The organism is Paraburkholderia graminis C4D1M (assembly GCF_000172415.1).
In the GTDB taxonomy this organism is placed as follows: domain Bacteria; phylum Pseudomonadota; class Gammaproteobacteria; order Burkholderiales; family Burkholderiaceae; genus Paraburkholderia; species Paraburkholderia graminis.
Genome location: NZ_ABLD01000013.1, coordinates 57672 through 114151, shown reverse-complemented (window position 1 = coordinate 114151; position 56480 = coordinate 57672). Strand labels below are relative to the sequence as shown.

Genomic DNA, 56480 nt, shown 5'->3' with positions numbered 1-56480 from the left:
GTGGCAATCGGACAGCGTTCGTCGGCAGTGCAGCGAGTGATCGAAGCGGTACACCGCTATGGCGCGCCCGAGCGCTGCGTGTTCGTCGTTGCCGCCGCGGCGTCGGCGGCCGGGTTGCAGTGGATTGCGCCGTTTGCGGGCTTCACGATTGCCGAATATTTCAGGGACCGTGGACAGCATGCGCTGATCGTCATCGACGACCTGACGAAGCACGCCGCGACGCATCGGGAGTTGGCGTTGCTGACACGCGAGCCGCCGGGCCGTGAAGCCTACCCGGGCGATGTTTTTTACCTTCATGCGCGACTGCTCGAGCGCGCGGCAAAACTGTCCGCGAGCCTCGGCGGCGGTTCCCTGACTGCGTTGCCAATCGCGGAAACCGACATGGGCAACCTGTCTGCATATATCCCGACCAATCTGATCTCGATTACCGATGGCCAGATCGTCCTGAATGCAGCGCTCTTCGCCGCCAATCAACGCCCGGCAGTGGACGTCGGCCTGAGCGTGAGCCGCGTCGGCGGCAAGGCGCAGCATCGCGCGTTGCGTGGCGTGTCGGGGCGATTGCGGCTCGATTATGCGCAGTTTCTCGAGCTGGAGATGTTCAGCCGGTTTGGAGGGCTGACGGACGCGCACGTCGCCGACAAGATTGCTCGGGGCGAACGCATTCGGGCATTGATTGCGCAACCCCGATTCGAGCCGCTTTCCACTCTCGACGAAATCGCGCTGCTCGCAGCCCTTGCGGAGGGCGTGTTCGATGCAGCGCCGCCGGCGGTTGCAGCGCAAGTGCGCGCGCAGTTCGCAGCCCGGCTGCCGGGCGCGGGACTCGAAGCGGCATTTCACGGCGCGTCGTTCGACACGGCAGCTCAGGCGAGGCTCGTCACGGCGGTGCGCGACATGGTGCGGCGTCTCGCGGGCGACAGTACCGCCGCTTCAACCGGAGCGCGGAGCGAGCGATGAGCGGCAAGCTGGCGGGAATCGAAGCGCGCAGCGCGACGGCGCGTCAACTGGATGCGGTGATCGGCGCCATGCGAGGCATCGCGGCAGCCCGCTCGCGCGAGGCGCAACGGCGGCTGCCCGGCATACGTTCCTCGGCTGCAACCGTGGGTGCCGCGATCGGCGCGGTTCTCGGACATGGGATGCCTCATCCACCGCTCGAATCGCCGGCGGAGCCGCGCGCGCGGATCGTAATCGCGCTGTGCTCGGAGCAGGGATTTGTCGGCGCCTTTAATGAGCGGATTCTCGACTATTCGCAGAACTGTATCGACCATGCACAATCGGAGCTGATGCTGGTGGGTACGCGCGGTGAGTTGCTGGCCAAAGAACGTCGCTGTCCAGTCCTGTGGAATTCACCTGCGGCTTCCCACGCGGACGACGTCCTGTCGCTGGCGGGCCGCGTCACGGATGCGCTCTATCAGCGCCTTGCGACCCGTGCGATAGATGGTGTTTCGCTCGTGCACGCGCTGCCGGGCGCTACACCCTCCGGCGAGATCGTCGAGCACCGCTTGATCCCTTTGGATTTTTCGAGGTTTCGGGTAGTCGAGCGCAGTGTGCCGCCGCTGTTGAACCTTCCCGTCGAAGGTCTGCTTGCCGCGCTTGTCGAATCGTATGTGTTCGTCGAAATCTGTGAAGCGTTGATGCTCTCGTTTGCCGCCGAAAACGAAGCGAGGATGCGCGCAATGCTGGCCGCCCGCGCTAATGTGCAAGACACGCTCGACGAACTGACGCAAAGCTACCGACGCGTTCGCCAGGACGAGATCACCGACGACATCGTAGAACTGGCGGCAGGCGCAGGACAGGCGCAGTAGTGCCGACGACGGCCGGTGTAGCAATCGCGGATCGGAACGCGCCACCCCTTTCAGTTCGGATCGCGCCAATTGCACGGTCATGGCCGCCAGCAGAACCTGTGTCAGCCCATCCATATCAGGCCATCTTGCCGATGGTTCTGCGAAAACGCCGCAATGCCATGGCAAACAGGACCGACCCGATCGCCATCAGAATCAGGAACGGACGCCAGGCGACATCGAGGCCGGCGCCGCGGTACAGAATGGCCTGGCCAAGTTCGACGAAATGAGTGGTGGGCGCGAGCAGCATGACCTCCTGAACGATCTTCGGCATGCTTTCACGCGGGGTGATGCTGCCGGAGAGCATCTGCAACGGCAGGAGCACGAGGACCACCAGCAAGCGAACCGCGGCATGCTGCGCGCGGGAGTCGCCATGTAAATACCCATCGATGTCGTTGCGAACAGATGTGGCGCCGTGCCGAGCATGAACAGCGCGACGGAGCCTTCAATCGGCACATGCAGCGCGCCGCGCACAGCGCTTGTAGATAAATGGCCCGCGCCGACGTGGTCGGTTCCGGCCCGCATCACCGAAGTAGGGCGTTCAGGTTGCACCGGCGTGCGCTACGTCCGCCTGGAGGGGCGGGTATCGAAGAGACCATTGAGTAATGTGTTCTTTCGGCATAACGTCGGCGCATGGGACGTCTTTCCACCGGCACCGGCGTCGGCTGCGATGGGTACGCAACTCTTTGCTAGCTGATGTTCAGCAGTGTTCGCATCGCCGGGAACCATTCGGCTTAACCAGACGATGCCCGAACGACTGCAACGGCACGCTTCGCCCGTATGGACTGTCGATGCAGGTCAAGCCATGAGACGGCGCGAGCATCGAAGATAACAAGGATCCGGCGGCCATGCGATTGCACAGGGTCGCCCACTTGATTTGCACGCTCCATATGCCGTCAGGGGTGACCCATAGCCGAACAGCCTTCAGGTCCGTGGCGCGCCATGAGTGTCCGCGTCGTCCCAGTAGAAACGCAGTTCATCTGAGGCTCAATCGACACATGGGCGTTGACTTGTGTCAAGCGGCTCACTTTCCATTGGCATAGATTCAAATCAGCTGGCCGTCGCCGCGCAGCGCAGGCAAAGACTCGGCGATGGAGAAGGAGGAGACGCATAATGAAACAACGGGTTCGGGGACGATCGAGCATCGCAGGGGCGCTGTTGATCTTTTTGCCGCCTGCTGCACTGGCAGATGAACTTGTGTCGATGGAGACCCGCAGCCAGCGTTATGGAAACCACATCACCATTTCCGCCTACAGCGATCCTCTTGTCAAAGGCGTGACCTGCAATGTCACGGAATCGCATTCGCATGACGCTTTGGGAGGCCGGCGGATATCGCGCGCCCACGATCTGGCAGCGTCGTGTCACCAGACAGGCGAGCTTGAACCTGGGTTATTTCACGCTGCTTTGACCGCGCGACGGCGCCAGAAGCAATGGCGTGCGAGCGAGGCGAGCGGTACGGGCTGCGACGCTGCCCAGGAACCACCGCGCGACACCGCGCCGTCCATGTGTGCCGACGACCAGCAGATCCGCATGCCAGCGTTCGGCGTCGCGCACGATTGTGTGCGGCACGTCGTCGCTGACCGGTTCGGTTTTGACGAGCGCGGTCTCCGTATGGTTGAACAGTTCCGCGAACGCGCTCGCGGCTGTGGCGAGCGCCGCGTGCCCCTCTTCGATAAACGCCTCCTGCAGAACGTGGATCGGCACGAAGTCGGTCAGCCGCACGGCGCGGTCGACCACGTAGATGGCGCGAAGGCGGGAGTCAGGTCGGGCGAGCCGCAGCCCGAAATGCAACGCGTCCTGCGATGCTGTGCTGCCGTCGAGCGCGAACAGAATCCGTTGCGGCGACGGTCCAATATCCGCTTCGTAGCCGGCGGGCACGACGAGGATCGAACAAGGCGCTACCGTAGTGACGAACTCGGATACGGTTCCTTCGATCCAGCGCAGCATGCCATGGTGCTGGCGGGCACCCATGACGAGCAGGTCCGCTTTCCACTCGGTGGCGGCATCTATCAGCGTGTTCGCCGTATAACCGCCTTGCCTGGATGTCTCGACGACGTCCGATTCGATGTCGATGCCGGCATCCGCAAATACACTTCTTGCTCGTGCCACGGCATTTGCAGCATCGCGTGCCAGTTCGGTACGCGCGAGTTGCAGTTGGGCATCCGTCATGGCGCCCAGCGGCAAGAGGGTGCGGGGATTCTCTGCGACGCTGACCACGCGAATCCGCGCGCCGGCCAGTGCCATATGACACACGTATTCGGCCGCGCGCGCAGACTCCGGCGACGCGTCTACGGCGACGAGTATCCGTCTGATTTCGCAGGGTGCGTTGCCGCGCGTCTGAGTCGGCCTCATGATCGTATCTCCGTTCGTGCGTGACGTGCGCCTGTCGGCGGCGATGGACTCATTGTGAGCGCGCCGCGCCTGGGTCGGTTGACATGCGTCAAACACCGGCCTGCATGCGTCCCTCAACGCAAAGCGGGCGACAGAGAAGGTTGAAGAAGGGCCGTGGGCGCCCCGCAGGAAGCCTATGCCGAGGAAAGAGCGGAGAACGAGGCGCCGCCTGGCTAACGCGACGCCTCACGCCCACTATGGCAGGTTATGGCGCGAAGTAGGTGGGAGCCGGATTTCGACGCCTAACCCCCGGCCGTCAATTCCCGTCGTATAAGTCAGCTTCCCGCCGAGACGGTCCACGATTCGCGCGACGATCGACAGTCCCAATCCGGTTCCGCTCTGACGTGCATCTGCAGCGCGAAAGAATCGGTCGCTCAGACGCATCCGGTCTTGCTCCGTCACGCCCCGGCCGTTATCTCGCACGAGCAGCAGCGTGGCCTCCGGCGTCTGACGGGTGACGATTTCGACGCGACCGCCTGCCTCTGCATATTTGATGGCGTTGTCCACCAGATTGTCGAGCATGATGCGCACGAATGCAGGCGGCGCTTCGATCGTCACATACGCGTCGCCAACCACGCTTAACTCAAGGCCCTTGGACAAAGCATCGGCCTCGCGCGCAGCGATGCATTCGCGTGCCACGGTGTCTAGTTGCACGTCTACGGCTGCTGCGGGAATGCGTTCATCAAGTCGCGCAAGCAACAGCAGCTGTTCCGCCAGGTGCGTGCTTCTGTCCACGGCCTCGACCACCCGCTGCATCGCGAGGCGCTGTTTTGCAGGGTCGCGTGTGGTAAGCGCGACCTGCGCCTGAACCTTGATTGCGGCGAGCGGGGACTTCAGTTCGTGGGCGGCGTCTGCGGTAAAGGCCCGCTCGCGATCGAGCGACGCGCGAAGCCGCGACAGCAGGACATTCAGTGCGTCGACGAGCGGAGAGACTTCGGCCGGCGTGCCTTGCAGGTCTATCGTTTCCAGATTGTCGACGTTCCTCGCAGCGATTGCTCGGGAGAGAATTTTCAGCGGCGCAAGGCTACTGCCTATCGCCGCCCAGATGACGAGGGCGAGAACCGGTAGCGCGAATGCGAGCGGTCTGGCGATGCGCCTGGCGACGCCAGCGCCCAGATCCGCCCGGCTATCGTTGCGTTCGAACACGCGCACGCTGCGATCATGGAGCGCATCGCGAAACTGGTGGATGTTCCATTCCGGCACGCCCGCCGTTGCGCTATTTGCGGCGTCCTTGCCTGGCGCCGACGGCGCAGCCGTAGGTGGAAACCTGGGCAACCCGGGCAACCCAGGGCTCGCAGCGAGCAGCTGGCCGTTAAGGTCGCGCACTTCGTACAGCAGGCGGCGCGACACGTCATCGTCGCCGTCGTCGTCGGAAACGTGCGAGCTTTCGTTCACGAGCGCCACCAGATCGTGCACGTCTATGAGCGCCAGCGTGCGAGCCGCTTGCTCGATTCGCGCGTCGTCCCATTCACCGGCCTCATGAATAGCCTGGCGGTAACTCGAGATGAGCGCTAAGGCCCACACAAGCGCGACGCTGACGAGCACCAGCAGCGTCAGGCGCTGACGAATCGAGGTTGTCACGATGCCTTCTCCACCACATAGCCGACACCTCTGATCGTCTTGATGATTCCGGGTCCGAGCTTTTTGCGCAGGTTGGAAATATGTACTTCGACCGTATTGCTCTCGACTTCTTCCTGCCAGCCATAAAGGTTTTCCTCGATGCGGGCGCGCGAGAGCGGGGTGCCCTGATGGGTCAGCAACTCGATCAATACGGCGCATTCGCGCGAGGTCAACGGCTGACGCAAACCACCTTGCGTGACGGTGAACGTCGACGGCTCCACGATCAGATCCCGATACTGGATCGTCTCGGTGCTGCGCCCATGCGCGCGACGCAGAAGCGCCCGGCAACGCGCAATCAGTTCGCTCAGGTCGAACGGCTTGCCCAGGTAGTCGTCCGCCCCGGCGGTGAGACCGCCTACCCGGTCCGCAACAGTGTCCCTTGCCGTCATGACGAGAACCGGCGTATCGTCGCGACGACCTCGCAGCCAATCGAGCAGCTCCGTTCCGGACAGTTTGGGCAGACCGAGATCGAGCACGACCAGTTCGTACTCCGTTGTAGTCAATGCGAGCATCGCCTCGCGACCATCGTGCGCCCAGTCGACCGTCAACCCTGCGTCACGTAGTCCTTCTTCGACACCGCTTCCAATTAATTCGTCGTCTTCTACCAGCAACACGCGCATCTCACAAAACTCCCAAAGGCATGGGGCAACCAATCACGTCTCCCGCATGCGGGTCCATTCGATCATCGGTTTGGACTACTAGTCTAGTCGGGCGCAACTCACACACGCAAAGCTTATTTCCTTAAGATTCCCTTCAGGGTGGCGTCGCAGCATGCGGCCTGTAAGTCGGGACAACCGACCGATTTACAAGCCAACCGACTAATGGAGTCTCAAATGCAAAAGATCAATGTTCGCCTCTGCGCGGCAGTCGCCGTTGCCGCAATCGCACTGCCGTTGTCCGCCCAGGCCACCGGGTCATGTACCACTGAGCCGAAAGCGAAATGGATGCAGGACAACGAAGTTTCGAAGCAATTGGAGAAGCAGGGATATCAGGTCAAGCGGGTCAAGCCTGAAGGCAACTGCTATGAGGTCTATGCGCTCGACAAGTCAGGCAAGCGCCACGAGATGGTCGTCAATCCGATGGACGGCAAGCCTGTGAGCGAGGAGGGCAACGAATGAGCCGCGTGAACGAAGCAACACGCGACGCCTCCCGTTCGACGCCTGTTTGGGATCTATTCGTCCGTGTTTTCCATTGGAGCGTTGCCGTCACATTCGGCGCAGCTTATGCGTCGAGCGACGACGGGGGCACTGTCCATCACATCCTCGGGTATGCGGTCCTTGCGCTGGTGGCATTGCGCATCGCGTGGGGTTTCGTGGGGAGTTACCATGCCCGCTTTGCCAACTTCGTGCCGGGTCCGCGCAGATTCGCCCAATATACGAAGGCGATGTTGGCCGGCCGCGAGCGGCGCTACCTCGGACACAACCCCGCAGGCGGAGCGATGATCATTGCTCTTCTCGTTCTGCTCACCGCGACGGGCGCGACCGGATGGCTGCTTACGACGAACGCATTCTGGGGTTCGGAGGCGGTCGAAGCACTCCATGAAGCGTGCGCCAACGCAGTACTCGTATGCGTTGCACTTCACGTCGGCGGCGTTTTGCTCGCGAGCTGGCGCCATCGGGAAGATCTGGTCGGTGCGATGCTGACCGGCCGCAAGCGCAATGATTGATGAGCTCGCCGGCCGATACCGTCGTGTCAGCCGGCGCATCGCAGCGTGGAATGTCTTCGGATAGAACATGCCTGTCGCGCGGAATCCGGTTGCGTCAGTCAGGTACGAGCGTTTTGAGCCGGTGTGTCGCGCTTGAAACGGAGCTTGCGCTCATTGACTGCAAAGCTCCAGTCGATTCGCATCAGCGCGAAAACGAGACATAGCAAAGCCAGTTGGGTGGCAATGAAATAGGCGCCCAGATACCCTCCCTCGAGATCGAACTCGGGGTCGAGGTACGAGTGTGCGACCTGCGCAAAATGTGTCCAGACTGCATAGCTCGCGAGGCGTCCGCAGAAGAACGGCACGCCGATGAGCCACAGTCTCAGACCGGTCAGCCCATAGGCGATGAACAGATAGTTCGACGGGAACGGACTGAAAGCGTAGAGCAGCAGCGCCCCGGCAGTCACCGCCTTCTTTCTTTCCAGCCATACCTTTATCACGTCGATGTTTTGCCGGTCAGCTTCGCGCATCAGATGGCCGCGAACGAGCCATGTCGAGCATCGCGCAAGAATCAGACGTCCTATTGTGGCAGCGGACGCAGCCACTATGGCAAGCACGAACGGGTCCGCGTCCGGCTGATTGAATCCTATCCACGACATCGCCATCCACGTGGGTGGGGCGAAGGCCGGAATGACGTTGAGCAGCAGAATGGCCACGAACAGTGCCGCGATTGTAATCACGAGAACGTCTCCCATTTTTGCATCTGCACCGTCAATTGTTTAGCAACGCGACCAGTCCAAACAGCTGCGCCAAGGGGGGCACTGTCATCAGAAGCAGAAGTGCAGCCCCCGTTGCGCACAGAACGATCAGGAGGTAGCGATTCCGCTCAGGCGATTTGGCGCGGCCTTCCGCGCCCGGCAAAGCACGGATTACGAAGATCAAAGCGACATTGCCTGCTACGAGCGAAACGAACGCAACTGTGCGGGCAAAGGGCAACGGGTAGCCATGAGTGAGCAGCCAACCGTACAAGCCCAGCAGCATCATGGCGCCCACCGCACCTGCGGTCGCTCCTTTGACAAGTGTCCAGTTCGACAGCAGCCTTGCGCCGATGGGGCGTGGCGGCAAGCGCATCAGGTCCGCGCGTTCGGGCTCGTTCTCAAACACGACCGAGCAGACCGGGTTGATGATCAGTTCGAGAAAGATGATATGAACGGGTGCAAGCAGCGGCGGCCAGCCGACGAAAACCGGAATCATGACCGCGGCGATCATCGGAATGTGAACGGCGACTGTGTAGCTGATTGCCTGCACGAGATTGGCGTAGATACGTCTTCCGAGCCGGATCGCCGACACGATCGGCGCGAAGTCGTCGCGCAGCAGGATCAGCGATGCGACCTCGCGCGCAACTTCGGCGCCGCGCAGCCCCATCGCAATGCCGATATGCGCCGCCTTCAGCGCGGGCGCGTCGTTCACACCGTCGCCCGTCATTGCGACCACCTGGCCGCTTTCGCGGAAAGCGTTGACCAGCTGCAGTTTCTGCTCCGGTTTGACGCGCGCGAATGTGTTGTCGCGCTGAATGGCATCGCGAAGCTGTGCATCGTCCATCGAGGCCACCTCTTGGCCCGTCACGATCCGTGCGCTGTCGATGCCGACTTCGGTCGCAATAGCCCGCGCCGTCGACGGATAGTCTCCGGTGATCATCACCACGCGGATGCCGGCTGCCTGGCATTGCGCAATAGCGCCTGCGACTTCCGGGCGGACCGGATCGAGCAGACCCACCAGCCCCACGAAAGAGAACGCGAAGTCATGCTGCGTTTGCGGCCAGTCGGGACGTGAGTGCCGTGCTTTGGCCACCCCCAGCACCCGTAGCCCGCCCGACGCCATCTGCGCGGCTTGATCGAGGACAGTCCGCGTTTCATGCTCGCTCAGGTGACATAAATCACAGACTGCCTCGGGGGCTCCTTTGCAGGCCACGGCGTGATGGTCGAGCTCCGGCGAATGCCACGCGTGGGACATAGCCGGCAACTCGGGGGTCAGCGCGTACTCGTGCACGAGCGACCATTCCGGGTGGATGCGCCCCGTGCCGGCGAGCCCAACCCGGCCTGTTTCGTGAAACGCGCGCTCCATTGGGTCGACCGGCTCGATTTCGCTTGCAAGCACCAGACATTCGATGAGTTCGTGATACGCCTCATCAATGCGCTGCATGTCCGGCTCGATGACCTGCCGCTTTCCCTGTGCAAAGAGCATGCGCACGGACATACGGTTTTGCGTCAGTGTGCCGGTCTTGTCGACGCACAGCACGGACGTCTGCCCGAGGGTTTCTATCGCACTCATGCGGCGCGTCAGCACGCCTTCGTCAGCAATGCGGCGGGCTCCCAGTGCCATGAACACGGTGAGGATCACGGGAATTTCTTCGGGAAGAATGCCCATGGCCAGAGTGATCCCGGCGAGCACCCCCGGAAGCCATTCGCCCGAGCGCCAACGATAAGCCACGACGAGCAGCAGGCACAATGCGACCGCAGCCACCGCAACGCGGTTGACGAACGTTCTCGTCTCCAGTTGCAACGGTGAGCGCGCTTCCGTTATGCCGCTCAATGACGCGCCAATGCGACCGAGCATCGTATTCTGCCCGGTCGCAGTCACTATCATCTGTCCCTGACCCTGCACCACCATTGATCCGAAATAGAGCTCCCCGGAAGACTGCTGTTCGGCGGATGCATCGAAGCTTGCGACGGACTTGTTCACCGAAACCGACTCGCCCGTCATGAGCGACTCGTCCACGCTCAGTTCATGAGCTTCGGTCACCGTCCCGTCGGCCGGGACGCGAGCACCTTCGTCGACGAAAACTACGTCGCCTGGCACGAGTTCGGCGGCGGAAACGAACTGCCGCTGACCGTCCCGGATTACCTGCGCCCGAGGCGCGGACAGTTCGTGAAGAGCGTCCAGCACTCGAGCGGTCCGATGGCTCTGAAAAACGGTCAGCAACACAATTGCGCCGACAAACGCGAGAAGCGCCAGTGCCTCCGATACATCGCCCAGCACAAAGTAGATGCCGGTCGCGCCGAGGAGCAGAAGAAACATCGGCTCGCTTAGTACTTCCTTGAGCGTCTGCCACCACGTGCGGCGCGCTTTTGAGTCCACGAGGTTACGGCCGAAACGGGCGCGCTGCTCTTCCGCTTGCGCGTTCGACAATCCACGCTGGGTATCGATGCGCCCGACGGGCGATGCGTGTTCGATATCGGCAGAGATAACATCTGGGGCGGACTCAACGCGAATAGTCTGCATGCTGGTGTCAATTCCATTAAGCATGTCGTGCAAGGCGACGACCTGTGGCCGTACAGGCCACCGCAGCTCCGATTTTCTGTAGCCGGGACAAGAATGCTCAATCCGCTGCGAAACGGTGCGGCGTAACCCGCGACCTATTTTCAGAATGACTCCGGCCGGACACTCGGGGGTTGACCTGCGTCAACCAATTGGCTGCGGGGCGACGCAGCTTGCAGGCCGTGACCGGGTGTTGCGACGTTGCGCCATTCCACGCAACGGACGCTGCCAGCGAGGATGAGTGCATACAGCATGGCGTGTCCGGTGTGAAGCGAAACACGAGGGCCTATCAAGAATGCCTCAATGCGATCGGCAGCCAGCGAGCTGGTCCTACCCGTACCCGGCGACGAGAGGGAGATTGCGGTGCTGGCCGTATCCGCTCACGGGGCAACGCGCCATCCGGCCTGCAAGTATGTCAGCTAAACGGGTACCCGACTTTGCTGGCCCGGGTTCAGTGAGCTTTGACAAAAACTGGCGGTCAGCGGGCCCGTAAACTACTCCGGGCGGATTGCGACGTGCGCCGGCTGAGGCTGTTATCCCGGCAACCAGACACTGTACCCGTGACAACTCTCGATGCCCTGGTTTCGCAGCGCATGGGACGGCATCGACCCATTTCAGGCCGGTTGTGGATACAGCGCCAACCAGCCGAGGAACACGATGCCCGCGATCACGCAGTAGACGCCGAACGAAGCAAGGCGTCCGCGGCCTTCGAAATAGCGCATCAGGAAACGCACGCTGAGATATGCGGCGATCGCGGTCAGCACCCCGCCCAGCAGCGCGTCCGCGAGTTGGCCGGGCGCGTGGAAGAGCTTCGGCAATTCAAGCAAACCGGCTGCGAAAATGATCGGCGTGCCCAGCAGGAACGAAAACTCGGCGGCCTTCTCCGTCGTCAGGCCCGCCGCACTGCCGGCGATCATGGTCAGGCCGCTGCGCGAGAAACCGGGAATCAGCGCACCGATCTGCGCCAGGCCGACGAGAAAGGCCTGGCGAAACGTCAGCTTCTCCGGCGGCTGATGTGCACGCGTACGCTGCAGGCGATCGCCGAGCCACAGCAGCACGCCGTTCACGATCAGCGCGAGAGCAACGATGCGCAGGTCGTGGAAAAGCCGCTCGAGGCGCTTTTCGAGTAGCAGCCCGACCAGCCCCGCCGGAATCGTGCCAATAATAAGCGCCCACACCATGTGCGCGTCGTCGTTGCGCCGGCCGCCGAACGATGTAAAAAAGCCGCGCACCAGCGCGCGCCACCGCGCGCGGAAATACCAGAGGAGCGCGAACGCGGTGCCTAGATGGAGCGCGACGAGAAACGGCAGCAATTGCGGCGCATGTTTGTCGATGTGCATGCCAAACAGCGCGGGCACGAGCAATGTATGGCCGAGACTGCTCACCGGAAAAAGTTCGGTGACGCCCTGCAAAACGCTTAGAAAGATGAGGAACGACAGGTTCAAGGGCGGTCCTTGTAGAAAATGTGTAATCGTCGAACGGTCCGACATGTGTGGCGCAGTGACAGCGGTCCAGCCAATATCCCAACTTGCCGGGGTCCTCGTGCGCGACTAGCGTTACAGTTGGCCGGGCCGTAGAGCACGCGAGCCGGCGTCGCCACCATCACCAGGGGTCATTTAACTCTTCACGTGTCGTCTCTGCGCTTCTGACCCGGTAGCATGCGGAGGAGCACGTCATCGCGCAGAAAGAAGTGGTGAAACAACGCCGCTGCTGCGTGGGAGCCCGCCAACACGATGATCGTCCATCCGATGAGATCGTGCGCTTCTCCGACGCTGTGGTGGGCTGGTTTGCTAAAGGGCGGGAACGGCGGTGGGAGCTCCAGTCCAAAAAAGCTCATGGATTCGTTGCCCGACCAACGCAGAACGAACCCCAGCAGAGCCTCAGAAACCAGCAATACATAGAGCACGTAGTGGACAGTCCTGGCGGCATGCTCCACCCACCCGACGTTTGGGGGCGGCGCCTGATGTCCACGTAACAGACGCCATCCGATTCGCGCGATCAGCACCGCCGTAAGCAGGATGCCGAACGACATGTGCGCCACAATCATGAGGTGCCGCGTCGGACGCGGCGTTAAACCCCACGTTTGCGCAAGTAGGAATTGGCCTAGAACAAGGACTGCGGTAACCCAGTGCAGGGCAATGGAAAAACTGTCGTAGGTCCTTTTGTCATCACCGGCCGCAATTCGCGTGGCCGCTGACGAGGCGTTAGAGATCTTGTCGCGTAGCATCGGTCTGTGCCTATCAAAAGGTCATCGCGGCGATTCCTTGTCGTCGTCTTTCGTGACGGAAACGCAATGGTCAATCCCGGACAGAAACTGCAAGACAGCGGCCACGCTATGGTGGGCGACTGTGCGATCGTATGCGTCTACGCCGGCACAATTCACCGCTGCTATGTAATCGTTCGCCATGCGACTAGCGAAACTCACTAATCCAGGAAACGCCAGGATTACTCCCGTGGCCCAGCAGCGAAAATGTAGTGTCTCGAAACGGCTTCGTCGACGCCGAGCAACGCAATGCCGACAAGCGCCGCACTCTGTGGAAGCATCGCACCAGAGGCAGCACTCTTCAGATATGCGCGGGCAACGCGGACAGTGTCGTGTTCCAAGCTTTCCTCCTGGCAGTCGCGCCGGACAGACGCAGCTACCGCGGTTCCGGCTAATATGACCGCACAAGCTGAAGGTTTCCTGAAGTCCGCGAGCGTTTTATCGCCTCCGCATGCGCCGGCGAACAGGAAAGGGCACGAAAAGACATCGTGAATCAAAACGCGAACGATTTCCACTCGCGGTCATCGCATCGCATACGCTTACCAATGCGAAGTGGCGTGCCCAGCTGCTTTAGCGTCTACCGGAGCCCTCGGATATGGCAACAAGGCAAGAACTGAAGCGCTATCGGGCCAACCTTGCCGACGAACTGCATGGCGCGGCCATTTACGAGACGCTCGCGCGAGTCGAAGCAGACCCCGAAAGAAGACGGACCTTTGGCGAGTTAGCCGCCTCCGAACGGGAGCACGCGAAGATCTGGGCAGACAAGCTCAAAGCAAATAAACAGCATGTTCCTACCAGACCGGGCGTAAAGCCCGTGCTGATGAAAGGGCTGGTTCATGTATTGGGGCCGCGATTTGTCCTCCCCTCAATTGCTGCCACCGAGTTCGCCGACCGGAACAAGTATGCCCACAGCCCCGACACAGCGAAGATGTCAGAGGACGAACGCCACCACGCGAGCAAACCGGCCGCGAAAATGACGGGAATGTATTACATCGGGGACCCCGTGTAGACGGTGAAGCGAACGCCTTCGACGATGGAGGAAACCTTGTACTTCTGCGCGATCACGGCGCTGACCATCGGGTACGGCGACGTCGTTCCCACCTCAACGTTCGACCGGATCGATGCGATATTGCTGGGGCTGGTCGGCATGGTGTTCACGCGGCTGATCGTTGCTCTAGCCCTGCGGGGCGTGCAGGAAGCTGCGCGACGGGCGGCGGGCGTTGTCGCAGATCCCGGCAAGCAATAACCACTGTGTTGTCGGAGACTGATCCGCCAACGCTGACCACGCGACTGTCATTGGACCAAAGTCCGATACAACATTCTTCTCGATGCGTATAGGCTGAAAGTTCATCTGCTTTCGCGCTCCGGCCGAGCGGGTATCGCTTAACGAACACGAAAGAGACCGGCGACCTGTGACAGTCACGCATGCGCCGCCAATAATTCGCGCGCGCGTCTATCGCACAGCGCCGTTGCTTACGTTGTCCATCGCGGTTTGAGGCTGCCAGACAAGCCAGTCGGCATTCGTACTGCGATGATGCAGGTCCTCGCGGGATTGTGCAGTTTTAAGAAGGATTTGGCCGCCTGCAAGCAGGATTGGGCGTTGCGATAGATTCGGTTACCGTGGAATTCGACTTGACCGTGGACGGCACCGCGAACGCATCGGTGGTGGTCGCTCCTGATATCCGGTTCATCCCGGCCGTCAGCTACGGCCAGATCATTGCCTCGACGAGGGAAAGCAGGCTGATGCTTACGCTGAAGAACGCGGTAAGCGACAGCGCGCCAGGCGGCACAGAGTGCGATGCGTCGGAGCCGAAGAATCAGCTGTCGCAGCTCGCTTTGACTATCCGCTAGAAAGCCGATTCTTCAGGACAGTCAGCGATTCGGACACGCCATGACGCGCAGCGACACCGACTCTGCCACGCAGATATCGCGCAGTGGCTTCGTACAGGGGCCAACGTGAGACTGCACCGTGCGGACACCTGTTGCCCGTTCCGGTAACGCTTGTAGCTACACATGGAACGCGAATATGCGCCATCTGCCCCTGTCGCAACATGGTCCCGGCTTTCATCTTCCGGTTCTCGAGTGGGTTCGCGGTTACGATAAGTCGTGGGTCAAACCGGATTGTGTTGCTGGTGTCACGGCGGCGGCGGTCGTGTTACCAAAAGCAATGGCATACGCGACGGTCTCTGGGCTGCCCGTGCAGATAGGGCTCTATACGGCGTTGGTGCCGATGGTGGTCTACGCACTCCTCGGTACATCGAGGCCGCTTAGTGTGAGTACCACTGCGACGCTGGCTATTCTCACGGCGACTGCGCTGGGACAGGCAGTACCGGATGGCGGAGTAGGCAACCTCGCGATAGCCACTGCCACGCTGACTCTACTGGTCGGTGTCATTCTCGTACTCGCCGGGCTTCTGAGACTCGGGTTCGTCGCCAACTTCATTTCCGAGCCTGTGCTGACCGGCTTTAAGGGCGGCATTGCCGTCGTCATAGTACTCGATCAGTTGCCCAAACTGTTTGGCATCCACGTGGTCAAGGGCTCGTTTGTTCATAACTTATACGCGTTCGTCACCGGGCTTCCTCACGCGTCAGCGGCCACGATTGCCGTCGGTGCCGCGACAGTAGCGATACTCGTTCTGCTCGAACGTCTCTATCCGAAATCGCCGGCTCCACTGATTGCCGTCGCGTGCGGAATTGCGGGCGTGTACTTCCTTGGACTTCCCCGTTATGGAATAGAGGTTGTCGGCCATATCCCGACCGGGCTGCCGTCGCTCGTCATGCCGGACGTCTCGTTGCTTGCAGCCCTCTGGCCGGCGGCCGTGGGCATCGCCCTGATGAGCTTCACAGAAAGTATTGCTGCGGGCCGGGCGTTCGTCCAGAGCGGCGAACCTGTCCCGCTGCCAAATCGTGAACTTGTGGCGACGGGTCTCGCCAACGCAGCAGGCGCGCTGTTGGGTTCCATGCCCGCAGGCGGCGGGACTAGCCAGACGGCAGTCAATCGCCTCGTGGGTGCGCGCTCCCAATTGGCTGAGCTTGTGACAGCTGCCGTAACTTTGGGCACGATGCTCCTGCTCGCGCCCCTTATCGGACTGATGCCGTATGCGACGCTCGCTGGCGTCGTGATCGTCTATTCGGTCGGGTTGTTCAAACCCGCGGACTTTCGCGCGATTCTCGCCGTCAGACGCACGGAGTTCGTCTGGGCACTCGTGGCGCTCGCGGGCGTTGTGCTGCTCGGTACGTTGCGCGGCATTCTGATCGCGATTCTGGTGTCGCTTGTCGCGTTGGCATACCAGGTGTCGAATCCTCCCGTGCATGTGCTGCGCCGCAAGCGAGGCACTAACGTGTTCCGGCCGGTCAGCGCGGAGCATCCGGACGATGAGGAGTTTCCAGGAATGCTGCTTGTGCGTCCCGAGGGCCGAATCTTTTTCCTCAACGCGTCGAATGTCGGTCACAAGATTACCCCTCTCGTGGATGAGGCGCGCCCCCGCGTTGTAGCCCTCGACATGCGGGCCGTTTTCGACCTTGAATACACGGCCTTGAAAATGTTGACGGAGGCGGAAAAGAAATATCGCGAGGCTGGAATTGCCTTGTGGCTGGTAGGCCTTAGTCCTGGGGTATTCGCTGTGGTGCAGAACGCGCCGCTTGGCAAGGCGCTGGGACGCGAACGCATGTTTCTTAATCTCGAACAGGCGGTGACTGCGTGGCACGAATCGCAACGAGAGCAGCCCGCCCGGGACGCATCGTTGGAAATGCCGCCGTGAGCGGCCAGATGCCGTCCAAAAAGTTTAGTGGTAACAGTAACGGGTAAAAGGCGAACTAGCCAGGGGCTATCATGGACAAAGCCGTTTCGAAGAAAGCCGCACGCAATACGCAGGCGAAACCGGTTCTGTATCGCACGCCGGATGAAAGGGCGGCAGAAGGAAGAGTCATACGTGATTCGGTATCCCGATCATCTCAAGCCGGATGGGCGTTGCCCGCCCGACGCCGGGACCCGATCGAACTGCTCAATGAGTCCAATGAAGGCCGTCTCCCGAGCCTGATTCCCATTCGTTTCGGTCGGATGTCGCAATCCCCGTTCGCCTTCTATCGCGGCGCCGCGGCGGTGATGGCGGCAGATCTGGCTTCCACGCCTACAAGCGGTGTACAGGTGCAGGCGTGTGGCGACGCGCACCTGATGAACTTCGGCGGATTTGCGACGCCGGAGCGAAATGTGATTTTTGACATCAATGATCTGGACGAGACGTTGCCTGCCCCGTTCGAATGGGATTTAAAGCGGCTCGCAGCGAGCGTGGTGATTGCGGCCCAGCACCTGGAATTGCCCTACAGCGAGACGGTGCGCATAGCGGCGGACCTGGTGCGGGAGTATCGCGAACGCATGCACGACTATGCTTCGATGCGCGTGCTCGACGTCTGGTATGACCGTATCGACCTGCAAAAGTACCAGGACAGGTCAGGCGATTCCGCGATCGTAGAAGCCACGCGTAAGCGGATTGCGCAACGGATCGAAACTGAGCGCCGCAAGACCGTGCCGGACCATCTGTATCCGAAGCTTGTTACGGAGCAGGGCGGACGCCCCCGAATCAAGGACGATCCGCCTCTCATGTTTCATCCTACTGAAGAGATGGCGCCGGGTCTTCAGTCGGGGTATGCCGAGGCGATCGCCTCGTATCGCGATAGCCTCGCAGATCATGTCCGCGTCCTGTTCGACAGATTTCGCATCGTGGACCTCGCGCTCAAGGTGGTGGGGGTGGGTAGTGTCGGCACCATGTGCGGCGTAGGTCTGTTCATTGCGTCTGACAACGACCCGTTGTTTTTGCAAGTCAAGGAGGCGAGGGCGTCGGTACTCGAGCCCTATGCGGGCAAGAGTGGGTATGCGAATCACGGTCAGCGGGTAATCGCGGGCCAACGCATCATGCAATCCGCCAGCGATGTATTTCTCGGCTGGAGTCGCGGTCAGAACGGTCGGCACTTCTATGTTCGCCAGCTTCGCGATATGAAGATATCGGTTGTGATCGAAGCGCTCGATGCAGGGATGCTTCGCCAGTATGCCCGCATGTGCGCACACGCTCTTGCGCGCGCTCACGCGCGTTCGGGGGATCCTGCGATGATCGCCGGCTACATGGGTTCGGGCCAGACGTTCGACGACGCAATGACCGAATTCGCAACAGAATACAGCTCACAAAACCGGCGCGATTATCGCGACTTCGTCCAGGCGATCCGCGAAGGCAGGATCGAAGCAGTAATGGAAGGATAGGCCCGGGGGCATTGAGTGTGCGCCAAACTCCACCAGCGCACTTCCGCCGAAAAGGCAGTTCGCGACTATCCGTTCCTACTGCGGGAAAAGTAGCTGGAGGCGACCGATGAGATTACTCCGCAGGCTGTTTGCGCAGCACCATGGGTGGACAGAATCAAGTGCGAGGTCACGGGAAACCGTTGCTCGCGTCCTCGCGATGAACCCGCGATTAAAGTACGCCCGTCACTACGAAGAAAAGCTCACGCGCGCGGTAACCTCCGCGCACGAATACGTGGACAAACTGGTCGCGTCGCTGCCCTCGCCGCACGAGGCCAACGCTGACGCATGGTCGTCCGATCCGTTGATTCGGGCCATGTTTGCCACGCGAGAAGATCTGGCCGACGCCTTTAGCCGCTCGGAAACACTGCAAACCTATTTCGACAGAGAAGCGGATCAAGCGGCGGCCTATGCCGTCCTCGGCATGTCGATGATCGAGCGGCACGTATTGGGCGTCGCGATGGAAGGAAACTCGATTCGTCACGACGTGCCGCAAACTACGCTCTGCTTCAGTGATCACCGCGTTTCTATCTGCAGCAATTCCGAAGCATCGCTACGCGTGGAAATCGGGCGTCGAATGATTGACCAATTGGCGCTTGAGGGGCTTGCGAGCCTTTCTACGATGCAACGCAACCTGGCGCGTCAATCGCGGGAATTAATCGAGGAGCGCGTCGCGCTGTTGGAGCAGCAAGGCACTGGTATGCGGGCCGTAATAGGCGCCTCGCTGTTACCTGCCGGATCGGCTGAAGTGGAGCGCCTGCAGGCGCAGATCGATTCGAATTCCGCAACGCTCGCCGCGCTTAGAGTGCCTGGGCGGTTAGCTGATCTCGAAGTGAAATGCGTGTGCGACGTGATGTCGTCACCGTCTGATCATCTCTTCGTTGCGAGCAGGCGTGTGCGCCTCGATATGATGAACGTGATTCAGCCAGCCGGAGTGGCGGCGGCCCACGAAATCGAGTGCTACTTCGCGCGCGTTCCCGGTAATCCCCCTATTACGAGAACGTTCGCGCTTGTCCGGTTTCCCCGTAAGGAATTGCTGCCGGCTGGATTGCGCATCGATCTGGCGACGCGCGCCATTTAGACACCTATGGTAGACGACCCGACCGAACTAGTGCATCACGGTGTGATCCACGTTGGACTAGTTGATCTGCAGAGCTATCGTTGAGTTGTTGGCGAGCCAATTTTCCATGTGCGCTGCTTCTTCTTTTGCGCCTGCTTTCGGCATTTTGGGAGCGTCGGTACGCATACGTTGGGACTTTGCATCCAGAGAAAGCAGGATCCGCTCCCCGTGATAGCAGAGCGATGCCTGCTGCAAAACGGCATCGAGGATTTGTCGCTTGCCGAGCTGGAAAGCGAGAAGGATTTGTTGCTCCGACATATCGCGTGCGCCAAGCGATTCGCACACTGTGTGACGGGAGAGCTCGAAGGCGCGATATCCCCAACCGAAACCATAGACGGAGAACCACACAGTTGATTCCAGGGACAGTATCGGCACCGTAATACAGATCGTTGGCTGGTTCATATCGGACACTCCACTGAAGAGCTGGTCTCATTCACCGGCACACTCGCATGGTGTTGACTGTCACAACCTTTTCTTACGAGCGGCGCGCGCCTGCCATACAGCATAGGCTTTGAGGCAACTGCCTGCTTGATACAGGTCAAGGTAGATAGAAGGCGACACCCAGATCGCATGGCGCGCCACCGGTCGACGAATGCGTTCCGCCATGTGCGGTTTGCCGGAAGGGCTCGTTGACGGACTGATCTGAGTCAACCGACGTAAAGCAGTATAGGCGTCCAGTACATGAGCACACCGAACGCGTGCCAAAAGGAGCGCTAACGTTTTCGAATAGCCCGAAGCGCCGGACGCCTCGCGAGAGTTGCCGGCAGCATTCTGTAGCGAAGTCCCGGACGCGGAGGTCAGACAGCCATGAGACAGGCGTATCCCTGCAGCAGCATCCGTAGTACTGGCTGCATCGGCTTCCTGGTTCGCAGGCTGTCATGCGCTTGCGTCGCCGTGTGCCTGCTGGCTTCCGGCTGCACGTCCATTGGCCCCACCACTATCGTTGCGGACCGCTTCGACTACAGCGCGGCGATTGCCGACTCGTGGAAGCAGCAAACGCTGCTGAACATCGTCAAGCTTCGGTACCTGGACTTGCCGGTCTTCGTCGAGGTCGCATCTGTTGTCAGCGGTTATTCTCTTCAAACCGGTGTGTCGGTGAATGGGACGTTGTCCGGGGAGAGGGCAGTGCAAGGTAACTTTTTGGCCGCTGGAGTACAGGGTGTCTATACCGACCGGCCGACCATCACGTATTCGCCGGCGACGGGGCAAAAGTTTTTACGAGGCTTGCTTGAACCGATCGACCCGAAGAATATCTTCTTCATGCTCCAGAGTGGCTATGCAGCGGATTTCCTGTTGGGCATGACGGTGGAGTCGCTCAACGGCGTGCGCAATCGCTCGACGGCCGCCGGAATGATGCAGGAGGCGGATCCGGACTTTCTTCGGGCCGTTGCACTGCTGCGCGAAGTACAGGCCACGGGCGCCGTTGGCATGCGCGTCGAGGAGGACAAGGATAAGGATAAGGGTTCAACCGCGGTGCTACTGTTTCGGCGCGATGACATCGCTGCCGACGTCGTGGCAAAGACCGCCGAAGTGCGCCGCTTGCTGCGCATGCCAATCGGGCCACAAAAATTCAAGATCAAGTATTCTCCGGCGCGCGGTGCCGACGATGAACTGACAGTGAACAGCCGCTCAATGCTGCAAATCATGCAGGCCTTCTCCAGCTATATCGACGTGCCGGAAGAGCATCTGGCTGACCATAGTGCGCTTCCCGTCGTCGCGCAGAGCGCAGCCGAACTGCAGCAGGGTGCAGTGCAAATTCACAGTGGCAAGCAAAGACCTGTCAACGCTTATGCAGCAGTGCGCTACCGTGACTACTGGTTCTGGATCGATCAGGGCGACCTGCGAACCAAACGGGCGCTTAACGCCGTCATGCTGTTTTTCACGATGGCGGACACTGGCGCTCAGGAAGCGCTTCCGCTGGTGACGATTCCCGCGCAATAACCGTAGCGGCGAATCGCGGGGTTGCGCTGGAACTGACGTTGTTTGTGCGCGAGACTTTCGAGCGCCGCCCAACGGTCTTCGACGTTGCCCGTCGTTTTGTCACGCGCATGCGAACCGGGCGTTCGCCTGGCGCCAGCTTTATTAGCGTTGGGCCGGGCCGGCATCCGGCCCGGCCCCATGCAGCTCATTGCGCAGCGTGCCCGAGACTGTCGCGGATCAGATGCGCGAGGTTTACGTTTCCACTGGGCCGACTGCACGGTAGCGGATGCCGGTTGCCGAACCGCTCACGCAGGTACCGGCTCTGTGTTCGGTAATGGCCTGAATGTCGGCTAACGAGCCGATCACAGCGTCTTTACCGGTTTGACGAGTGAACTCAATTGCCGCTTTTACTTTCGGGCCCAGCGAACCAGCTTCGAACCCGAGTTTCTCCAGCTCATTGGGGTCCGCCTGCGCGACGGCTCTCTCGTCGGGCGTGCCCCAATCGACATACACCGCGTCGACGTCCGTCGCGACCACCTACATATCCGCATCCAGTTCCTGTGCGAGAAGCGCCGAGCAAAGATCCTGTCAATGACCGCTTCAACGCCGACCAGTTTTTTATTTTCGTGGCAGGTCGGGATGCCACCTCCGCCTACGAGTGCGATTTCAGTGATGTAAATCCGCCCGTTCATGCCGCCGCCACGCTCAGGCTGTACACGGACGAGTAAGAACTCGGATGGGCTGATTCGCGTTTCCTGGTCGTTTCAAAGTTGATGCTTAGTTTCAACTGGTGGGTGAATCGCCAGGACCCGTCGGGGGTCAATGTGTTCGACGGCGGCTTCATCGGTCTTGACAACATCGGCGTGTTCGACCGCAGCGCGGAGCTGCCGACTGGCGGATCGCTCGAGCAGGCGGATGGGACGGCATGGATGGCGTTCGACTGCCAGACCATGCTTGAGATGGCGATCAATCCAAGTGACTACGACCCGATCTACGAGAACGTCGCGTTCAAGTTCGTTCAGCGTTTGCTCTAGATCGCCTATGCATTCGATCGGCGCGGCGAACACAAAGACGATATGTGAGACGGCGACAACGGCTTTTTTATGATCTGCTGCGGCTTCCCGACGGCAAGACGACGCGCCTGAAGACCCGGTCGCTCGTGGGACTGCTGCCGCTGTGCGCGTCGACGGTGTTCGAGGCACGCTCCCTCGCGCGCTTTCCGAAGCTGGTTGAACTGGTTGCGCAGTTTCGCAAACGCTATCCAGAACTGATCCCGAAGGTTGTCCCGATCGACACCGGGTTCATCGGCTACAACGAGTGCCGGCTTCTGTCGATTCTGAACAAGGGCAGGCTAGAAAGGGCGCTTCGGTGTGTAGCTTAACGCCTGTTAATAGTTTTTTTTCTGAGGGCTTATATATCATCCGCGAGTTCTCGCGAATCAATTACCAAGTCTTTCCTCTCGAGTGCTACTTCTGGCCCGGCACGGAGCGTGAATTCAAGTGTCGAGCCATGGTAGGCGCCTGCCTGAGGAAAGCAATCCCACGTCCGCGAGCGCACAGAGACCTACCGTTGTCAAAGACTGCGCTGACGATTCAAGTACGTCGCGCTTGTCGCTGAAAAACGGTCGATCACCGTATTCCATACTCCAGGATCGGTGAAATCTAATAAGAAGCATAACTAATTATTGTCGGGGTGAAATGCATGGCCAGCAGATTAACCAGCTCGCAGCAGGCGAGCAGTCAGCCGTCGACCGTGACGAACAATGGGCTGACGCAATTCCAGCAGAACGTCAAAGGAACCTGTGCCGCGCCGATAAGCGGAACCGGCGTCGTCGATAAAGACGGGCCTGGGGCGTTGACGCTTGCACCTGGCGGCGCGGGCCACCGCGGCAAGACGCATCTGCTGGCGAGTGCGAGCGCCATGGTCTCACGCAGCAGCGTGAACGCGCCGAGCTTGCCGACCCAACCGGGCTCGACGAGCGCGACGCAGCGATCGGGCAGCCTCACACGCGACGTGCGCACTTCGAGATTGTACTCATGCCGGAAGAAGTTCAGGTGCCGGTAGCGCTTGAGGACAGTGCCATGCGCAGGATGCCCGCCAGCCACTTATCCATACAGAAAGCAAGTGCCGGCGAACAACTGACTATGCATGACTTCCTTGTTATGCAAAAAACCGGGGAGACCACCCACCCGGAATTCAACAGAGGCAATTTTTAAGTCTCGATCGACGGCCATAACCGACCTATGACCTTCCGAAGAAAACTTCACACTCCTATTGGTCTGGCGATCGTGATCGTCGCGGCTCCTGCTTACGCGCAGTCTTTACCGAATGCAGGTTCGCTCCTGAACGAGCAGCAAATCGCTCCACAACCGCGCGCACCGCAAGCCACAACCCCGGAAGAAGTCATTCCGTCCGAAGCCGCACCGGGCGCAGCCGAACCACAAGTCGGCCCGACTGTGACGCTGAAGTGCATCACTTTCGACGGTGACAAGAGTGTGGCAGATGCAGAAGATTTGCGGTCTGTTACTGCCTTGATGGTGGGCAAGAAACTGACCTACGCGGGCTTGCAGAAAATCGCAGACACGATCCAATATCTGCGCGGTCGAGGCTACGCACTCGCTTACGCCTACCTCGCACCGCAAGACCTGACGGCGGGCAATCCTTCTGCTCGCCAAAACTCATCCGCGGATGATAACCGGCGCCCCCACTGACAAATGAAGGGCGATTTAGATCGGGTTTGCCATATGTAAGATAATGTCCTTTATCAAATATTGGGGCGCCGATGCGGGACGACAAACAAGGAAACGCGATCCTGGATCAATGGCATGCAGCCAGGGCCGCGCACAAGGTGGCGCCCCCAAGCCAGAAAGATGCCGCTTTTGCAGATGTTCTCAACGGCGAGGCGGCGGCCATTGAGCATTTTGGCATGGGGAAGCATATGGAGGCGTACAAGGACCGGTTTGGCGATTATCCGTACGCCGTATGACCATTCGACCAGTCGCTTCCGGCCTTGATGCGTACCGCAATATCATGCAGCGCCGCCTCGGAGATCCGGAAGGGCCAGAGGGAGCGACGACCATTCGACGTTGCATGAACGAAATAGGGGAGGTACACAGTCCTGAACAACCGGCCGATCGGTTCCACGTTGCAGTTTCCCGAGCGCAGGGCGGCAAGAGCAAGATGGTGCTCGAGTGAGCGGCGACGCCAGATCGTCGGCGGGAGCGGCAGCAATATGTCCCGTGTCATCGGCCGTCTGCCACCAGATTGTCTTGACTTACTTGCCCTTGGAGTCGGTGCCATAGAATCGTTTTCAGTCCGTTTCCGAATTTTACGTCACGCGCAAGATCGGGAGGTCGCGGCTGCAACGTGGCGTGCCTGTTAGGAATAGCTCCGGATGCAGCTTTCTCTGCTGGCGGCGAGATAATCGAGCCTTAAGATCGGCCTACAAGCTGCTCGCTGGATCTAATCAATAGCTTAGCGGCAGCGAGCTTGCATGCGAGTGTTTGCGCTACTGTTGTCTTCCTGGCGCCCGGCAGTCCGCCGAAGGTGATCAACACGTTTGGTGCTCCCTGATCAGTAAACGCAGACAGATTGTTATCGATCTGGGTCACGAGATCGACGGTCTCGTTGTGGCCGATCACGGTCCGATGCTGATTGCATGGCGTGCTCGCAGAGATTGATCCGCTTCGAGCCGTCATGGACCCCGCAAGGGACGGTCAACTTTCCGCGAAGCGGGCATTCAACTGATTGATTCGGGCTGCCAGACGAGGCGCTGAGTAACGACCATCAGTCGGAAGCACCGCATCAGGTGGCACCGGTTTAGTACCACCACCGGCCGGATGCCAGGAGCAGACTGCAGCAACGGAATTACCTCAGCGCCTGATATTCCGGCGAGCGGATCCTCGCGTCGGCGCTCGCGCGGCGCCTTCTCCTGCGATGGCAGTCGTGGATCCTCTTCAATGCGGTAGGTCGTGACGACGCTGAACCCGGCGCGCGCAGGCGCACTGGCCGGCCCGTCCTTGAGTCTGTGCTTCTTGAAAAAGGCATCATCTGGTGGTCGTTGAGGTGTCGTCAGGGCACCGTGGCCCCCTGGCATGCAAGGCTCGTTGATACCCGGTCCACCGCGACCACCGGGAAAGCTCTCCACTAGCGGGAAGGTCTCCGGCGCGGCGGCAGCGGTTCCGGGCTAAGCCCGTTCCCGCTGCCGCGGCGCCACTACCCTCGTCCTCATTGACGCGCTGTTCTCATCTTGATTGCCGCGCGGCAATCTGCTGGCGATCAGGCACGGGTGCGGTCTCTCAGCCCGCTCGAATACCGCAAAAGCCTGGGAATGACCGGATAACTAGTCCAGGTATCTAGCCGCACCCGCCGCGCGGACAGATTTCAGCCGGCGTTGAGATGTGGCAAAAGGAGCAGCATTTTCGTACCAGATGGGATGCGACGTGCGCTATGCAAACAGGCTGGGAGGTATTATTGTTCCCTGCGCCGCTACGTCCGATGTACGCCCCGCCCTGGCGAATACCGAGGTAATTTCGCGTGATTCCGATGCCGACCGTTCGCGTGGATTGCTGGGCAGATTATGTCTGCCCTTTCTGTTATCTGCAGATGGGTATCCTCGACCGGTTCATGGAGGAGTCCCGCGTGCAGTTCGTGCTGGAGTGGCATGCTTTTGAGCTGCGTCCCGAGCCCATTGCGTTAATTGAACCCGACGGCGAATACATCACACGCATCTGGCTCGATGCGGTCTACCCCCTCGCTGCAGAACGCAATGTGAAGATGAAGCTGCCTCCGTATGCGCCACGCAGCCGCCTTGCATTTGAGACGGCTTTTCTTGGCCGCTCGGTGGGACGCTTCGACGCTGTGCATCGCGCACTTTTCAAGGCCTATTTCGAGGATGGAAGAGATATCGGCAGAGCAGACGTGCTGCTCGATATAGCGGGCGAATGTGGGGTTGATCGCGCCGTGCTGGCTGCATCCCTTGCCGGGCAGCGATTCAGGACGGCGATCGAGGATGACGAGGCAATGGCAGGCCGACTCGGCGTAACGGGGCTTCCGTTTGTGATGTTATCGAGCACGGGCGATGATGGGGCGCGAACGCGGCCTCCCGTGGTCGTGCGCGGCGTCGCACCAATTGAGCACCTGACGGCCGCGTTGGGAAGGCTGCTTGCCGACGATCGCACAGGCGACCGCCGATCTGTCTGAACATGCGGCTCAAATCATGATCGAGCGATCCGCTGCGCTTGCCCCACAGCCTTCGTTCGTCACCGTTCAGGTACCTGCTGTCAAAAGCCATGCCCCGGACGGCAGACAAGAAGGTGCTGCGCCCGCGCTCTTCTTTGAACTTGCCACGCGCACCATTCATACGTATGTGCTCGACGGTTACCGAGACAATCGCGCAGCAGGAGCACTGCGCCGCGTCCGTGGCGGCCTGTCTCCCAGTCATCTGCAACTTGCCAAGAGCATGCTGTCGGTTCGCGATCATGACAAGGTCACACTCGCGGCACTAGGGCGTGCGTGCGGGTTGTCGCCGAGTCACTTTGCGCGGGAATTCAGGCAATCCACAGGTTTGCCGCCACACCGATGGGCGCTCAGAAACAAGATAGTCCAGGCCAAGCAGATGCTGCTGCACAGTGGGCTTTCATTGCCAGCCATTGCCTACGCCTGCGGCTTCGTGGATCAGTCCCATCTGGGACGATGGTTCAAACGGCTAACCGGCGTTAGCCCGAGAGCATGGCAGCGCATGCGCCTCGATGGCGACCCCACGCTGGCACGCGCCAGCAGCGACAGATAGATAGCATCATTTGCGTACCAACCGCGACAGAAGTCGTATTTTCTGTCGCGCACGCAAGCGCTACGATAGTCATCGGCCAACGCGGATCGAACGCGCCGCAAATCGGACGCTCCACGCGCTGCCTCGGCAACGCTGACGTCTTCCTCCGACCACCGTCAATCCGTGTCTGCTCTGAGGCAATGCAAGCAATGCGAAGAGGTGGCCAAGGATTACCCACACCGAAACAATTTACTCCTTCCCGCCGGAATCCGATCATGCACAGAATGTTATCGGTCATTGTTGTCACACTGACTCTCTCCACGGGATCGGTCGCGGCCCCGTCTGCCGTCTACAAGGAGCCACTTGACGCAAAGACGCTGGACACGATTCGATCGGATTTTGGCGAACTCATGCAATTGGCTAACCGCCACGACTTCAACGCGCTGCATGAGATGTTCTGGCAATCCCCGTCGGCACTGCTTGTCGCCAAAAGCGCGATCCCGTCCGAGGGAAACTGGGCTGGTTTCTGGGGCAATGAAGCGATCGATCAGAAGCTGCACGATATCGGCACCTCCGGCCCGGTCGTGCTTCGGCCGGACTATTCGAAATTCAGGGTTGTCGGGTTGACGAAGGACGTAGCGCAGTCCTACGCACCGGTAGACATTACTGTCTCCTATGCCGGTCAGGATGGAACGCCCAAGCCGTTTCTGATGTTGATCAACTGGATAAAAATCGACGAGGACTGGAAGGTCGCCTCGGAGATTATCCTGCCCGTGCCGCCCGCGCCTGCGGCAAAGAAATGACTCGTTGCCCAGAGCTGCGACAAGGCGTTCAGCTCGTTCGCCAGAGCCTACGCCGCCGAGCAGAGTACGGCGATCGTCTGCGTAAAACCACTCGCTTCCGACCGGCGTGATCGGATCGCGTCTGTCACTCCCCGATAGCGGCCTTTCAAGGAGCTTGAATCATGATTTCCAGCCTTAAAAATATGATCGATTCTTGCATGACCCTGACAGGGCTGCCAATTGTCGGCCCATCGGCGGCGGCTCCGGTCAGCTCGAGTGACCTGCAGGAAATCCGCGCGCTTTTCTTGCGACAGGCGGCAGGTGAAACGGCTCACGAAATGGAGGTGATTGAATCTGTGCTTGCGCGCGCGCCTCAGGGGCAACCAGATCCCGTGAACTTTGTAGCACGCGCCTATACCTTCTGGGGCCGCGAAGCGGTCCTGGATCACTTCCGCACGATCTTCACCGGCACGTGGAAATTTGAACCCGAAGAAGATGCCATCCGTGTGATCCCCCTGGGCCCGGATGTCGCTCACATTTATGCCCCTACCCGCATAACGGCGGGTGTTGCCGGTCAGCCGGAGGCGATCCTCCAGTTTCTCGTCAACGAAATCGCGATCCGTACGTCCGACGGATGGCGCATTTCAGCGATTGTTCCGGTGCCGACGCATTAACCCGAAGCTTGCTGTCACTTCTGTTCATTCAAGCCAGCGAGGCGTCGAGAGATGCGTATGATCAAGCGACTGAACGTCGAATTTGAAGCAGAGGGAGGCGTCAGACTGCGGGCGTGGCTATTCGTGCCGGCCAGCAAGGAGACCCTCCTGCCCGCGATCTCCATGGCACACGGATACGCGGGTACTCGAGATCACGGCATAGAGTGTTTTGCCCGCGCGTTCGCCGACGCGGGTTTCATCGTGTTGCTTCACGATCATAGAGGGTTCGGCGCCAGCGAAGGCGAGCCACGGCATGACATTGATCCATGGCGACAAATGGCCGATTGGCGTCGCGCAATTTCCTTTCTGGAGTCGTATGAGGGGGTGGATTCAACACGGATTGGCCTGTGGGGTACCAGCTACGCCGGCGGCCACGCCATCGTACTTGGCGCGACGGATCGTCGTCTTCGCTGCGTCGTGGCACAAGTCCCCACTATCAGCGGCTATGAACAGGGACTACGGCGGATTGCGCCCGAACTGGTCAAACCGCTGGAAGACGCATTTTCGAGTGACGAGCGCGGTCAGGCCCGGGGAGAGCCGCCTGTGCGACAGGCCATCGTCAGTGACGATCCGAACGTGCCGGCGGCATATCGTGCGGCAGATGCCATGGAATTTTATCTCCAGCCGGTGCCCTGGGGCGTCTGGCAGAACACGATCACCCTTCGTTCGACCAGAGCGGCTCGAATGTACGAGCCGGGGGCATGGGTATCCCGGGTCTCGCCAACTCCGCTACTGATGGTCGTGGCCATGCACGACACCATCACAGTCACTGATCTGGCGCTCGCGGCATATGAAAATGCGTTGCAGCCCAAGCGACTCGTGATGTTCCCGGGGGGGCACTTTGATGGATATGTAAAGTACTTCCGGGAATGCAGCACTGCCGCCGTCGACTGGTTCCGCGAACAACTCTCATGACCCACAGGAGTCGGACATGCCTCACCTCTCTGTCGATGTCTCAGATCAGGTCGCGACGATCAGCCTCAATAATCCACCGCAGAATCGTCTCGCCGAGCAGATGATCGGCGAACTGGAAAATGCGTTGACGGCCGTGGGTCAAAGCGATGCCCGTGCCGTACTGCTTCGCGCCGAGGGACCTGACTTCAGTTTCGGTGGCGACATCCTCCCATGGCAAGGGAGGTCGAATGCGGCACTACGATCACTCTTCGAGCGGTATATGAACGCTTTCAACCGCTTCGAGCGCCTGCCGCTTCCGGTCATCGTGGCGGTTCAGGGCCTGTGCTTCGGTGGTGGTCTGGAGCTCGCTCTTCGTGCGGACATTGTCTTCGCCGGAGAGTCAGCAAGGTTCGGCCATCCAGAACAGACATTGGGAGTCGCCACGATGCTCGGAGGCGTCTATCGAGTGGCGGAGCGGGCGGGTCGATTTCTTGCAGCTGAATGGGCGTTCACATCAGAACAGGTGCAAGCGGTGACGATGGAGCGGTTCGGCCTGGTAAATCGCGTCGTGCCAGATGGGAAACTGCTCGAAGAAGCCAATGCCTTTGCCGCGAAAATGGCAAAAGGCCCGACACGAGCGCACGTTGCACACAAGGCACTCCTGCGCGCCTGGACTGGTGGCGGCGTGCATGCCGCAGACCAGGCGATGTTTGACATTGCCATGCCGCTCTTTGAAACGGAGGACGCGATAGCCGGGCTGACATCCGCTATCCGGGCCGCCGCGGCAGGAAAGACACGGCCTGTTATCGGGTTCAAGGGTCGCTAGAATTCTTGCGGATTACTGCTGCGCCCCCTCCTGTTGCGAAACGTGAGCATCACTGACGCTACGGCGAATCGTCTCTGGCCGATCCGACGAGGGGTGACGTCAACAGGCAAGCGGCGCGGGTATTCCGACCCGCGCGTGAGGCATTTCATCAAGCATACAGCCCAGGAAAGGATATTGACCATGACGATGAATAGGCGTGAATTCTCGGCCGCCCTGATTGTCGGCGCCGCTGCTTCGTTTGTTTCTACCCGTGGCCTGGCGGCGATCGCTGCTCCCGAAAAGGCGCGCAATATTGTCCTCGTGCATGGACTGTTCGCTGACGGATCGTGCTGGTCGGAAGTGATCGCGCGGTTGCAGGCGGCGGGGCTCAATGTCACTGCTGTCCAGAACCCCTTGACGACATTGCCCGACGCAGTCGCCTCGGCCCTAACAGTGCTGGAACGGCAGGAGGGTCCGACGGTCCTGGTCGGACATTCGTTCTCGGGGATGATCGTGACCGAAGCCGGGGTGCATCCGAAGGTATCGGCTCTTGTGTATGTCGCTGCGCGTGCGCCGGACGCGGGCGAGGATTACACGGCCATGGCCAGGAAATATGCGACACCTCCGGCCTCCGCTGGAATTGTCTTCGACGGCGATCAGGGACGTCTCACCGAGGAGGCATTCCTGCGCGATTTCGCGGGCGACATTCCAGAAGCGAAAGCAAGGGTTCTGTATGCGGTGCAGGAGCCCTTCCACAAGGCCCTGCTCACCGGCAAGACCACACAGGCCGCCTGGCGGTCAAAGCCGAGTTTCTATGCGGTTTCCACGGAGGACCGGACGATCAACCCTGATCTTGAACGTTTCATGGCCAGGCGCATGGGAGCCAAAACCATTGAAGTCAAGGCGAGCCATCTCTCGCTGATCTCGCATCCTGACGAGATATCCCAACTCATCCTCGAGGCCGCGGGACAGCGCGGCTAATATTCTGGACCGTTGCTCGCGCACGATGCTGGCGCAAAGTCCTGAAGACCGGCCATCCACGCTGCCGCGCTTTACACCACAAGCGGGTTGTCGGTAGTGTCCCAGACAAGAGAGGTGCAAAAACTCCCGCATTCTCCAGGACAGGTTTGCCAACGTCACGCACAGTAATTGCGCCCTTCTCAATTGTGTTAAGGCGTAGGCAAAAGCAGCGTCCCGCGACGCGGCCGTCTCTCTTTGACGTCGACCAGGCGGTCGCATTTTTGTCGCTCGATTCGGCGCGACGGTGACATCATGTCGTTCAATGACATGGCGGGCTCCTTTCACGGTCAAGAGGCCCGCATCCTCACGAGCTGGCAGCGACGAGCGAGCTACTCGTGACGACCGCAGCAAGGCGAAATCCTGAATCGAACACGTTGTGTTGGACGTGATGAGGTTCGCACCCACATGGCGCAACCGATGATGTACGTTTACCTACGTTGGGAGCTTCACGAGAAAAAGTCGTCCACGACCGGGGGCGCGGTGGCATCGTCGCCGCGCCGTGCGGCCGTGGCTCTGCAGAATGCGCCGATAGTCCTTCACGCACGATCAATCAACGATGAGAAGAATTTCTGTCCGCCGCTCGAGCGTCCATGGCCGCGGCGTGTTTGCGCTGAGAGCGCTGTGCGCCGGCGAGCTCATCCTCGAATACACCGGTACGGTCATGACCTGGAAGCACGCCGTAAGCCGCCATCGCCGGTTCGGGGAGGAGGGCCATACATTCCTCTTTGGTCTTTCCGATGGGCGAGTCATTGACGGTTCGCTTGGCGGCAACAGCGCGCGCTGGCTTAACCATGCGTGCGTTGCCAACTGTGAGGCGGTCGAGTCCGACGGACGGGTCTACATTCAGGCAGTGTCGAATATCAAAGCCGGCGAGGAGCTCTTTATTGCATATGGGCTCACGACCGACGGCCGCGCTTCAGCCGCGGTGCGGGCCCAGTATGCGTGCCGCTGCGGTCACCGTCGATGCCGCGGAACGATGCTCGCTCGCGTGTGACGCAGCCGATCGCAAAGCGTATCGGCCATGCCGCCGAATGAGCCATGAACCAGAACATGGCTAGCGCGGCCGCCGCCATCGGACTCGTAGCCGTCCAGCCCGTGACGCGCAGGTGCAGCGCAATCGCGAAGCGCCCCGTGACCTTCAGTGCGCATGAAACTGCGTAGGTACAGCACCGTGAACCGCATGGCGCCGGCGAACACGACCGCCTGCGCGGCCAGCGATGGCCTGGCGAGGGGACGCCCTACCGTCGCGGAGCCCACGCCATGCACGCGAGTGGATTATGCGCGGCGGCGCACCTGCTTTTTTTCGCAGTTGATATTTCGTCTGAGAAAACCGAAAAAGAAAGTGGACGAAGACCGATGACTCAGCCGCAATTGGCCTGCACCATTGATCCGTGGTGGAGACTCGAGGCGCCATCCCTTTCGCGCTGGCAGCGAGAAGGCGTGCGGCAGAAACGATAACAGCATGCGCATTTGAGGCAGGGAGCATCATGAAAGAACTCAATGCATGGACAGTAACTGGCATGAAGAGCGCCCCACGTATGCTCCCTGCAACCGCTGGTACCGATCAGCGTTTGCAGCGGGCCGAAGCCGAGGTGCGTCGGCTAGCCAGGTGCATCGAGATTAAAGACCGGCAGCTCCGCCAGTTGCGCGAGGCACTTGCGCATTCGGCGACTGTTCACTACTCATTCGAATATCGCCTGCAGCGCGAGCTCGATTCCCTGCGAATCATGTTGCGCTCCAGGGAGTCCCGGGAGCGCAGGGGCAGGTTTGCAGGTGACCAGCCAGAGGAGGGCATCGTCGTGAGACTACCCTACGTAACGTCGACACTGTCGGTCCTCTTTGATGCGATGCGTACATTCTGGGCGGACTGCCATCACGATCATCCTCCGAAGTCTGCTACCGTCGCGTACGCGATTGACGAGCGACTGGGCCTGAAGTCACAGCGCAATGGAGAGGCTTCGCGCAGTGGGCAGGCCTATGCGTCGGCGATCAGGCCCGACTGGGTGAAGGAGGCCGATAACCGGCACCATTGCCGCCCTGCCGGCACGCGCCAACGTCAGACGCCGGTCGTCTAGACTATCGCTCGCGTGTGTGCCGTACTGTTATCGCAAACTGGCAGGGGACCATCGCCACGGCCGCCCGAAGCCAGCGGATTTGCCTGAGCCGGATGGAAACAGGCCGGCATGCAGGGTTCAGGAGGCAGGTGCTCTCCGACGAGGGTGATCGCGTTGAGCAGCGTCACGGGATCGCACCCGAGTCTGTGAAAACTGGCCGGGCCCAGATCGATAGAAGACGCGACGACGCTGGCGCGGCCCGGCGCGGCGCCAACGCCGATATCGCGCAGATCGAGCCCGAAGCGCCGGTACAGACGTGCAACGGAGTGAGACAGAACACCGACCACGCGTGTCGCACCGAACGAGAGGGCGAGCGCCATGGCATAAGGGAATAACGACATGCCTGACGTCGAGCCGGTTCGATGGTCCGGCAACCCGGACGCTGCAAATCGCGACAGCTCCCATATCGAAGGGGATGCCGGCAGGGAACCTGGGCTTACCAGTTGCGGGAAAACGTCACGGAGCAGACAGGGTCCCGTGGTGGGCATGAGCCGCGCGCACCCGCACACTTGGCCGTCTGCGGACAGTGCGACCAGGTGCACAGTTGCCTGTGCGTCGAACTGATCCCACTCGCTCGTTGCGTCGTGCGGCACGCCGGGTATTTCCCAGTGCAGACGCTGGATAAAGACCTTGTGACGGAAGCTCCCGAGTTGGCGACGGATATCTGATGGCAGCTCATCAAGCCGGCCCGCAATGATATGTGACATTGGATACTCCTGGTGTTAGCCGTAGACGCGACGCTATCAGCGCGTGTGTGGCCGGGAAACTCGGAGTTTTGGGAGGTGCCGGCGCCCGCGCGAGCGTGCACCGGCTCGAGCCGCATACGGCGACGGGCAGGGTCATGCGGTCGAATGAAGGCAAAGCGGTGTCAGGGTTTTATGATGCCCTGCACGGTCGCGTGCACCGCAGCGGCCGTCCTGCTACGGATGTTCAGAGCGTCCATCGCTTCCTTGATATGGAACTCGACGGTATAGCGCGAGCGCCCAAGAATCTCACCGATTTCGGCGGAGGTCTTCCCCCGGGCCACCCACGTTAAGCACTCGAGCTGACGCGCTGTAAGCAGATGTGCCATTCTTCTTGAAGGTATCAGCGCCAGGCGATGCAGTTCGTAGTGAAACTGCACGCTGATCAGGTATGCCAGCCTGGAGTTGATTGTGTCGTTGACAGAACGCAACGGGCCGGACAGGTTGAACAGCAGGATACTGCCATCGGACTGGTGGACCGGGATACTGAGTCCCGCGCGCAATCCGGCCTCGCCCGCTTCGTCGAGCAGACGGCGCTCGGCCTTGCTCAAGCCGATGATGTCATGCCACCGGAAGGGAGCCGACTGGAGGAATGCAGCCCGATGAACGGGGTCGGTGGACGCGTAGTCCCTACGCTGGTAGTACCGCACCCAGTCCTGCGGATAGCGTGCGCCGATCATCTCGAGCGCGGTTCTTCGGGTGGACGTCGAACGGCTGCGGGTAACACGGCTGATCATGTAATGCGGGAAACCGAGTTTCCCGGCCTCATGCCCGAACGACTCGACGAGCGACGTGATATCGGTGGCATATGCAAGACGCATCGCGGGTGCTGGCGCGCCTCCTTGCGCACGACCGGATGTGGGTGGCGGCCTGTGCTGGTCGTCGTTCGAACGGCGTCGAGAGACATGTTTCATGTTCGCTACTCCGGCGCTGCCCCGCAGAGTCTGGTATGAGCGGCAGTCTGAAGCGCGCATACGATTGCCGCAGGGTTGCGACACCGGGCTGGCCAGCGGGACGCGTCGTATGCGCGGGCCCGAATGCATGTGAACGGCTGTTATCGTTCGCCGGTCACGCCGGCGATCGATGCGGGAAATTGAACCATATTTTTGGTACGGGTGGCGCGGATCAGACGCGGCAGCAGGCTAACGGACAAGCAGGGCTGCCGCTGAAAATCCTCCGACGCCTCGCGCGAAGAGCAGGAGCGGCCTGCCCGCCACGAGGCCCTCGCACTGCGCCAGATTGATGAACGCATCGCTGACCGTGACATGGCCGATGCGTGCAAAGTTGTCCGCGAACAGCCGGTCCTGCGGAACCTGAAGGGAATCGAGCACGCGCCGCCAGGCGGGCAGATCCAGATGGTGTGGCAGGATACGCTGGATGTGGGCCAGTGTGAAACCTGCCTGCTCGGCTGTCTGCCTGATCAGACGGCGCGCCGCAAAGAAGTGCTGCGCTGCCAGGCGCGATTCATCGTTTGCCAGTACTCCTCGCCATCCCAGGCCGCTCGCGTGGACCGTGATCGCGAGCAGGCGGTTGATGGCGGCACCGCGCTCGATGAATGCGGCAAACGCTCCGTCACTCAGGATTCCCTCGCCTTGCATCGCCCTTTCGGATTCGAGCGGCATGACGTCCGCACCGACAAGCAGAACGCGTTTCATGCGGGGGCGGGCGATGAACACTGCGCGAACCACACGCAGTGCGGCGAGGGCGGACGCGCAGTGCTGCTGCGCGAAGGAAAACGCCTCCGCGTTGGTGAATCCGAATCGGTCACAGAGCAGGCCGGGTAGCGAGTGAGGCGGCGGAGCAACGCTGCCCTGCAGTGTATGCACGTACACGATGCAGTCGACTGCGCGAGGTGCGACACCTGAGGTAAGCAGGAGACGCTCGATCGCGCTTGCCGCGAGACTGATCGCAGTTTGCCCATTGGCGTCGCAGTAATAGCGAACCCCTGCGCGTTCCAGTTGCATGACCGTGGCGTCACTGTGCCCTGTGCGTTGTCCCCAGCTTCCGACGTCGTCAACGCGCGGGGGAAGGTAGACACTGACGTGGGCTATGCCGATATCAGGGCTCATGAGGCAATACGGACATGTCCCGCAGGGACACAAAAGGCGCATCGTGCGTTTCGAGCAGCGCGGCGCCGACAAAGCCGCAAGTGCCGAAACCCCATAGCAGCAGGCGATGTCCCCGGCCGTGAAGGGCGCTACCAAGCCTTTGTGCGAGTCGCACGATGGATTCGGCGGCGCCAAGATGAATGCAATGCTCGTGCTGCAGTCCCGCGTGCGGCCGGCCTGCCAGGGTGCAGACCGCTTCCGTGAGCGACGGCATGCCCCGGTGTCCGATAATCTCGCCGATTCCGTCGTGACCATTCTGGCCGGGGCGATGTCGCGCGAGCAGCGACTCGATCGTGGCTACCAGTGTCACTGCCCAGCTGTCCTGGGCACCGGTGGCGGCGCGGCCAGGGCAGGTGATAACGCGACGGGTTTCAGCGTCGAGCAACCGCAGCCCGGCGCTCGCGTGACTGGCCCGCTCAACCAGTAGTGCACCGGCGGCATCGCCCAGCACAATACCTGCTCCGGCCAGCCTTGAGAACGGTGGGTACGACTTCTCCGCGGCGATAATCAGTACCGTGTGGACGTCGGGTTCGGCGAACAACAGGTCGAGCGCGAGGCGTAGTGCGGTGAATACCGACGCGCCGTGCTGCTGCGAGACCGAGAAGACGAAGCACGGGGTGCCGAGTTCCGCACACAGCCGTCCGGCGGTCGTCGTTGAAACGTGTGCATCCAGACTGCCATGACAGAACATGACGACGTCGACAGGACGTGCGCCGGGCGCACGGGCGGCGCAGATGGTGTTTGCCATTGTCGCGGCGAGCCCGGACAGGTCGGTACCGGTTTCTACCGGCACCATGATGTCCAGTGCGCGCGGTGGCAGATCCGAGTGCACGGCGGGCGAACCAGCCGTTTGCGCGGCGGGCCAGCATCGGAGCCAGTGTGCGTAACCGGCCTCCCACGACCTCATCCACGCATTCCAGCCGCGGTGCCCGGTCGCGCGCAACGCTGAGTCAATCGTGCTCCAGCGGGACAGCGGCATGGCCTCTGGCACCCAGGCGGCAACGGCGGTAATCACGGCAGTATTCACGGTGCACCCGCACGGCAGCTGCAGGCACTGGCAAGATCCTCCGGCAGCAGGTCATAAAGTACGCGCCCGAATCTCGCTCCCATCATGACGTGGCAGTCGCGCTGCAGCCCGATCAGGCGAAAGCCGATCCGCCCGAGCAGACGTTGCGAGCGCACGTTGCAGTCCACAGCCCACGCGGTGACGCAGTGCAGGCCGTCGTCGGTAAACGCTTCCTGGAGGAGCCGGCGGCACGCGAGAAACGTCATGTCCCTGCAGGCGGGACGCCGGCTGTCGCGCAGGACCCAGAACGAGCCGATGCCGAACGCATGTGAGACATCACTGACGGCGGCCAGGCCACTTGCCGCATCACAGCCGGTGGGGCCGAACGCCCGGAGGCGGTGCCGTCCGCCCTGCATCATGAGCCGCACGGCGAGCTCGGGAAGCGTCTGTCGACCCTGTCCGAAGTCGAACCACCGGTTGACCTGCGGATCGGATAGCCACGCGCTGATGTCTTTTACGTCTTTCGCATTGGGCTCACGGAGCCAGCATGCGCCGCATGTTTCCTCCGGCGGTGGTAACCGGTCGACCGGGCCGCCCGTTTCGGGTGTCTGGGGCTGGCTCTTTGCACGTGATCCCTGCATGGCCAATGCCTCAGGCGGACGCTGTGGACGCACTGAATGTGCTGAAAGCGCCGAAGGCGCGAAGGGCTGCATCCACCTTGACCAGCAGCATCGCGAACCAGTGCACGGTCTGCAGTCGTGCCGCTGGCGGCAGTCCTTCCACGTAGCCGTGGCCACCGCAAAGCTGCACCAGCTCGCGCACCACGTCCATTGCTTCAGTCGCGACATGGCGAGCCATCCCCGAAACGGCTGCAATCCGCACCGGCCCGTCCTGCGCTGCAACCGAACGGAGGAACAGGTGAATGGTGTTCGCGGACATCATCATGTCCGCAAGCCGCGCAGCGACGAGCTCATGCGCCGTGAGCGGCTTGCGAAACGCCTGCCGGCTCGTGCAGTAGCCAAGGGCGAAATTCACGCCCTGCTGGATGGCGCCGGAAAGGAGCGCCGCCAGGTAGATTGCCGTGTCGGCGAGCCAGTGCTGTACCGGGTCGTCACCTCCCGCACCCGCTGGTGCCAGAGGCAACGGCATATTGTCGGGCAGTGCGGCGCAGTGCCGTTCGATGAACAGTCCAGCACCTACGGCCATGGACCCCGGGCCGGTCCATTCCTGCGGTAACGTGGTCAGCGCGAGCCGGGGACGTTCACCTTCCATTCGCACCATCATGGCGGGCGATCCGCAGTGCTGACGCAACACATAGAGTCCCGAAGCATCGGCATCCGGAATGCCCAGCGCAATCGATGACGTGCCATCGAGATAATGTCCGATATCCGGATCGGGCAGCCGCTCCAGTGCATCGCATTCACGCAGTGTCATGAGCGCGGCGCTGCTGAGGGTTAGCGCCGCAGCCCGTTCGAGCGGGCCCGCAGCGAACTGCTCAACGACCAGTGCAAGGTCGTGACGGCTCATCCCCAGCCCTCCCAGCCGCTCGGGCAGGATCATGGTCGTGAGATCGAGCGTTGCGGCGAGTGTGACCGTTTTCTCCCACGCCGCGGCGCCTGGCGCGCTCGCGAGCAGCGGCTCGAGCCGCTCGCGGGCGAAGTCCCTCGCGACCATGCGCAGTCGCGTCTGGTCGTCGCTGAGTGCCCAGGAGGCTGGCGTGAGGTTGCCAGTGACGGATTCACGGGATCGCATGATGTTTCTCCGGGTGTCGTGATGTCAAACGAGCATTTCGACAGGCTCGGGATGACTCAGGAAATGCAGCGGGCTCGCCGAGCGGGCGTAGGCGCCCGACTGCCTGACGACCACCAGGTCGCCGATATGCGCTTCGGGAAGTTCGATGTCGTCCGCGAGACGGTCGAGCGGCGTGCACAGGCAGCCCACCACGTGACAGCGCTGCTGTGGCACGCCGTCGGGACGGTTTCCGATGACGACGGGAAAATTGCGACGAAGGACCTGGCCGAAGTTGCCTGAGGCGGCGAGATGATGATGCAGTCCGCCGTCAGTGATGACGAACGTTCTGCCGCGCGAGACCTTCCGGTCGATCACGCGGCATACATAGATGCCGGCCTCGCCCACGAGATAACGCCCGAGCTCGAGGATTGGCGTCATTCCGGACACACGCTCGCATAGTCGCGGGAGCCAGTCGTGCATCGCTTCGCAGACTGCCTGGACGTTCAGCGGCGTTTCGCCCGGGAAATATGGAATGCCAAAGCCGCCGCCAAGATTGACGAACCGGGGAGGCTCCGACAGACCGCGTGCGAGCCGCGCCACGAGATCGGCGCTCTGGCGCTGCGCCTGGATAACGGTTGCCGCGTCCAGGCACTGCGAACCCCAGAAGATGTGAAAACCGGCGAGCGCGACCTGCCTCGCCTGCAGTTCGCGCAGCAGTGCGGGGACCTGGTCGACGTCGACGCCGAATGGGGCCGCGCCACCGCCCATGCGCATGCCACTGCGTCCCACCTCAAAATCGGGATTGATGCGGATCGCCACGCCAGGCTGCACGCCAAGTTCCCATCCGAGCGCGGTGACGAGCCGTAACTGGGTTTCCGATTCGACGTGCACGTTGACGCCGCTTGAAATTGCGCGCCGCAGGTCATCGTAAGATTTGCCCGGACCGGCAAAACCGATGTCCGCAGGAGCGGCGCCAGCGTTCAGTGCGACGGCCATCTCCTGCGCTGAGGCGACGTCAAACCCGTCCACCCGCGCAGCGAGGTAGTGAACCACGGCGGGCATCGGATTGGCCTTGATGGAATAGTGCAGATGCACGCCAGGGGGCAGCAGGCTGCGCAGTTCCCGGATGCGCGTGTCGATGGCCGCGCGCTCGTATGCGAAAAACGGCGTGCGCCCCGCGCGGTCGGCGAGTTGACGCACGTCTACGCCGCCGAATTGCAGCCCCGCAGGCCGCCGGATGAAGGTCAGGCTCACGATGCTTTCTCCCCGTAGCTGCCCGCGAGCGGAGCAAGCCGGGCCCGCAGCGCGGCCCGGTCGAACTTGCCGTTGGGATTGCGTGGGATTTGCGCACAGGTCACGATGTCGCGGGGGACCATGTAGCGCGGCAGGCGCTGCGAGCACCAGTCACGCAGATCGCTGACGTGCGAATCACCAGCCAGCACCACCAGCAACGCGAGGGCTTCGCCAAGCGCGTCGTCCGGCACACCGAGCGCAACGGCCTCAAGGACGAGGCCGCTCGCGTGAACCGTTTCCTCGACTTCTTCCGGGCTGATCCGGTAGCCGGAGCTCTTGATCTGCGCGTCGTTGCGGGCGATGAAATACAGAAAGCCGTCGCTATCGCGTCGCACGAGGTCGCCGGACCAGACTGCCACGTCAGGGGCGGCGCCACCCGGTTTCAGTTCAGGCGAAGGACGGTAACGTTGCGCGGTGCGCGTGGCGTCATTCCAGTAGCCGAGCGTGACGCATGCGCCCACATGCACGAGCTCGCCCGGTTCATCGGGGCCGCAAGGCGTGCCATCGTCGCGAACTACCAGCACCCGGGCATTGGGCACGGCCTTGCCGATCGAGTCGGGCCGCCGGTCGACCTCTTCCGGATCGAGAAATGTGGAGCGAAACGCCTCGGTCAGTCCGTACATGAGGAACGGCCGGGCCTGCGGAAACAGCGCCTGGAGTTTTCGCAGAACGGACAGCGGAAGGCGACCGCCGGTGTTGGCGAAGTAGCGCAGGGTATTGCGCGCGCCGTCGGGCCACGCTGCGCCCGCGAGTTGCATCCATAGCGGTGGCACGCCGGTGATCCCGGTGATCTGTTCACGCTCGCATGCGCGAACGGCGTCATGCGCGGTGAGGTAGTTCAGAAGTACAGCGGTGGCGCCCGCTGACCAGGCGGAGGTCAATTGGCTGAGCCCCGCATCGAAGCTCAGGGGAAGAACGGCGAGGATGCGGTCGGATGGCTCGTGACGCAGATATTCGGCGACGCTCCATGCGCCTTCGAGCAGATTGCGGTGGCTGAGCATGACGCCCTTGGGCAGGCCCGTTGAGCCGGACGTATAGAGAAGAGCGGCGAGGTCTGTGTCGACGCATGCCAGGTTCGACGCGGAAACCGGGGCATCGTCGGCGCGGGTGACATCAAGGTCCGTCCATCGATGAAACCTGATGGTGGGCAGCGCGGCGGGCAGTGCCGCGTCTGGGTGATCCACGACAATCACGTCTGACACCGCAGCGATGCCTTCCGCGCTCAGGGTACGGGCGCGGACCGCGGTGGTCACGAGGCACCGCGCGCCGCTGTCACGAAGCACATGGCCCACCTGGGGCGGCTTAAGCAGCGGATTGATTGGGACGAAGACGCAACCCGCCGCACAGGCCCCGAGCATCGAGACGACTGCCTCAATACGTTTGTCGAGGAAGATCGCGACGCGCTCACCGGGTGTGATGCCGAGGGTAGACAGTGCTTGCGCGAACGAGTGGCTGTGTCGCACGAGCTGGTCGTAGGTCTTACGAACGTCGCCGCAAACGAGTGCCTGCGCATCAGGTGTGCGGCGCGCTGAGGACTGCAGAAGATCAAGGAGATTTCTCATGGCCGGATTAAGGTCTGGGATCAGTGGCGGACCACCATCGCCCCGAAGCAGCCGGCGAATCCGCTCGAGAAGAGCAGCGAGCAGGAGCCCGGTTGCCCGCGTGGCGCGGTGCGGAAGTTGATGAACGGGTCGGCGCCGAACACATGGCCCAGCTGCCCGAAGTTCGCGGTGAAAAGGCGTTCCTGTGGTACAGACAGCATGGTTGCGAGGCGGGACCATCCGCGCAGATTGACGTGATGGGGGAGAATATGAACGAGGTCGTTACTGGTGACGCCCGCCTGTGCGAGCGCAGTGCGCATGGTGGTGAACGCGGACCAGTAGTACCGGTCATCAGGCACCGGTTGCAGGTCGTCATCGGTGCCGCGGAAGTAGCGGGCGTCCGTATACAGATGCAGGCTGACGATGCGGTCTCGCCCGGTGCCGCGCTCAAGCAGGAGCGCGCAGGCGCCGTCGCTGTGCAGCGCCAGATCCTGGATGGCGCGCAGATGATCGCAGCCCGAGCCCATTACGTCAGCGCAGACGACGATTGCCCGGCGGATGGGCTGTCCCTGAACGCAGAGCAGCCGCAACACGCGGATGGCCGCCATCGGTGAGACGCAGTTCTGCTGCATGACCGAAAAGGCGAGCGCGCGCTGCAGTCCCATGCGCGACTGGATGAGCGCCGCGGTACCGGCTGGCGGCGCCATGACGCTGCTCTGGATCGTGTGCGTATACACGAGCGCATCGATGCTTGTTGGCGGCATGCCCGTGTCCTGAAGCAGTGTTGCAACCGCTTCGCACGCTAAGGTCACCGGTGACTGAGCGGCAGCGTCATGGAACTGATGCACGCCGTTGCGCAGTAACGCGCTCGCGCGGGCCTCGGGCAATCCACAACGGTTCACCCAGGCGGCCGCATCGACCGTTCGCGACGGCAGGCTGAACGCGATCGCGGACAGCGACAGCGCGGAGTCGGGCAGGGGCACGGACATCGCTAGCTCCCGCGAAACTCGAGGATCGCGCAGCCGGCCTGTCCCTGGAAGCCGGCCGACCACAGCAGGATGCGCTGGCCGTCGGCGCCGGGCGCCGAGCGCAACAGCGCGTCAAGCTGCGCGGGCGCGTCCGCCGCGCACAGATATCCGATGTCCGCGGGGTCTGGACTCCAGGTCCGGCCTGCGGGCAATCCGGCGCGCGCGCTGATCTTCCGCGCGAGGCTCGCGTTAATACGCGCAGGCACGATCCAGTCGAGTGAGGCGGGTTTGAGGCCCGCCTGCGCACATGTCTTGCGCACGACGTTGACCAGGCACGCTTCGTCGACGAAGGTGTCGCGCGGGGCAGTCTGAGTGGCGGGTGTGCATACCATCACGCTGCGGACGCACCACCCCGGTCCGGCGCGGCGCGTGAGCAGTACAGCGGCTGCGCCATCTGCCAATGCGGCGGCCGTCGCGCCGTGACGGGAGAATGGCGGCAGCCACCGCTCGGCCGCGACGATCAGTGCGGTGCGCATGCGCTCGTCGCCGGCCATCATGTCCGCCACCAGTTGCAGGGCCAGGGAAAAAGACACGCCCTCGAGCTGTCCAATGGCGAACGGTACGCCTGTTGATCCGAGTTCGCTGTGAAGGCGGCCCGCGCACGAAAGCGACAGATCGTGCTCGAAACTGCTGGCACATACGATGATCTGGTCGGGGGCACGATTGTCCTGCGCGGGACATTGCCGGATCGCCTCCATGGCCACCGTTGATGCCATGTCCGAAAGAGTCAGCTGTCGCTCATGGGCGACGCGTGTGGGCGTGGCGGGCTGAGCGAACTCCAGCGAAAAGTCCGGCGTTGCGCAGAGCGTCGCCTCATCCCGCCAGCGCAGCGTGTCCGCGTAGACGGATTGCATCACGGCTTCCCGCATGGAAGGGAACATGGCCGCCGGTGCCTGCACGGGCGGTTCCGGTCGCACCTGAGCTGGGGGCACGTAACGCGCCGTCGCCGCTATGCGGATCTGCCCGTCGCGATGATCAGTTGTGGCGCGCATGGGATTCGACGAAGGAAACGAGGTTGCCGAAACGCATGAAGAGATCGGAGGAGAGGTCTTCCGGCGCGAGCATGAAGCCAAAGCGCTGTTCGAGCTGAAGAAGCAGCTCCGTCATGTTCATCGAGTCGACGCCCACGTCGAACAGGTTCGTGTCTTCGGCGATCAGGTCCGCAGCCATGGTGCTGCCGATGGCCGACAGCAGGCATGACCGGATGGTGGCGGCGATCTGCTCCCGCCCGGGGGCGGAGGTGGTAGGGGGCATGGCGTGTCTCCTGATGAGCTGAGGGGGCTTGGTTATCGGGTCGGGGGGGGGCAGTCGTTACGTGGGTTCCGGGATGTCCCATGGATGCGAGGTCGATCGCTGCGCGGCGCGCGCGATCATGAGCCGCTGCAGGTCGCCGGTACCTTCCATGATCTCGAACGCTTTCGCGTCCCGGTAACCCTGTTCAAGCGAAGGGCAGGCGGCGATGCCGTCGATGCCGGCAAGGTCAATTGCAGCACGCGTCACGCGTGCCGCCACCCGCGAGGCAAAAGCCTTGGTCATTGAGGAATCCATTGACGTGGCGGTCCCCTGGTCGGTCTTCCAGGCCGTGCAGTGGCACAGCAGCCATGCGGCCGTGATCTGACGGTCCATGTCGAGCAGCGACGCTTCGACGCTTGCGGTGCTTTGCCGGCTGTGCACGGGCCTGCCGCCCGCGTCCAGCCAGGCGGCGAGATCGGCGCGGATGCGCCGGCAGGTACCGACCATGACGGCGGAAAGGAGCGGCCGGAAATGGTCCCAGGACCGCTGCGCACCCGAGAAGGCATCGTCGAGCGGCTTCTCGTCGCCGCGCGCAAGCAGTGCGTGGTCACAGAGTTCGCAGTCAGCGTACGAGAGCACGGCAAGCTGCGTGGCACGCAGCCCGGCCATCCGCTCGATGCGTGAGACCATGAAGCCTGGCGTGCGGGAGTCCACCAGGAATGCACGGATACCGTAGCGCCCCAACTGCCGGTTCACAGTTGCGAAGGGTGATCACGCAGTCAGCGCGCGCGCCGTTCGTGATGAAACACTTCGTGCCGTTCAGTACCCACCCACGGTCCGTCTTTCTTGCACTGGTGCGCATCGCGGTGGCGTCCGAGCCGCAATCCGGTTCGGTGATGGCGAAGGCGCCCCAGCGCGGCGTATCCGATCCGAATCGCAGGAAGAAGTCTGAGCGCTGCGCTGCCGAGGCGAGCGCGAGAACAGGCGGCATCGCAAGTCCAGGGCCGGGCAAGGCGAGCGCCAGGCTTGCGTCGGCCTCGCCGAGGTAGGCCATCAGCGTGACCTGCGCCACGAGGCACTGCAGAGCCGGGCAGCCGCCATGCTCCGCTGGCACAAGACTCATGTTCAGGGCGCGCACGTCCTCGCGGCGCCAGGGCGGACCGGCAATCTGGCCAGTCGCGTCCGAGTCGCCGCTCACGGCGCGCATGCTTCTCGCGAGCCGTTCGAGCTCGAGTCCCCGCTCGGCGAGCGCGGTGCTGATGTCTTCGAGGGTGTGAGTCTGTCGCGGCGTCTGTCCATGTCGCGTCATGGCGCGTTCTCCCAGGCGGGCGGGCCTGTGCCCGCGCACGACGTCGCGCCAATCCACGGATGGAGGATGACGTTTGCGCGCCGTGTGACAGTGAGGGTAGGCATCGGGACATGCGCTCGCTACCCCCAACATTAGGAGGGTGCCGCCCGGTGTAGCGTCAAGGCGGCCACGCGGCCGCGTACATGACCGATAATGACGCCGATACGAACGACGACAGGCCAACCACGGGTGCGACGCATGGCAGCACGAAAACAGACGACAGCAGACAAGCCGTTGCTTCGGGCGGACAACACCGGCCCGCGCACGACGAAGCGGGGCGATCAGGTGGCCGAGCTCATCAAGAGCTGGATTAACGATGGAAAGCTGCGTTCGGGCATGCGACTGAAGAAGGAAGCCGAGCTTCAGGAGATGTTCAGCGTCAGCCGCGGTTCCATACGTGAGGCGCTGAAGGCTTTGGAGGTGCAGGGGCTCGTGCATCTGAGCACGGGACCGGATGGCGGGGCGACGATTACGCGCGTCCCGCTCGCCCGGGCATTCCAGGCACTGCAGAATTACCTCTTTTTCGAGAGCATCGGTCTTGAGGATATCTACGCCGTGCGGCGGGTGCTGGAGCCGCTACTTGCGGCAGGTGCGGTGGAGCATCTGACGGACGCGGACCTGGAGGCGCTCGAGCGTAGCGTGGAGGTATGCGAGCCGTTTGTCGCGAGCCACGAGCATGCCCTTGACCAGCGGCACGAGGACATTCATTTTCATGATGTGCTGGCGGGCGCGAACCCCAATGCTTTTCTGCGTTGCGTCTGCCAGATCATCAACCAGATGCTGCACAGTCTGGTCATCGTGGCGGGCAACGTCACACAGCAGGACTACCAGGCGTTCGGGCGACGGACCGCCGCGGCCCACCGGATGATTCTGGATGCCGCAAGGCGGCGCGATGCGAGCGCGGTCCAGCAACTCATGGCGGCACATATGGAAGAAGCCGAAGCGCAGCTTCGCAAGGTGCATGCGGCCTTGCGGCAAAAGCTGGTGCTGGACTCGGATCTGGGCCTGCAGGCGGGCAGGAAGCGCGGCTCGTGATATGGCGATATGGCGTGAGCGGATGCGCGTCAGACAGACCCGAAGGTGCGCGGGGGCGCGGGCTCCTGTTGCGATTGCTGCGCGGCAATCGATGAGGAAAGTGTACGGGCCAGCGCGGCTAACGGAGCCCGTCCGAATGCCAGTTCGAGAATATGGCTTGCCCAGAGCACAAGTGCATCGGCGTGACGGCCACCGACGATCTGTACTCCCACGGGCAGCCCTTCCGCGGTTGTGCCTGCGTAGAGACTCGCGGCGGGAAGCCCGAGCTGGTTGCACCAGGCGGTGAAGTGGGGGAACAGTTCGTTGCCGGCCTGGACTTCGGTGATCTGCATGGCCACGCGCGGATAGACCGGACAGATGACGAGATCGTAACGTTCGAAGAATGCGTTGACCCGGGCACCGAGTTCGCCGCGTTCGATGAGCGCGTCGAGCAGCGCGTGGCGCGAGATGGCAGCGCCCGTGTTGGAGTACGCCCGCAGTGACGGATCGAGTGCGGCGCCGCCGTCGACCATGCCCTCGGTGAGCTGGCGGCAACATGCCGGCCAGAGCGTCGCGTGGACTGCATTGCAACGATCGATGCCAGGCGGATCGTCTGGCCGCACTCGCGCACCGAGCTCGCGGAACGTATCGGCCGCGCGGATAACCGCCTCATGGATAGCGGCCTGCGGCTCAACGGCGAGCCCGAGAGACGGGCTGTACGCCACGCGGATGCCGCCGGGCGTCGGCTTGCATTCGAGCCCGCGTTCATAGTCGCTGCCCTCGAATGGCAACGCGTACCAGTCGCGGCTGTCGGGCCGGCTGATCACGGTCAGGATGCGGGCGGCATCCGCCACGCACCGGGTCATCGGGCCGATGTGGCTTAACAGGGCAAACGGGCCGCGCGGGGCATGCGGGACGCGTCCAAAACTCGGCTTGAAGCCGAACGTGCCGGTAAAGGCGGCGGGGATCCTGATGGACCCGCCACCGTCCGTGCCGATTGCGGCTGGCGCCATGCCCAGCGAGACGGCGGCGGCGGCACCGCCACTGCTGCCGCCGGGCGTGCGTGCGGTATCCCAGGGATTGCGTGTCACGCCCGTCAGCGGGCTGTCTGTGACGATCTTGTGGGCGAAATCAGGCAGTGTCGTCTTTGCAAAGCAGATCGCTCCCGATTCGCGCAGTCTTGCCACGCACGGACTGTCGTGCGAGGCCGGTACATCATCTGTCGCGCGGGAGCCGTATCGCGTGGGCAGTCCCGAGACGGCGACGTTATCCTTGATGCTGACCGGCACGCCATCAAGGGGGCCGAGGGGCCGTTTGCGATGCCATCGTGCCTCGGATTCCCGCGCCATGTCGAGTGCATCCCCGGCGATCTGGCAGAAGGCATTCACTGCGGGGTCGAGCAGCTGAACGCGGTGAAGCACGGCTTGCATGACCTCGACGGGCGACGTGCCGCCGGCCTCATACAGTGCATGAACCTCCCGCACTGTCAGATCGCAAAGGTCGCTGTACATGTCGCCTCCTATTAATCATCATAAATAGACGATAGGCGCGGCTCGAGTTCGTGTCAAGAAGCCGACTACATCAAGAGCATGGGGGTTTACGTGGGCCGAGGGGTAGTTGACATGCGCGGTTTGTGGCCGTAGATTTATGGCCATAAATGTGCGGCGCGGGACAGGCCCGCTCGAACACGAAATGGTTGCGGCCTGCATCGCAAGGAGGGCTTTCGCTGCAGCCAAGAACGTTGGCGGGCAGTCAGCTATCGGTCTAATGCGCGGTTGCGGTCGTTCACGGTATGGCGCATCAAACGACGAGGGTTTCCCGGCGTGTGTGCTGCCAAGCAGGAGCCTGGCGTCGATGAGCCAACTAGTGATGAGCGGCGCGATCCTCGGCCGCTTTTATGAGTTGTGACAGCGCTGCACCGAGCGCGTTGGCGATGTCGAGCAGGGCGTCGACTCTTGCCACCGTTTCGGCGCGCTCGATGAGTGAGACGGTGTTGGGATGAACGTTGGCACGTAAAGCAAGACCCGCCTGAGTCAGTTTCTTCAGTTTGCGGCGTGCGCGGATCTCCTTCCCGAGTGCCTCGAGTAGTGCTTGGTTGGTCATGCGGACTCGATTTGGCTGGGCGCATCGAGTATCGGGGAGCGTGCGTTTTGAAATTCACAATTAATTGTGTATTTTTGTTGGCTTGCTCTGAAATTCACAATATATTGTGATAAATGCGCGCTCCGACATGACGGATGGAGACATGCACTTGGTCTGCGGTGGCTGCCATACGCCGCTGGCAGGAGCAGGGAGGACGTCGGCCTCAACCTGATATGCGAGGGGATAAATGGTAGTGGTACTGAATATTTTGAGCTATGTCAGCATTCTGGTACTGGTGGCGCTAGGGCTTGCCATTGTGTTCGGCATGATGGATATCGTGAACCTTGCTCATGCCGAATGGGTGACCATTGGCGCATACACGCTGGCAGTCGTACAGGCCGTTGGCGGGCTGCAGGCGTTCTGGCTCGCGCTGCTCGCCGCGCCGATAGTCGGGGCGCTCCTTGCATGGTGCCTCGAGCGTTTCATCATCCGCTTGCTCTACGACAGGCCACTGGACACGCTTCTCGCGACCTATGCAGTTGGCCTGATTCTGCGAAAAGCCCTGGAACTCGTTTTCGGCAACCAGCCGATGCTGGTGTACGCACCGTTTGCCACAGCGGTGCCGGTTCCCGGCGGCAACTATCCGGCCTACCGGATCTTCGTGGTCGGTGTCGCATTCGCGGTGACTGCAGGGTGCTGGCTCATATTTGCCCGTACGCGCTTCGGTACGCAGTTGCGTGCCGTGATCCAGCACCGGGCTATGGCCGAGGCTGTCGGTATCGACACGCGTCGTCTGAACCGGATCGCGTTCTGCGGGGGCGCTGCGCTCGCCTCGCTTGCCGGTGTCCTCATCGCCCCGATGGTGTCGGTGGAGTCCCACCTCGGCGTTGCCTATCTCGCCAAGGCGTTTTTTGTGATCGTGCTCGGCGGCATCGGCTCGATCGCAGGCAGTATCCTGGGCAGCGTGGTAATCGGGTCAGCGGAGACGCTGCTGAGCTATCGCCTCGATCCCTCCTTTTCATCGGCCCTCGTGCTGATTCTCTCGATCATCGTCATCCGGTTCAGGCCCCAGGGGCTCGTTCCAGGATTTAGTGCTGGCCATCATCTTCTCGGAAAAGGATAAACGCATGTCTCGAAAATCTGCAGACCGGGGGTGTCCGTGGGTACCACTGCCGCCATTCGCACGCAAGGACATCGCGCCGGTGACATTGTGGGCAGCGGCGGTGGCCGCGGCCACGATCGTGCCGTTCTTTACCGGCGCCTATCTGCTCTCAACCATCCGCGACGCCCTGGTCATGGGACTGCTCGCGCTGAGCTATGACTTTCTGTGGGGGCGGGCGGGGGTGCTGACGCTCGGACACACGACCTTCCTGGGGCTCGGAGCATACGGCTTTGCGGTGGCGACCGTGCAGTTCGGTCAGGCGCCGGTCGTGGGACTGATCACGGGCGTGGTTGTCGCCGCGGCGCTCGCCGCGGTGGTGGGCTACTTCCTGCTTTTTGCGGGCGTGCGGCTGCACTTTTTTGCCATCATCAGCATGGCTGTGCTGATCGTCGCCCAGCAGCTGGCGACGAGCTGGCAGTCGGTCACGGGCGGTGACACGGGCGTTCTAGGTATCCCCGGGCTGTGCGTCAAAGTCGCCGGCCACATCGTAGACCTGAGCGGTCCTATGGCGTCGTGGTACGCGGTGGCCGGGGCTCTGCTCGCTGCGACCGGGCTGATGTGGCTTGTATGCCGCAGCCGCTACGGCAGGGTCCTGGCCGCAATCGCAACCAACGAATGGCGGGCGAAAGCATGTGGCTATCACACGTCGTTTCATCTGCTGCTCGTCTTCGTCATGTCGGCCGTGGTCGCTGCCATTGCTGGTTGCCTGATGGCCGCGTGCTCGGGTGTCGTGGCTCCTGACGTATTTTCGCCGCTGCTCGCGACCGAGGTCATTCTCTGGGTGGCTATCGGAGGAAGAGGAACGACCGGCGGCCCCGTGATCGCCGCCGTCGTCCTGACCCTCCTCAAACAGACGGTGTCCACATACACCGCGGACGGATGGCCGCTGGTTCTCGGTGGCCTGTTTCTTGGCTGTGTGCTGTTCATGCCCAATGGACTGCGTGTGCGCAGCCCCCTGGCCGGAATGCTCCGTCGGTTTCGCCTAACTCCAGGCTGGTTTGCGTTCCATCGTGGCGCAGGCGCACAGGAGGAACGGTGATGGGCGGCTATCTCCTGAAGGGCACGGGGCTGTCGCGCGCATTCGGCGGAATTGGCGCCGTAACGGGCGTGGACGTCGCAATCGCGCCGCGTGATCTGCTGTGTGTCATTGGTCCGAACGGCGCGGGCAAAAGCACACTGGTCGGACTGCTCTCGGGCGCAATCGTGCCTGGCGCGGGCGAACTGTATGTCGACGGCCAACGGATGACTGGCAGACCGATGCACGAGTTCTGCCGGCGTGGGGTGGTCCGCAAGTTCCAGGGCACCAACACGTTCCTCCCGATGAGCGTGCGCGACAACCTGCTTGTAGCGGGTCTGGGCGTCGCCGCTTACCGGGCCTCACCGATGCCCGAACCCGAAGCGGTGATGGAGGAGGTTGGCCTGTCCGGGCAGGGCGGCGAACTGGCTGCGCATCTGCCGCATGGGGAGCGCCAGTGGCTGGAAATTGGCATGGCCATGATGTGCCAGCCCTCGCTGCTGCTGCTTGATGAACCCGCCGCCGGGCTCTCGGCGAAAGAAGCGCAACGGCTCGTGCGTCTTATCCACCGGCTACGCGAGCGATGCGCCGTACTCGCCATCGAACATGACCTGGGGTTCGTGCGGTCCCTGCAGTGCGAGACATGGGTGATGCACAGGGGGAAGGTGGTGCGACGGGGGGCATATGAAGAGATCGCGGGCGATGAGGAGATCCGCCGCATCTATCTCGGGCAGGGGGCCATGCATGCTGCACATTGAGAATCTTTCGGCCGGTTACGGCGACGTCGACGTAATCCATGACCTCACGCTGAACGTGCAGCCCAACGAGGTACTTGGCGTGCTCGGTTGCAACGGTGCGGGCAAGACGACCCTGGTCAAGGCCATCATGGGGTTGCTTCCCCGCGTGAGCGGGCAGGTGCGATTCCAGGAGCAGCCGGTCACTGGGCTGCGCATGCATGAGATCGCCCGACGTGGCATCGGCCTTGTGCCTCAGGGGCGATGGATCTTTCCGAAGCTGACCGTGCGCGAAAACCTCGTGATGGGCACCCGCGCCGCAGGCGGTGCGGACATTCCCGACGAGGTGTTCGAATACTTCCCGGTACTGAAGTCACGACTTTCGCAGCAGGGCGGCACGCTGTCTGGCGGCGAGCAGCAGGTCCTCGCGATCGCGCGTGCCCTGTGCGGCCGCCCGAGACTCCTTCTGCTCGATGAACCGTCTGACGGCGTGCAGCCCAGTCTGGTGGAGCGCATTGGCGAAGTGATTCCCGAACTTTGCCACCGCTCGCAACTTGCGGTGCTGCTCGTGGAGCAGAACCTCGACCTTGTGTTGCGCAGTGCCAGGCGTTGCATTGCGCTCAGCAATGGCCGGCTCGTCCATGCGGGGGCCGTCGAACCGGAACGCGGCGCGCAAGGCACTCACCCGCTTGCGCGCTATCTTTCGCCGGCGCCCGGCAGTGCGCCGGACTCTGCGCCAGATTTCCGGCTCAAAACATCCAGTGAGAACCCGCATGAACCGTCGTGACTTTTCCCGAACATTGCTGCTTGGTGCGACAGGCGCTCTTGCTGCGTCAGTGGTATCGCCCGTTACACGCGCGGCTGAGCCGCTGAGGATCGGCCTGCTCGCGCCGCTGAGCGGGCCCCTCACTCGGGTAGGCCAGGCCAACCGGAGCTGCGCGGCGCTTGCTGTCGACGAGATCAACGCGGCAGGAGGACTGCTCGGGCGGCCGCTATCGCTGAGCGTCGAGGATACTCAGATGTCGACGGCGGTAACGCTGCAGAAGGCGCGGCAGCTTTTCATGCGTGACGGAGTCGCGATGATCACGGGCATGGTGCTGCCCTCTGAGCGGGAAGCCGTCCTGCAGGCATCAAGGGCGGCCGGCAGGCTTGTGGTCTATCCGAACTTCGACGACGGCCGTTGTGATCCCCAGCTTCTCACTACAGGCCTCGCCGCGAGCCAGAGAATCGGGCCACTGGTCGCCTGGCTCATGCGGAGCGGCGGGCTTACCGTCTGCGCGGTCGTGTCCGACATCGGCAGCAACAGGAAGGTACTGGTGCCGCAGTTGCAGGCGGCCCTGGCGCGTTACGGCGGCACCCTCCTTGACGTCTACTGGCTACCTTTTGGCACGCGTGATTACGGCGCGATCCTGCAACGTGTCGCAAGCCGCAACCCCCAGATCGTGTGGCACAGCATCGGCGATGATCCGGTCACCTTCGTCAAGCAGTACGGGTCGTTCGCAATGAAGCCGAAGCTTGTGTCGGATATTGCGCATGAGTCGCTGTCGATCGCGACCGCCGGTGCATCGACGGACACGATCGGCGTGTCGTCCTACTTCATGAGCATCGAAAACGCTGAAAACCGCGATTTCCTCGCCCGGTATACGGCGCGTTACGCCAATGCGCATGATCCCCGCCTCGGCCGGTACGCGGTGGTGCTGCCGCATGGCGAGAACACGTATGCAGGCATTCGTCTCTTTGCCGAAGCCGTCCGCTCAGCGGGCAGTGTCGACGCCGGGCGCTTGCGGGCTGCGTTGCCCGCCGTCTCCATTGCGCTGCCGCGTGGCAAAACCGGTGTGAGTCACGACGCGGGCCATGTGCTTTGCCAGACTCGGATCGGCCAGGCGCTTGCCGATAACAGCTTTTCGATCCTGGAATCCACCGGGCCCGGTGACGCCAGTCTGTGAGGGATAGGCGTCGTGTCATTTCTCCGATGAACAGTATGCGTCTATAACTTAGGAACACTGAATGAATGAAATTATACGCTGAGTGTCGAGCAGATGGTGCTGCTTCGGCAGCGCAGTCTTCTCGCAGTAAGAGGTCATTTGCGCCGTACTGGACCGGGTCGCGAAGCTCGATCCGGTGGTCAACGCCTTCTGCGCCCTCGACGAGGAAAGGGCGATGTCGGCCGCCGGCGAAGCCGAGCGCCGGTGGATGCGCGGCGAGCCACGCGGTCCGCTTGATGGTGTACCGGTATCGGTCAAGGATCTCGTGGCTGTCGCCGGACTTCCGACGCGGCACGGGTCACGGACCGCTTCGCCGGAGCGCGAGCACGCCGATGCTCCAGCCGTTGCACGGTTGCGAGGCGCGGGCGCCATACCGTTTGGCAAGACAACGACTTCCGAGTTCGGCAACAAGATTGTGACCGACTGCCCGTTGACGGGCGCAACGCGCAATCCGTGGGATACGCGGCTTTCACCAGGAGGCAGCAGCGGCGGATCCGCGGTCGCTGTTGCGCTGGGGATGGGACCGCTCTCTCTTGCGACCGATGGCGGCGGGTCGATCCGGATTCCGGCCTGCTGGAGCGGTGTGGTTGGGTTCAAGCCAACGTTCGCGCTCGTACCCGCCGGTGCGGCCACGTCATGGACTGCTCTGTCCACGCTGGGGCCGATGGCACGAAACGTACGTGATGCAGCGCTGATGCTTGACGCAATGATTCACGACAGCGTCGGGGGTTACCCGTTAACGACGGCCGCCTCTGGATACGCGAGCGCCGTCGACGACGGCGTCGCCGGCCTGCGGATCGCCTGGTGCCCCGCCCCGGATAGTGTCCAGGTGACGCAGGACATTGCGAAGTGCGTCGAGAGGGCCGCGGACACGTTCGGCGCGCTTGGCGCCAGAGTCATTCAGGCCGACGTCGCGCCGATCGCAGACTACTACGGCAATGGCCGTATGCATTCGGTCCAGTGGTCCGTGTTCTTCGCCCAACGAGTCCGGCATATGGAAGGAACGGACAGGACACTGCTCGACCCGGATCTTAAGGCACTGGCGGATGCGGGCGCACAGGTGGACACCGCAACGTTCGTCGATGCGCTGCTTGCGCGCCACGCACTCGGCGCATCGATGGATACGTTCTTCGAGCGTTGCGACCTGCTGCTCACGCCGACGTTTCATTGCGGCCCACCTCCGGTTCCCGGTCTGCCCGTCCATCTGCGTCAGGCGCCCGTCCTGACAGCGTGGTGTAACCAGGCCGGCGTGCCTGCGATATCCGTGCCCTGCGGATTCGCCGGGGACCTGCCTGTCGGCCTGCAGATCATCGGGCGTCGGGGCAGCGATGCCCTCGTTCTGCGGGCAGCGCGGGCGTACGAACTGGCGAGGGGGGAGTTTCCGGCACCGGATCCCGGGCTCCAGATCCTGGGCGACACCGGGACCGCGCCATGAACACCCGGATCACGCGGGTCGTGCTCCATCTCGTTGAACGGTGCTCGGAACTCGGCACGCCAGTGACTCCGCCGCACCGTCAGATAGTGGCGGCTGCTGTACTGGAGACGACCAGCGAGGATGCCGCCTGCGAGCTTGACGCGTTATACGCGACGGGCGCCGAGCTCGGCCAGGTGCTCACCGCACGGGCGCTGCTTGCGCTCGGCTGCGGGGGCCAGGACATCCAGGGTTACGGGAAGGCCGCGCTTGTTGGCACAGGGGTACCGCTCGAATGGGGCGCGGCGCTGCTGCATCCGCGACTCGGCAAGGCGGTGCGCGACTGCCTGCCTGGCGCGTCCTCGATCATGCCATCCGTCACCAAGCGCGGGTCCGCTGGCGCATGCGTCGATATTCCCCTGCACGGCGTCACGGACATGTGGAGCTTCGACCACTTCGACACGGTGTCGCTGTGCGTACCCGACTCACCGGCACCGGGCGAGCTGCTCATCGCCATTGCACTGGCGGAGCGCGGAAGGCCGCTCGCACGCGTCAGGCCGGGGTGACGCGCGGCGACAAACCGTGCCGTCAGGTAACTGCGCATCAAACGAACAAACGAACAAACGAACAAACGAACAAACGAACAAACGAACAAACGAACAAACGAACAAACGAACAAACGAACAAACGAACAAACGAACAAACGAACACTCACGAGCGATGACGGAGAAAAACATGTGCACGGATGTGTGGGGAAGATGGAGCAAGGGGCTGGCCGCGCTATCGTTGTGCGCCACAGTGGGCGTGGCGCATGCGCAGTCGTCCGTTTCTCTTTACGGGCTGGCTGATGCATTCGCCGGGGTGGTACGTACGCCCGGCTCGGCGGGCAACGCATGGGAGGTCGGCGCAGGTGGGCTCTCGACATCGTACTGGGGCATGTCGGGCGCCGAGGACCTGGGCGGCGGCACGAAGGCGATCTTCACGCTCGAAAGTTTTTACCGGATCAACGGTGGCCAGTCGGGAGCATACAACGGACAGTCATTCTTTGGGCGCAGGGCGTTCGTTGGCTTAAGTGGGCAATTCGGTCAACTGACACTGGGGCGTAATGATTCACTGCTATTCGTCTCCACGCTGCTATTCAACCCCTTCGGCAACTCGTTCGTCTTCTCGCCGATGGTGGTCCACACTTTTGTGGGTTCCGCGATGGGCGCTGCCTCGGTGCAGAGTGACACGGCGATTGACAACTCGATGGTCTACCAGTCGCCGGAGATTGGCGGTCTGACAGGAAGTGTGCTGTACAGCAATGCAGGCATCGCGGGCCATGCCGGGCAGGCGAACTACAGTGCGAACGCGCTTTACTTCGCAGGCCCCTTCTCTGCGACCGCCGCAGTCCAGAGCCTTCACACCGCGTCGCTTTTCATGAATGGCGCCACGCAACAGACCGCGTGGCTGGCAGGAGCGGCATATCGCCTGGAGGCGGTCAAGATTTATCTGCAGTACGAACGGGTGAGCAACAACAACGAGCTCACCGACGATACTGTTCA

49 protein-coding genes and 7 pseudogenes (2 of these 56 cut by a window edge) are annotated in these 56480 nt (G+C 62.1%); 31 read left to right on the top strand and 25 right to left on the bottom strand.

Features of this window, described 5'->3' with window-relative positions:
* Positions 1–954, top strand: partial view of a F0F1 ATP synthase subunit alpha gene (locus tag BGRAMDRAFT_RS20510; protein WP_006050731.1) — the 3' portion only. 603 nt of this gene lie to the left of the window's left edge; 954 of the gene's 1557 nt are visible here — the last part of the coding sequence; its start codon lies off the left edge, out of view; the stop codon is at positions 952–954.
* A complete protein-coding gene (locus BGRAMDRAFT_RS20505) occupies positions 951–1802 on the top strand; it encodes a F0F1 ATP synthase subunit gamma (RefSeq protein ID WP_006050730.1) in 852 nt (283 codons plus the stop codon). Before BGRAMDRAFT_RS20510 ends, BGRAMDRAFT_RS20505 begins: the two co-directional genes overlap by 4 nt.
* Before the next feature lie 115 nt (positions 1803–1917).
* On the opposite strand, the pseudogene BGRAMDRAFT_RS20500 reads toward BGRAMDRAFT_RS20505, so the two are convergent.
* The 4 genes and pseudogenes from BGRAMDRAFT_RS20500 to BGRAMDRAFT_RS20485 all read right to left on the bottom strand — a co-directional run.
* A pseudogene (locus BGRAMDRAFT_RS20500) lies at positions 1918–2315 on the bottom strand (ABC transporter permease); the annotation flags it as partial.
* A gap of 912 nt (positions 2316–3227) precedes the next feature.
* Positions 3228–4190 (bottom strand): universal stress protein, encoded by a 963-nt coding sequence (locus BGRAMDRAFT_RS20495; protein ID WP_006050727.1) that lies wholly within the window; start codon positions 4188–4190, stop codon positions 3228–3230.
* Positions 4191–4424: 234 nt separating this feature from the next.
* A complete protein-coding gene (locus BGRAMDRAFT_RS20490) occupies positions 4425–5810 on the bottom strand; it encodes an ATP-binding protein (RefSeq protein ID WP_006050726.1) in 1386 nt (461 codons plus the stop codon).
* Positions 5807–6469 (bottom strand): response regulator, encoded by a 663-nt coding sequence (locus BGRAMDRAFT_RS20485; RefSeq protein ID WP_006050725.1) that lies wholly within the window; start codon positions 6467–6469, stop codon positions 5807–5809. Before BGRAMDRAFT_RS20485 ends, BGRAMDRAFT_RS20490 begins: the two co-directional genes overlap by 4 nt.
* A gap of 213 nt (positions 6470–6682) precedes the next feature.
* On the opposite strand from BGRAMDRAFT_RS20485, the gene BGRAMDRAFT_RS20480 reads away from it, so the two are divergent.
* Both BGRAMDRAFT_RS20480 and BGRAMDRAFT_RS20475 read left to right on the top strand, forming a co-directional pair.
* Positions 6683–6967 carry a PepSY domain-containing protein gene (locus BGRAMDRAFT_RS20480; RefSeq protein ID WP_006050723.1) on the top strand — a complete coding sequence of 95 codons (285 nt, stop codon included), beginning with the start codon at positions 6683–6685 and terminating at the stop codon, positions 6965–6967.
* Entirely contained in the window at positions 6964–7515 is a 552-nt protein-coding gene (locus BGRAMDRAFT_RS20475; RefSeq protein ID WP_006050722.1) for a cytochrome b/b6 domain-containing protein, read from the top strand. Before BGRAMDRAFT_RS20480 ends, BGRAMDRAFT_RS20475 begins: the two co-directional genes overlap by 4 nt.
* 98 nt (positions 7516–7613) lie before the next feature.
* Here the strand turns inward: BGRAMDRAFT_RS20475 and BGRAMDRAFT_RS20470 are convergent, their stop codons facing one another.
* From BGRAMDRAFT_RS20470 to BGRAMDRAFT_RS20455, 4 genes are all read right to left on the bottom strand, one after another.
* Positions 7614–8234: a hypothetical protein gene (locus tag BGRAMDRAFT_RS20470; RefSeq protein WP_006050721.1), complete on the bottom strand. Its 621-nt coding sequence runs from the start codon at positions 8232–8234 to the stop codon at positions 7614–7616.
* Positions 8235–8265: 31 nt separating this feature from the next.
* Positions 8266–10776, bottom strand: a complete 2511-nt coding sequence (locus BGRAMDRAFT_RS20465) for a cation-translocating P-type ATPase (protein WP_006050720.1) — start codon at positions 10774–10776, stop codon at positions 8266–8268.
* Between the two features lie 650 nt (positions 10777–11426).
* Positions 11427–12257, bottom strand: coding sequence for an undecaprenyl-diphosphate phosphatase (locus tag BGRAMDRAFT_RS20460; protein ID WP_006050719.1), 831 nt, complete (start codon positions 12255–12257; stop codon positions 11427–11429).
* A 179-nt stretch (positions 12258–12436) separates the two neighbouring features.
* Positions 12437–13039: a cytochrome b gene (locus BGRAMDRAFT_RS20455; RefSeq protein ID WP_006050718.1), complete on the bottom strand. Its 603-nt coding sequence runs from the start codon at positions 13037–13039 to the stop codon at positions 12437–12439.
* Between the two features lie 964 nt (positions 13040–14003).
* Between BGRAMDRAFT_RS20455 and BGRAMDRAFT_RS35030 the strand changes: the two are divergent.
* The 5 genes and pseudogenes from BGRAMDRAFT_RS35030 (at position 14004) to BGRAMDRAFT_RS20425 (ending at position 19445) form a co-directional block, all read left to right on the top strand.
* Positions 14004–14321 (top strand): annotated as a pseudogene (locus tag BGRAMDRAFT_RS35030) (potassium channel family protein).
* A 374-nt stretch (positions 14322–14695) separates the two neighbouring features.
* Positions 14696–14926: a hypothetical protein gene (locus BGRAMDRAFT_RS20440; RefSeq protein ID WP_232292312.1), complete on the top strand. Its 231-nt coding sequence runs from the start codon at positions 14696–14698 to the stop codon at positions 14924–14926.
* Positions 14927–15101: 175 nt separating this feature from the next.
* A complete protein-coding gene (locus tag BGRAMDRAFT_RS20435; RefSeq protein ID WP_006050713.1) occupies positions 15102–16835 on the top strand; it encodes a SulP family inorganic anion transporter in 1734 nt (577 codons plus the stop codon).
* A 71-nt stretch (positions 16836–16906) separates the two neighbouring features.
* Positions 16907–18328, top strand: a complete 1422-nt coding sequence (locus BGRAMDRAFT_RS20430; RefSeq protein WP_006050712.1) for a DUF2252 domain-containing protein — start codon at positions 16907–16909, stop codon at positions 18326–18328.
* Positions 18329–18524: 196 nt separating this feature from the next.
* On the top strand, positions 18525–19445 hold the full coding sequence (locus BGRAMDRAFT_RS20425) for a hypothetical protein (protein WP_232292311.1): 921 nt from the start codon (positions 18525–18527) through the stop codon (positions 19443–19445).
* Positions 19446–19502: 57 nt separating this feature from the next.
* Here BGRAMDRAFT_RS20425 and BGRAMDRAFT_RS35025 read toward each other — a convergent pair whose 3' ends face one another.
* Positions 19503–19886, bottom strand: a complete 384-nt coding sequence (locus BGRAMDRAFT_RS35025) for a hypothetical protein (RefSeq protein WP_006050710.1) — start codon at positions 19884–19886, stop codon at positions 19503–19505.
* Between the two features lie 405 nt (positions 19887–20291).
* Between BGRAMDRAFT_RS35025 and BGRAMDRAFT_RS20415 the strand changes: the two genes are divergently transcribed.
* Complete coding sequence (locus BGRAMDRAFT_RS20415; protein WP_006050709.1) at positions 20292–21425, top strand: hypothetical protein; 1134 nt, start codon at positions 20292–20294, stop codon at positions 21423–21425.
* Positions 21426–21656: 231 nt separating this feature from the next.
* Here the strand turns inward: BGRAMDRAFT_RS20415 and BGRAMDRAFT_RS20410 are convergent.
* Positions 21657–22060: pseudogene (locus BGRAMDRAFT_RS20410) on the bottom strand (amino acid kinase family protein); the annotation flags it as partial.
* Between BGRAMDRAFT_RS20410 and BGRAMDRAFT_RS33790 the strand changes: the two are divergent.
* Positions 22055–22770: pseudogene (locus BGRAMDRAFT_RS33790) on the top strand (MGH1-like glycoside hydrolase domain-containing protein); the annotation flags it as partial. The pseudogenes BGRAMDRAFT_RS20410 and BGRAMDRAFT_RS33790 overlap by 6 nt on opposite strands.
* 509 nt (positions 22771–23279) lie before the next feature.
* Here BGRAMDRAFT_RS33790 and BGRAMDRAFT_RS35465 read toward each other — a convergent pair.
* A pseudogene (locus BGRAMDRAFT_RS35465) lies at positions 23280–23509 on the bottom strand (ISL3 family transposase); the annotation flags it as partial.
* 138 nt (positions 23510–23647) lie between these two features.
* Between BGRAMDRAFT_RS35465 and BGRAMDRAFT_RS20385 the strand changes: the two are divergent.
* The 11 genes from BGRAMDRAFT_RS20385 (at position 23648) to BGRAMDRAFT_RS20335 (ending at position 33463) form a co-directional block, all read left to right on the top strand.
* Entirely contained in the window at positions 23648–24115 is a 468-nt protein-coding gene (locus BGRAMDRAFT_RS20385) for a POTRA domain-containing protein (RefSeq protein ID WP_006050703.1), read from the top strand.
* A gap of 71 nt (positions 24116–24186) precedes the next feature.
* Positions 24187–24390 carry a hypothetical protein gene (locus BGRAMDRAFT_RS20380; RefSeq protein WP_006050702.1) on the top strand — a complete coding sequence of 68 codons (204 nt, stop codon included), beginning with the start codon at positions 24187–24189 and terminating at the stop codon, positions 24388–24390.
* 1559 nt (positions 24391–25949) lie between these two features.
* Positions 25950–26606: a DsbA family oxidoreductase gene (locus tag BGRAMDRAFT_RS20370; protein WP_044021489.1), complete on the top strand. Its 657-nt coding sequence runs from the start codon at positions 25950–25952 to the stop codon at positions 26604–26606.
* Complete coding sequence (locus BGRAMDRAFT_RS33785) at positions 26569–27195, top strand: helix-turn-helix domain-containing protein (RefSeq protein ID WP_083803835.1); 627 nt, start codon at positions 26569–26571, stop codon at positions 27193–27195. The genes BGRAMDRAFT_RS20370 and BGRAMDRAFT_RS33785 overlap by 38 nt, the downstream gene beginning before the upstream one ends.
* Positions 27196–27449: 254 nt before the next feature.
* Entirely contained in the window at positions 27450–27977 is a 528-nt protein-coding gene (locus BGRAMDRAFT_RS20365) for a hypothetical protein (RefSeq protein ID WP_006050700.1), read from the top strand.
* 161 nt (positions 27978–28138) lie between these two features.
* Positions 28139–28630 carry a YybH family protein gene (locus BGRAMDRAFT_RS20360; RefSeq protein WP_006050699.1) on the top strand — a complete coding sequence of 164 codons (492 nt, stop codon included), beginning with the start codon at positions 28139–28141 and terminating at the stop codon, positions 28628–28630.
* Positions 28631–28687: 57 nt separating this feature from the next.
* A complete protein-coding gene (locus tag BGRAMDRAFT_RS20355; RefSeq protein ID WP_044021486.1) occupies positions 28688–29584 on the top strand; it encodes an alpha/beta hydrolase in 897 nt (298 codons plus the stop codon).
* A gap of 16 nt (positions 29585–29600) precedes the next feature.
* Positions 29601–30389 carry an enoyl-CoA hydratase/isomerase family protein gene (locus BGRAMDRAFT_RS20350; RefSeq protein WP_006050697.1) on the top strand — a complete coding sequence of 263 codons (789 nt, stop codon included), beginning with the start codon at positions 29601–29603 and terminating at the stop codon, positions 30387–30389.
* Between the two features lie 180 nt (positions 30390–30569).
* Positions 30570–31349, top strand: a complete 780-nt coding sequence (locus BGRAMDRAFT_RS20345; protein WP_006050696.1) for an alpha/beta fold hydrolase — start codon at positions 30570–30572, stop codon at positions 31347–31349.
* Positions 31350–31944: 595 nt separating this feature from the next.
* Entirely contained in the window at positions 31945–32382 is a 438-nt protein-coding gene (locus BGRAMDRAFT_RS20340; protein ID WP_006050695.1) for an SET domain-containing protein, read from the top strand.
* Positions 32383–32875: 493 nt separating this feature from the next.
* A complete protein-coding gene (locus tag BGRAMDRAFT_RS20335) occupies positions 32876–33463 on the top strand; it encodes a hypothetical protein (protein WP_044021484.1) in 588 nt (195 codons plus the stop codon).
* On the opposite strand, the gene BGRAMDRAFT_RS20330 is transcribed toward BGRAMDRAFT_RS20335, so the two are convergent.
* The 12 genes and pseudogenes from BGRAMDRAFT_RS20330 to BGRAMDRAFT_RS20275 form a co-directional block, all read right to left on the bottom strand.
* A complete protein-coding gene (locus tag BGRAMDRAFT_RS20330; RefSeq protein WP_006050693.1) occupies positions 33460–34209 on the bottom strand; it encodes an acyl-homoserine-lactone synthase in 750 nt (249 codons plus the stop codon). The two genes, BGRAMDRAFT_RS20335 and BGRAMDRAFT_RS20330, sit on opposite strands and share 4 nt — an antisense overlap.
* 161 nt (positions 34210–34370) lie before the next feature.
* Positions 34371–35159: a LuxR family transcriptional regulator gene (locus tag BGRAMDRAFT_RS20325; RefSeq protein WP_006050692.1), complete on the bottom strand. Its 789-nt coding sequence runs from the start codon at positions 35157–35159 to the stop codon at positions 34371–34373.
* Between the two features lie 228 nt (positions 35160–35387).
* Positions 35388–36314, bottom strand: a complete 927-nt coding sequence (locus BGRAMDRAFT_RS20320) for a 3-oxoacyl-[acyl-carrier-protein] synthase III C-terminal domain-containing protein (protein WP_006050691.1) — start codon at positions 36312–36314, stop codon at positions 35388–35390.
* Complete coding sequence (locus tag BGRAMDRAFT_RS20315) at positions 36304–37368, bottom strand: beta-ketoacyl-[acyl-carrier-protein] synthase family protein (protein WP_232292310.1); 1065 nt, start codon at positions 37366–37368, stop codon at positions 36304–36306. Before BGRAMDRAFT_RS20315 ends, BGRAMDRAFT_RS20320 begins: the two co-directional genes overlap by 11 nt.
* A gap of 8 nt (positions 37369–37376) precedes the next feature.
* Positions 37377–38000 carry a GNAT family N-acetyltransferase gene (locus BGRAMDRAFT_RS20310; RefSeq protein ID WP_006050689.1) on the bottom strand — a complete coding sequence of 208 codons (624 nt, stop codon included), beginning with the start codon at positions 37998–38000 and terminating at the stop codon, positions 37377–37379.
* A 10-nt stretch (positions 38001–38010) separates the two neighbouring features.
* Entirely contained in the window at positions 38011–39111 is a 1101-nt protein-coding gene (locus BGRAMDRAFT_RS20305; RefSeq protein WP_006050688.1) for an acyl-CoA dehydrogenase, read from the bottom strand.
* 24 nt (positions 39112–39135) lie between these two features.
* Complete coding sequence (locus tag BGRAMDRAFT_RS20300; protein ID WP_006050687.1) at positions 39136–40344, bottom strand: pyridoxal-dependent decarboxylase, exosortase A system-associated; 1209 nt, start codon at positions 40342–40344, stop codon at positions 39136–39138.
* Positions 40341–41945 carry an acyl-CoA ligase (AMP-forming), exosortase A system-associated gene (locus tag BGRAMDRAFT_RS20295; protein WP_006050686.1) on the bottom strand — a complete coding sequence of 535 codons (1605 nt, stop codon included), beginning with the start codon at positions 41943–41945 and terminating at the stop codon, positions 40341–40343. The genes BGRAMDRAFT_RS20300 and BGRAMDRAFT_RS20295 overlap by 4 nt, the downstream gene beginning before the upstream one ends.
* Before the next feature lie 20 nt (positions 41946–41965).
* Positions 41966–42913, bottom strand: coding sequence for a ketoacyl-ACP synthase III family protein (locus BGRAMDRAFT_RS20290; RefSeq protein WP_006050685.1), 948 nt, complete (start codon positions 42911–42913; stop codon positions 41966–41968).
* Positions 42914–42915: 2 nt separating this feature from the next.
* Positions 42916–43833 carry a 3-oxoacyl-[acyl-carrier-protein] synthase III C-terminal domain-containing protein gene (locus BGRAMDRAFT_RS20285; RefSeq protein WP_232292309.1) on the bottom strand — a complete coding sequence of 306 codons (918 nt, stop codon included), beginning with the start codon at positions 43831–43833 and terminating at the stop codon, positions 42916–42918.
* A 94-nt stretch (positions 43834–43927) separates the two neighbouring features.
* On the bottom strand, positions 43928–44206 hold the full coding sequence (locus BGRAMDRAFT_RS20280) for an acyl carrier protein (RefSeq protein WP_006050683.1): 279 nt from the start codon (positions 44204–44206) through the stop codon (positions 43928–43930).
* A 57-nt stretch (positions 44207–44263) separates the two neighbouring features.
* A pseudogene (locus BGRAMDRAFT_RS20275) lies at positions 44264–45494 on the bottom strand (acyl-CoA dehydrogenase family protein).
* 237 nt (positions 45495–45731) lie between these two features.
* On the opposite strand from BGRAMDRAFT_RS20275, the gene BGRAMDRAFT_RS20270 reads away from it, so the two are divergent.
* Positions 45732–46568: a FadR/GntR family transcriptional regulator gene (locus tag BGRAMDRAFT_RS20270; RefSeq protein WP_006050680.1), complete on the top strand. Its 837-nt coding sequence runs from the start codon at positions 45732–45734 to the stop codon at positions 46566–46568.
* Between the two features lie 29 nt (positions 46569–46597).
* Here BGRAMDRAFT_RS20270 and BGRAMDRAFT_RS20265 read toward each other — a convergent pair whose 3' ends face one another.
* Together BGRAMDRAFT_RS20265 and BGRAMDRAFT_RS20260 are read right to left on the bottom strand one after the other, a co-directional pair.
* Entirely contained in the window at positions 46598–48058 is a 1461-nt protein-coding gene (locus BGRAMDRAFT_RS20265) for an amidase family protein (RefSeq protein WP_006050679.1), read from the bottom strand.
* A 352-nt stretch (positions 48059–48410) separates the two neighbouring features.
* Positions 48411–48650, bottom strand: a complete 240-nt coding sequence (locus BGRAMDRAFT_RS20260) for a helix-turn-helix domain-containing protein (protein WP_006050678.1) — start codon at positions 48648–48650, stop codon at positions 48411–48413.
* 226 nt (positions 48651–48876) lie between these two features.
* Here BGRAMDRAFT_RS20260 and BGRAMDRAFT_RS20255 point away from each other — a divergent pair, with 226 nt between their 5' ends.
* The 8 genes and pseudogenes from BGRAMDRAFT_RS20255 to BGRAMDRAFT_RS20220 form a co-directional block, all read left to right on the top strand.
* Positions 48877–49752 (top strand): branched-chain amino acid ABC transporter permease, encoded by an 876-nt coding sequence (locus BGRAMDRAFT_RS20255; RefSeq protein WP_006050677.1) that lies wholly within the window; start codon positions 48877–48879, stop codon positions 49750–49752.
* Between the two features lie 4 nt (positions 49753–49756).
* Positions 49757–50830, top strand: a complete 1074-nt coding sequence (locus BGRAMDRAFT_RS20250) for a branched-chain amino acid ABC transporter permease (RefSeq protein ID WP_006050676.1) — start codon at positions 49757–49759, stop codon at positions 50828–50830.
* Positions 50830–51564: an ABC transporter ATP-binding protein gene (locus BGRAMDRAFT_RS20245; protein WP_006050675.1), complete on the top strand. Its 735-nt coding sequence runs from the start codon at positions 50830–50832 to the stop codon at positions 51562–51564. Before BGRAMDRAFT_RS20250 ends, BGRAMDRAFT_RS20245 begins: the two co-directional genes overlap by 1 nt.
* Positions 51551–52327, top strand: coding sequence for an ABC transporter ATP-binding protein (locus BGRAMDRAFT_RS20240; RefSeq protein WP_006050674.1), 777 nt, complete (start codon positions 51551–51553; stop codon positions 52325–52327). Before BGRAMDRAFT_RS20245 ends, BGRAMDRAFT_RS20240 begins: the two co-directional genes overlap by 14 nt.
* Positions 52314–53493 (top strand): annotated as a pseudogene (locus tag BGRAMDRAFT_RS20235) (ABC transporter substrate-binding protein). Before BGRAMDRAFT_RS20240 ends, BGRAMDRAFT_RS20235 begins: the two are co-directional and overlap by 14 nt.
* Positions 53494–53661: 168 nt before the next feature.
* Positions 53662–54960 (top strand): amidase family protein, encoded by a 1299-nt coding sequence (locus tag BGRAMDRAFT_RS20230; protein ID WP_232292308.1) that lies wholly within the window; start codon positions 53662–53664, stop codon positions 54958–54960.
* Positions 54957–55502, top strand: a complete 546-nt coding sequence (locus BGRAMDRAFT_RS20225) for an amino acid synthesis family protein (RefSeq protein ID WP_006050671.1) — start codon at positions 54957–54959, stop codon at positions 55500–55502. Before BGRAMDRAFT_RS20230 ends, BGRAMDRAFT_RS20225 begins: the two co-directional genes overlap by 4 nt.
* Before the next feature lie 169 nt (positions 55503–55671).
* A protein-coding gene (locus BGRAMDRAFT_RS20220; protein ID WP_006050670.1) for a porin crosses the window boundary here: on the top strand, positions 55672–56480 show its 5' portion. Its footprint extends 226 nt past the window's final position; only the first 809 of its 1035 coding nucleotides appear in the window; the start codon lies at positions 55672–55674; the stop codon falls past the right edge of the window.

Coding starts and splice junctions, on each gene's coding strand:
- BGRAMDRAFT_RS20505 (WP_006050730.1), top strand. CDS start 951: ATGAGCGGCAAGCTGGCGGGAATCGAAGCGCGCAGCGCGACGGCGCGT.
- BGRAMDRAFT_RS20495 (WP_006050727.1), bottom strand. CDS start 4,190: ATGAGGCCGACTCAGACGCGCGGCAACGCACCCTGCGAAATCAGACGG.
- BGRAMDRAFT_RS20485 (WP_006050725.1), bottom strand. CDS start 6,469: ATGCGCGTGTTGCTGGTAGAAGACGACGAATTAATTGGAAGCGGTGTC.
- BGRAMDRAFT_RS20480 (WP_006050723.1), top strand. CDS start 6,683: ATGCAAAAGATCAATGTTCGCCTCTGCGCGGCAGTCGCCGTTGCCGCA.
- BGRAMDRAFT_RS20475 (WP_006050722.1), top strand. CDS start 6,964: ATGAGCCGCGTGAACGAAGCAACACGCGACGCCTCCCGTTCGACGCCT.
- BGRAMDRAFT_RS20465 (WP_006050720.1), bottom strand. CDS start 10,776: ATGCAGACTATTCGCGTTGAGTCCGCCCCAGATGTTATCTCTGCCGAT.
- BGRAMDRAFT_RS20455 (WP_006050718.1), bottom strand. CDS start 13,039: ATGCTACGCGACAAGATCTCTAACGCCTCGTCAGCGGCCACGCGAATT.
- BGRAMDRAFT_RS20435 (WP_006050713.1), top strand. CDS start 15,102: ATGCGCCATCTGCCCCTGTCGCAACATGGTCCCGGCTTTCATCTTCCG.
- BGRAMDRAFT_RS20430 (WP_006050712.1), top strand. CDS start 16,907: ATGGACAAAGCCGTTTCGAAGAAAGCCGCACGCAATACGCAGGCGAAA.
- BGRAMDRAFT_RS20425 (WP_232292311.1), top strand. CDS start 18,525: ATGAACCCGCGATTAAAGTACGCCCGTCACTACGAAGAAAAGCTCACG.
- BGRAMDRAFT_RS35025 (WP_006050710.1), bottom strand. CDS start 19,886: ATGAACCAGCCAACGATCTGTATTACGGTGCCGATACTGTCCCTGGAA.
- BGRAMDRAFT_RS20415 (WP_006050709.1), top strand. CDS start 20,292: ATGAGACAGGCGTATCCCTGCAGCAGCATCCGTAGTACTGGCTGCATC.
- BGRAMDRAFT_RS20385 (WP_006050703.1), top strand. CDS start 23,648: ATGACCTTCCGAAGAAAACTTCACACTCCTATTGGTCTGGCGATCGTG.
- BGRAMDRAFT_RS20380 (WP_006050702.1), top strand. CDS start 24,187: ATGCGGGACGACAAACAAGGAAACGCGATCCTGGATCAATGGCATGCA.
- BGRAMDRAFT_RS20370 (WP_044021489.1), top strand. CDS start 25,950: ATGCCGACCGTTCGCGTGGATTGCTGGGCAGATTATGTCTGCCCTTTC.
- BGRAMDRAFT_RS20365 (WP_006050700.1), top strand. CDS start 27,450: ATGCACAGAATGTTATCGGTCATTGTTGTCACACTGACTCTCTCCACG.
- BGRAMDRAFT_RS20360 (WP_006050699.1), top strand. CDS start 28,139: ATGATTTCCAGCCTTAAAAATATGATCGATTCTTGCATGACCCTGACA.
- BGRAMDRAFT_RS20355 (WP_044021486.1), top strand. CDS start 28,688: ATGATCAAGCGACTGAACGTCGAATTTGAAGCAGAGGGAGGCGTCAGA.
- BGRAMDRAFT_RS20350 (WP_006050697.1), top strand. CDS start 29,601: ATGCCTCACCTCTCTGTCGATGTCTCAGATCAGGTCGCGACGATCAGC.
- BGRAMDRAFT_RS20345 (WP_006050696.1), top strand. CDS start 30,570: ATGACGATGAATAGGCGTGAATTCTCGGCCGCCCTGATTGTCGGCGCC.
- BGRAMDRAFT_RS20340 (WP_006050695.1), top strand. CDS start 31,945: ATGAGAAGAATTTCTGTCCGCCGCTCGAGCGTCCATGGCCGCGGCGTG.
- BGRAMDRAFT_RS20335 (WP_044021484.1), top strand. CDS start 32,876: ATGAAAGAACTCAATGCATGGACAGTAACTGGCATGAAGAGCGCCCCA.
- BGRAMDRAFT_RS20330 (WP_006050693.1), bottom strand. CDS start 34,209: ATGTCACATATCATTGCGGGCCGGCTTGATGAGCTGCCATCAGATATC.
- BGRAMDRAFT_RS20325 (WP_006050692.1), bottom strand. CDS start 35,159: ATGAAACATGTCTCTCGACGCCGTTCGAACGACGACCAGCACAGGCCG.
- BGRAMDRAFT_RS20320 (WP_006050691.1), bottom strand. CDS start 36,314: ATGAGCCCTGATATCGGCATAGCCCACGTCAGTGTCTACCTTCCCCCG.
- BGRAMDRAFT_RS20310 (WP_006050689.1), bottom strand. CDS start 38,000: ATGCAGGGATCACGTGCAAAGAGCCAGCCCCAGACACCCGAAACGGGC.
- BGRAMDRAFT_RS20305 (WP_006050688.1), bottom strand. CDS start 39,111: ATGCGATCCCGTGAATCCGTCACTGGCAACCTCACGCCAGCCTCCTGG.
- BGRAMDRAFT_RS20295 (WP_006050686.1), bottom strand. CDS start 41,945: ATGAGAAATCTCCTTGATCTTCTGCAGTCCTCAGCGCGCCGCACACCT.
- BGRAMDRAFT_RS20290 (WP_006050685.1), bottom strand. CDS start 42,913: ATGTCCGTGCCCCTGCCCGACTCCGCGCTGTCGCTGTCCGCGATCGCG.
- BGRAMDRAFT_RS20285 (WP_232292309.1), bottom strand. CDS start 43,833: ATGTTCCCTTCCATGCGGGAAGCCGTGATGCAATCCGTCTACGCGGAC.
- BGRAMDRAFT_RS20280 (WP_006050683.1), bottom strand. CDS start 44,206: ATGCCCCCTACCACCTCCGCCCCCGGGCGGGAGCAGATCGCCGCCACC.
- BGRAMDRAFT_RS20270 (WP_006050680.1), top strand. CDS start 45,732: ATGGCAGCACGAAAACAGACGACAGCAGACAAGCCGTTGCTTCGGGCG.
- BGRAMDRAFT_RS20265 (WP_006050679.1), bottom strand. CDS start 48,058: ATGTACAGCGACCTTTGCGATCTGACAGTGCGGGAGGTTCATGCACTG.
- BGRAMDRAFT_RS20260 (WP_006050678.1), bottom strand. CDS start 48,650: ATGACCAACCAAGCACTACTCGAGGCACTCGGGAAGGAGATCCGCGCA.
- BGRAMDRAFT_RS20255 (WP_006050677.1), top strand. CDS start 48,877: ATGGTAGTGGTACTGAATATTTTGAGCTATGTCAGCATTCTGGTACTG.
- BGRAMDRAFT_RS20250 (WP_006050676.1), top strand. CDS start 49,757: ATGTCTCGAAAATCTGCAGACCGGGGGTGTCCGTGGGTACCACTGCCG.
- BGRAMDRAFT_RS20245 (WP_006050675.1), top strand. CDS start 50,830: ATGGGCGGCTATCTCCTGAAGGGCACGGGGCTGTCGCGCGCATTCGGC.
- BGRAMDRAFT_RS20240 (WP_006050674.1), top strand. CDS start 51,551: ATGCTGCACATTGAGAATCTTTCGGCCGGTTACGGCGACGTCGACGTA.
- BGRAMDRAFT_RS20225 (WP_006050671.1), top strand. CDS start 54,957: ATGAACACCCGGATCACGCGGGTCGTGCTCCATCTCGTTGAACGGTGC.